This window comes from Bifidobacterium catenulatum subsp. kashiwanohense JCM 15439 = DSM 21854, assembly GCF_001042615.1.
Taxonomy (GTDB): Bacteria; Actinomycetota; Actinomycetes; order Actinomycetales; family Bifidobacteriaceae; genus Bifidobacterium; species Bifidobacterium catenulatum.
Genome location: NZ_AP012327.1, coordinates 1,211,099 through 1,268,769, shown reverse-complemented (window position 1 = coordinate 1,268,769; position 57,671 = coordinate 1,211,099). Strand labels below are relative to the sequence as shown.

General features: G+C 60.5%; 52 protein-coding genes, 4 tRNA genes and 2 pseudogenes (1 of these 58 cut by a window edge). 39 read left to right on the top strand and 19 right to left on the bottom strand.

Features of this window, described 5'->3' with window-relative positions:
* The 11 genes from BBKW_RS05540 to istB all read left to right on the top strand — a co-directional run.
* Positions 1-132 carry the 3' end of a hypothetical protein gene (locus tag BBKW_RS05540; RefSeq protein WP_033501088.1) on the top strand. The gene continues 186 nt to the left of window position 1, outside the view, so only the last 132 of its 318 coding nucleotides appear in the window; the start codon falls outside the window, past its left edge; the stop codon is at positions 130-132.
* Between the two features lie 22 nt (positions 133-154).
* Entirely contained in the window at positions 155-2,752 is a 2,598-nt protein-coding gene (locus tag BBKW_RS05535) for a DEAD/DEAH box helicase (protein WP_033501089.1), read from the top strand.
* 95 nt (positions 2,753-2,847) lie between these two features.
* Positions 2,848-3,195 (top strand): RNA polymerase-binding protein RbpA, encoded by a 348-nt coding sequence (locus tag BBKW_RS05530; protein ID WP_003834769.1) that lies wholly within the window; start codon positions 2,848-2,850, stop codon positions 3,193-3,195.
* 120 nt (positions 3,196-3,315) lie between these two features.
* Positions 3,316-4,038, top strand: a complete 723-nt coding sequence (locus tag BBKW_RS05525) for an HAD hydrolase-like protein (RefSeq protein ID WP_033501090.1) — start codon at positions 3,316-3,318, stop codon at positions 4,036-4,038.
* Between the two features lie 98 nt (positions 4,039-4,136).
* Positions 4,137-4,209: transfer RNA gene (locus tag BBKW_RS05520), tRNA-Gly, on the top strand.
* A gap of 30 nt (positions 4,210-4,239) precedes the next feature.
* A tRNA-Cys gene (locus BBKW_RS05515) sits at positions 4,240-4,310 on the top strand.
* 39 nt (positions 4,311-4,349) lie between these two features.
* Positions 4,350-4,421, top strand: a tRNA-Val gene (locus BBKW_RS05510).
* Positions 4,422-4,595: 174 nt separating this feature from the next.
* Positions 4,596-5,735, top strand: coding sequence for a site-specific integrase (locus BBKW_RS10520; RefSeq protein WP_033502007.1), 1,140 nt, complete (start codon positions 4,596-4,598; stop codon positions 5,733-5,735).
* A complete protein-coding gene (locus BBKW_RS11265; protein WP_372236893.1) occupies positions 5,728-6,093 on the top strand; it encodes a hypothetical protein in 366 nt (121 codons plus the stop codon). The genes BBKW_RS10520 and BBKW_RS11265 overlap by 8 nt, the downstream gene beginning before the upstream one ends.
* On the top strand, positions 6,047-7,123 hold the full coding sequence (locus BBKW_RS05500; protein ID WP_372236892.1) for a Mu transposase domain-containing protein: 1,077 nt from the start codon (positions 6,047-6,049) through the stop codon (positions 7,121-7,123). Before BBKW_RS11265 ends, BBKW_RS05500 begins: the two co-directional genes overlap by 47 nt.
* Complete coding sequence (gene istB, locus BBKW_RS05495) at positions 7,120-7,881, top strand: IS21-like element ISBlo2 family helper ATPase IstB (RefSeq protein ID WP_033502006.1); 762 nt, start codon at positions 7,120-7,122, stop codon at positions 7,879-7,881. Before BBKW_RS05500 ends, istB begins: the two co-directional genes overlap by 4 nt.
* Before the next feature lie 361 nt (positions 7,882-8,242).
* On the opposite strand, the gene BBKW_RS10515 is transcribed toward istB, so the two are convergent.
* The 3 genes from BBKW_RS10515 to BBKW_RS05470 all read right to left on the bottom strand — a co-directional run bounded on the left by BBKW_RS10515 (position 8,243) and on the right by BBKW_RS05470 (position 12,376).
* The gene (locus BBKW_RS10515; RefSeq protein ID WP_144314089.1) at positions 8,243-9,109 is read right to left on the bottom strand and encodes a 3'-5' exonuclease family protein; all 867 of its coding nucleotides are present in this window, start codon (positions 9,107-9,109) and stop codon (positions 8,243-8,245) included.
* 889 nt (positions 9,110-9,998) lie between these two features.
* Positions 9,999-11,099, bottom strand: coding sequence for an ISL3 family transposase (locus BBKW_RS05475; RefSeq protein ID WP_157872364.1), 1,101 nt, complete (start codon positions 11,097-11,099; stop codon positions 9,999-10,001).
* Between the two features lie 233 nt (positions 11,100-11,332).
* Complete coding sequence (locus BBKW_RS05470) at positions 11,333-12,376, bottom strand: LacI family DNA-binding transcriptional regulator (protein WP_048349516.1); 1,044 nt, start codon at positions 12,374-12,376, stop codon at positions 11,333-11,335.
* A gap of 491 nt (positions 12,377-12,867) precedes the next feature.
* Between BBKW_RS05470 and BBKW_RS11130 the strand changes: the two are divergent.
* From BBKW_RS11130 to BBKW_RS05440, 8 genes and pseudogenes are all read left to right on the top strand, one after another.
* A pseudogene (locus BBKW_RS11130) lies at positions 12,868-13,272 on the top strand (carboxylesterase family protein); the annotation flags it as partial.
* Positions 13,273-13,358: 86 nt separating this feature from the next.
* Complete coding sequence (locus BBKW_RS11125; RefSeq protein WP_051920339.1) at positions 13,359-14,111, top strand: carboxylesterase family protein; 753 nt, start codon at positions 13,359-13,361, stop codon at positions 14,109-14,111.
* A gap of 21 nt (positions 14,112-14,132) precedes the next feature.
* Positions 14,133-14,339 carry a carboxylesterase family protein gene (locus BBKW_RS10940; RefSeq protein ID WP_051920340.1) on the top strand — a complete coding sequence of 69 codons (207 nt, stop codon included), beginning with the start codon at positions 14,133-14,135 and terminating at the stop codon, positions 14,337-14,339.
* A 41-nt stretch (positions 14,340-14,380) separates the two neighbouring features.
* On the top strand, positions 14,381-15,508 hold the full coding sequence (locus BBKW_RS05460) for a glycosyl hydrolase family 8 (protein ID WP_033501892.1): 1,128 nt from the start codon (positions 14,381-14,383) through the stop codon (positions 15,506-15,508).
* 184 nt (positions 15,509-15,692) lie between these two features.
* The gene (locus BBKW_RS05455; protein ID WP_033501893.1) at positions 15,693-18,149 is read left to right on the top strand and encodes an endo-1,4-beta-xylanase; all 2,457 of its coding nucleotides are present in this window, start codon (positions 15,693-15,695) and stop codon (positions 18,147-18,149) included.
* A 313-nt stretch (positions 18,150-18,462) separates the two neighbouring features.
* A complete protein-coding gene (locus BBKW_RS05450) occupies positions 18,463-19,737 on the top strand; it encodes an integrase catalytic domain-containing protein (protein ID WP_228428944.1) in 1,275 nt (424 codons plus the stop codon).
* 229 nt (positions 19,738-19,966) lie between these two features.
* Positions 19,967-21,739 (top strand): sialate O-acetylesterase, encoded by a 1,773-nt coding sequence (locus BBKW_RS05445; protein ID WP_228428943.1) that lies wholly within the window; start codon positions 19,967-19,969, stop codon positions 21,737-21,739.
* A 28-nt stretch (positions 21,740-21,767) separates the two neighbouring features.
* Positions 21,768-22,967, top strand: a complete 1,200-nt coding sequence (locus tag BBKW_RS05440; protein WP_033501894.1) for an iron-containing alcohol dehydrogenase — start codon at positions 21,768-21,770, stop codon at positions 22,965-22,967.
* A gap of 577 nt (positions 22,968-23,544) precedes the next feature.
* Here BBKW_RS05440 and BBKW_RS05435 read toward each other — a convergent pair.
* Positions 23,545-24,297: a nucleoside hydrolase gene (locus BBKW_RS05435; RefSeq protein WP_228428942.1), complete on the bottom strand. Its 753-nt coding sequence runs from the start codon at positions 24,295-24,297 to the stop codon at positions 23,545-23,547.
* On the opposite strand from BBKW_RS05435, the gene BBKW_RS05430 reads away from it, so the two are divergent.
* A complete protein-coding gene (locus tag BBKW_RS05430; RefSeq protein ID WP_034256997.1) occupies positions 24,284-25,498 on the top strand; it encodes a DNA-methyltransferase in 1,215 nt (404 codons plus the stop codon). The two genes, BBKW_RS05435 and BBKW_RS05430, sit on opposite strands and share 14 nt — an antisense overlap.
* Here BBKW_RS05430 and BBKW_RS09955 read toward each other — a convergent pair.
* On the bottom strand, positions 25,495-25,845 hold the full coding sequence (locus tag BBKW_RS09955; protein ID WP_070097856.1) for a hypothetical protein: 351 nt from the start codon (positions 25,843-25,845) through the stop codon (positions 25,495-25,497). The genes BBKW_RS05430 and BBKW_RS09955 overlap by 4 nt on opposite strands.
* Positions 25,846-26,017: 172 nt before the next feature.
* Here BBKW_RS09955 and BBKW_RS05420 point away from each other — a divergent pair.
* From BBKW_RS05420 to BBKW_RS05390, 7 genes are all read left to right on the top strand, one after another.
* Positions 26,018-26,093: transfer RNA gene (locus BBKW_RS05420), tRNA-Val, on the top strand.
* 440 nt (positions 26,094-26,533) lie between these two features.
* A complete protein-coding gene (locus tag BBKW_RS11120; RefSeq protein WP_003834774.1) occupies positions 26,534-26,665 on the top strand; it encodes a hypothetical protein in 132 nt (43 codons plus the stop codon).
* 108 nt (positions 26,666-26,773) lie between these two features.
* Positions 26,774-26,965, top strand: a complete 192-nt coding sequence (locus BBKW_RS05410; RefSeq protein ID WP_033501897.1) for a hypothetical protein — start codon at positions 26,774-26,776, stop codon at positions 26,963-26,965.
* A gap of 82 nt (positions 26,966-27,047) precedes the next feature.
* A complete protein-coding gene (locus tag BBKW_RS05405) occupies positions 27,048-27,488 on the top strand; it encodes an FHA domain-containing protein (protein WP_033501898.1) in 441 nt (146 codons plus the stop codon).
* Positions 27,489-27,585: 97 nt separating this feature from the next.
* Positions 27,586-28,209 carry a MerR family transcriptional regulator gene (locus tag BBKW_RS05400; RefSeq protein ID WP_033501899.1) on the top strand — a complete coding sequence of 208 codons (624 nt, stop codon included), beginning with the start codon at positions 27,586-27,588 and terminating at the stop codon, positions 28,207-28,209.
* Positions 28,210-28,318: 109 nt separating this feature from the next.
* Entirely contained in the window at positions 28,319-28,687 is a 369-nt protein-coding gene (locus BBKW_RS05395) for a hypothetical protein (protein WP_033501900.1), read from the top strand.
* Between the two features lie 449 nt (positions 28,688-29,136).
* Positions 29,137-29,535, top strand: a complete 399-nt coding sequence (locus BBKW_RS05390; RefSeq protein ID WP_229027391.1) for an integrase — start codon at positions 29,137-29,139, stop codon at positions 29,533-29,535.
* Here BBKW_RS05390 and BBKW_RS05385 read toward each other — a convergent pair.
* The gene (locus BBKW_RS05385; RefSeq protein WP_033501902.1) at positions 29,504-30,154 is read right to left on the bottom strand and encodes a GyrI-like domain-containing protein; all 651 of its coding nucleotides are present in this window, start codon (positions 30,152-30,154) and stop codon (positions 29,504-29,506) included. The genes BBKW_RS05390 and BBKW_RS05385 overlap by 32 nt on opposite strands.
* A 3-nt stretch (positions 30,155-30,157) precedes the next feature.
* Positions 30,158-30,643 (bottom strand): zinc ribbon domain-containing protein, encoded by a 486-nt coding sequence (locus tag BBKW_RS05380; protein WP_033501903.1) that lies wholly within the window; start codon positions 30,641-30,643, stop codon positions 30,158-30,160.
* A 958-nt stretch (positions 30,644-31,601) separates the two neighbouring features.
* Between BBKW_RS05380 and BBKW_RS05365 the strand changes: the two genes are divergently transcribed.
* Positions 31,602-32,426 carry a PAC2 family protein gene (locus BBKW_RS05365; protein ID WP_033501905.1) on the top strand — a complete coding sequence of 275 codons (825 nt, stop codon included), beginning with the start codon at positions 31,602-31,604 and terminating at the stop codon, positions 32,424-32,426.
* Positions 32,427-32,525: 99 nt separating this feature from the next.
* Here BBKW_RS05365 and BBKW_RS05360 read toward each other — a convergent pair whose 3' ends face one another.
* Complete coding sequence (locus tag BBKW_RS05360) at positions 32,526-33,410, bottom strand: undecaprenyl-diphosphate phosphatase (protein ID WP_033501906.1); 885 nt, start codon at positions 33,408-33,410, stop codon at positions 32,526-32,528.
* A 200-nt stretch (positions 33,411-33,610) separates the two neighbouring features.
* On the opposite strand from BBKW_RS05360, the gene BBKW_RS05355 reads away from it, so the two are divergent.
* Positions 33,611-34,402, top strand: a complete 792-nt coding sequence (locus BBKW_RS05355) for a fructosamine kinase family protein (RefSeq protein WP_033501907.1) — start codon at positions 33,611-33,613, stop codon at positions 34,400-34,402.
* Between the two features lie 168 nt (positions 34,403-34,570).
* On the opposite strand, the gene dnaJ is transcribed toward BBKW_RS05355, so the two are convergent.
* Positions 34,571-35,722 (bottom strand): molecular chaperone DnaJ, encoded by a 1,152-nt coding sequence (dnaJ, locus tag BBKW_RS05350; protein ID WP_033501908.1) that lies wholly within the window; start codon positions 35,720-35,722, stop codon positions 34,571-34,573.
* A gap of 53 nt (positions 35,723-35,775) precedes the next feature.
* The gene (gene hrcA / locus BBKW_RS05345; RefSeq protein WP_033501909.1) at positions 35,776-36,909 is read right to left on the bottom strand and encodes a heat-inducible transcriptional repressor HrcA; all 1,134 of its coding nucleotides are present in this window, start codon (positions 36,907-36,909) and stop codon (positions 35,776-35,778) included.
* Positions 36,910-37,244: 335 nt separating this feature from the next.
* Here hrcA and tkt point away from each other — a divergent pair, with 335 nt between their 5' ends.
* The 5 genes from tkt to BBKW_RS05320 all read left to right on the top strand — a co-directional run bounded on the left by tkt (position 37,245) and on the right by BBKW_RS05320 (position 44,072).
* Positions 37,245-39,353: a transketolase gene (tkt, locus tag BBKW_RS05340; RefSeq protein WP_033501910.1), complete on the top strand. Its 2,109-nt coding sequence runs from the start codon at positions 37,245-37,247 to the stop codon at positions 39,351-39,353.
* A gap of 92 nt (positions 39,354-39,445) precedes the next feature.
* Complete coding sequence (tal, locus tag BBKW_RS05335; RefSeq protein WP_003834796.1) at positions 39,446-40,549, top strand: transaldolase; 1,104 nt, start codon at positions 39,446-39,448, stop codon at positions 40,547-40,549.
* 470 nt (positions 40,550-41,019) lie between these two features.
* Complete coding sequence (locus tag BBKW_RS05330; RefSeq protein ID WP_231858449.1) at positions 41,020-42,381, top strand: tyrosine-type recombinase/integrase; 1,362 nt, start codon at positions 41,020-41,022, stop codon at positions 42,379-42,381.
* Positions 42,382-42,509: 128 nt separating this feature from the next.
* Positions 42,510-43,175: a nucleotidyltransferase family protein gene (locus BBKW_RS05325; RefSeq protein WP_033501911.1), complete on the top strand. Its 666-nt coding sequence runs from the start codon at positions 42,510-42,512 to the stop codon at positions 43,173-43,175.
* 384 nt (positions 43,176-43,559) lie between these two features.
* Positions 43,560-44,072: a hypothetical protein gene (locus BBKW_RS05320; RefSeq protein WP_231858448.1), complete on the top strand. Its 513-nt coding sequence runs from the start codon at positions 43,560-43,562 to the stop codon at positions 44,070-44,072.
* Between the two features lie 135 nt (positions 44,073-44,207).
* On the opposite strand, the gene BBKW_RS05315 is transcribed toward BBKW_RS05320, so the two are convergent.
* Positions 44,208-44,414, bottom strand: coding sequence for a hypothetical protein (locus BBKW_RS05315; protein WP_193786604.1), 207 nt, complete (start codon positions 44,412-44,414; stop codon positions 44,208-44,210).
* Positions 44,415-44,599: 185 nt separating this feature from the next.
* Here BBKW_RS05315 and BBKW_RS05310 point away from each other — a divergent pair, with 185 nt between their 5' ends.
* Positions 44,600-45,016, top strand: a complete 417-nt coding sequence (locus tag BBKW_RS05310; protein WP_014484997.1) for a hypothetical protein — start codon at positions 44,600-44,602, stop codon at positions 45,014-45,016.
* 19 nt (positions 45,017-45,035) lie between these two features.
* On the top strand, positions 45,036-45,509 hold the full coding sequence (locus tag BBKW_RS05305) for a hypothetical protein (RefSeq protein ID WP_033501915.1): 474 nt from the start codon (positions 45,036-45,038) through the stop codon (positions 45,507-45,509).
* Positions 45,510-45,932: 423 nt separating this feature from the next.
* On the opposite strand, the pseudogene BBKW_RS05300 reads toward BBKW_RS05305, so the two are convergent.
* Positions 45,933-50,026, bottom strand: a pseudogene (locus BBKW_RS05300) (LPXTG cell wall anchor domain-containing protein).
* Positions 50,027-50,346: 320 nt separating this feature from the next.
* On the opposite strand from BBKW_RS05300, the gene BBKW_RS05295 reads away from it, so the two are divergent.
* A complete protein-coding gene (locus tag BBKW_RS05295; RefSeq protein ID WP_033501856.1) occupies positions 50,347-50,994 on the top strand; it encodes an HAD family hydrolase in 648 nt (215 codons plus the stop codon).
* 349 nt (positions 50,995-51,343) lie between these two features.
* Here BBKW_RS05295 and BBKW_RS05290 read toward each other — a convergent pair whose 3' ends face one another.
* Together BBKW_RS05290 and BBKW_RS05285 are read right to left on the bottom strand one after the other, a co-directional pair.
* Positions 51,344-51,862, bottom strand: coding sequence for a GNAT family N-acetyltransferase (locus BBKW_RS05290; protein ID WP_012577972.1), 519 nt, complete (start codon positions 51,860-51,862; stop codon positions 51,344-51,346).
* 165 nt (positions 51,863-52,027) lie between these two features.
* Complete coding sequence (locus BBKW_RS05285) at positions 52,028-53,539, bottom strand: ATP-binding cassette domain-containing protein (protein WP_016462532.1); 1,512 nt, start codon at positions 53,537-53,539, stop codon at positions 52,028-52,030.
* 35 nt (positions 53,540-53,574) lie between these two features.
* Here BBKW_RS05285 and BBKW_RS05280 point away from each other — a divergent pair, with 35 nt between their 5' ends.
* The gene (locus tag BBKW_RS05280) at positions 53,575-53,787 is read left to right on the top strand and encodes a hypothetical protein (RefSeq protein ID WP_014484177.1); all 213 of its coding nucleotides are present in this window, start codon (positions 53,575-53,577) and stop codon (positions 53,785-53,787) included.
* A 116-nt stretch (positions 53,788-53,903) separates the two neighbouring features.
* Here the strand turns inward: BBKW_RS05280 and BBKW_RS05275 are convergent, their stop codons facing one another.
* From BBKW_RS05275 to BBKW_RS10790, 5 genes are all read right to left on the bottom strand, one after another.
* Positions 53,904-54,155: a hypothetical protein gene (locus BBKW_RS05275; RefSeq protein ID WP_015439131.1), complete on the bottom strand. Its 252-nt coding sequence runs from the start codon at positions 54,153-54,155 to the stop codon at positions 53,904-53,906.
* Complete coding sequence (locus BBKW_RS05270; RefSeq protein ID WP_033501855.1) at positions 54,152-54,751, bottom strand: ParA family protein; 600 nt, start codon at positions 54,749-54,751, stop codon at positions 54,152-54,154. The genes BBKW_RS05275 and BBKW_RS05270 overlap by 4 nt, the downstream gene beginning before the upstream one ends.
* Positions 54,742-55,329, bottom strand: a complete 588-nt coding sequence (locus BBKW_RS05265) for a WhiB family transcriptional regulator (protein ID WP_033501854.1) — start codon at positions 55,327-55,329, stop codon at positions 54,742-54,744. Before BBKW_RS05265 ends, BBKW_RS05270 begins: the two co-directional genes overlap by 10 nt.
* A complete protein-coding gene (locus BBKW_RS05260) occupies positions 55,326-56,588 on the bottom strand; it encodes a helix-turn-helix domain-containing protein (RefSeq protein WP_033501853.1) in 1,263 nt (420 codons plus the stop codon). Before BBKW_RS05260 ends, BBKW_RS05265 begins: the two co-directional genes overlap by 4 nt.
* Positions 56,589-56,732: 144 nt before the next feature.
* Positions 56,733-56,882: a hypothetical protein gene (locus BBKW_RS10790; RefSeq protein WP_014484172.1), complete on the bottom strand. Its 150-nt coding sequence runs from the start codon at positions 56,880-56,882 to the stop codon at positions 56,733-56,735.
* Between the two features lie 254 nt (positions 56,883-57,136).
* On the opposite strand from BBKW_RS10790, the gene BBKW_RS09850 reads away from it, so the two are divergent.
* The gene (locus tag BBKW_RS09850; protein WP_053070182.1) at positions 57,137-57,580 is read left to right on the top strand and encodes a hypothetical protein; all 444 of its coding nucleotides are present in this window, start codon (positions 57,137-57,139) and stop codon (positions 57,578-57,580) included.
* The last annotated feature ends 91 nt before the right edge of the window (positions 57,581-57,671 follow it).

Sequence of the window (57,671 nt, the reverse complement as noted above, 5' to 3'; positions counted from 1 at the left end):
TTTTTCACTAGGCCTTTACAGGATGCTGCCGAGCGCTACACGAATGCCCATGCTGAAGTCATCGAAAGGCGTGAGGCGAATCGCAATCGCCATGCCCAACAGTGGGCGCAATGGCGTCATTTTAATGATTGACCTAACTAAATTGTAAGGAATTATGACCCATCATCGTCGCCGTAATAACGGTACTGGCACGTCGGATACCAATGGGGCCGAATTGTCTCCCGCACAACGATACGCCGCATTCAAACAGACTCAGGCCAAACAGCGCACTGTTGCCGCCGAATTCGCCAGATCCATGTCATTTGAGCTCGATGAATTTCAGTTGCAGGCCAACGAGGCGTTGGAAACGGGAAACAATGTTCTTGTGGCGGCACCAACCGGAGCTGGCAAAACGGTCGTGGCGGATTTTGCTATCTATTTGGCACAGACACGAAACGTCAAAGCTTTCTATACCACGCCGATCAAGGCGTTGAGCAATCAGAAGTATCATGATCTGGTTGCCCAGTACGGTGCAGATAAGGTTGGATTGCTGACCGGAGACACATCCATCAATTCCGAAGCGAACATTGTGGTCATGACCACCGAAGTGTTGCGCAATATGCTGTATGAGCATTCCGTAACGCTTGAAGCGCTTCGTTATGTGATTCTCGATGAGGTGCATTATCTTGCCGACCGTTTCCGAGGTCCGGTATGGGAAGAAGTTATCATCCACTTGCCGGAGAACGTGAAAATAATCGGTCTTTCCGCAACAGTCTCCAATGTCGAGGATTTTTCCGAGTGGATTGAATCCGTTCGTGACGAAACCACACTGGTGGTATCGGAGAAGCGTCCGGTACCATTGGAACAGCATGTGCTCGTGCAGGCGGATGACCATACCGAACCGGAGCTTATCGACCTGTACCGCCGTGGCGTCAACGGCGAACAGACGGTTAAACTCAATGCGCAACTGGTAAACAGGCTTGATCAGCTAGACCGTCAGGCGGCACGTCGCAGAGGAGAGGAGCGTCCCGACAGGCGTAGGTCCAAGGGCAAAGGCGGACGGTGGAATGAGCGTCCTTACAAAGCCGAACGTCACACACCTCGACGTTGGGCCGTTGTGGATGAACTGAATTTTCTTGACATGTTGCCGGGAATCTATTTCATTTTCTCAAGGAATGGTTGCGATCAGGCGGTCGACCAATGCATCAATGCCGGTTTGGAACTCACTACCAGTGATGAAGTACGTAGGATCAGACGGATCGTCGATGAAATGGTCGAAGGACAGCTAAGCCAAGAGGATTTGAAAGCGCTGCATTTCTCGCAATTTCGTTTTGCTTTGGAGGAGGGATTTGCCCCACACCATGCGGGAATGGTCGCACTGTTCCGCCAAATCGTCGAACGTTTGTTTGAAGAGGGCTTGGTCAAGATGGTTTTCGCAACAGAAACGCTGGCACTGGGCATCAATATGCCGGCGCGTTGCGTGGTGGTCGAAAAACTCGAGAAATTCGATGGCACTGGACATGTTGGTTTGACCCCTGGCGAGTTCACCCAGCTGACCGGTCGCGCAGGACGTCGGGGCATCGACACCATTGGACATGCCGTTGTAGTGGATCACCATGGTTTTGTGCCCGCTACCGCGGCCGCATTGTCCAGTAAGCGCGTGTATCCGTTGCATTCAAGCTTCAAACCGACTTTCAACATGGCTGTGAACCTGTTGAATACCAGCGATTACGAGACCGCCCGCGTTACGCTCGACCATTCCTTTGCGCAGTGGGAGGCCAACGAGTCAGCTTGGCAGCTTGAAGCGCAGATGGAAGCCCTGCGCAAGGCTTTGGAAGGGTACGAACGGGCCTTCCAATGTGAGTTTGGTGATTTCAAAGAATTCATGCGTCTGAGGATGCGTCTGAGCGATTTGGAGAAGAACGAACGCCGCAAGCTTAAGCATGAGGTGTTCCGCACTCAGAAAGACCGTAGCCAGGCGTTCATGGAGCTTGACCAACGCATTAAAAAACTTCGTGAAGAAGACCGTGACCACCCGTGCCGCAAGTGTCCAGACGTGCAGAAGCACTTGAAATGGGGGCATCGTTGGGCTCGTGAGACGCGTGAATTAGAACGTGTGCAGCATCGCTATGATTCACGTACAGGCTCAGTGGCTCGTCAGTTCGACCATATCTGCACGGTACTTGCCGATCTTGGCTATCTTCAGCAGGTGCGGGAATCCGCAGGCCATGACGATTATCAGCTCACGGAGCGGGGCCAGCTGCTGCGGCATCTGTACAGCGAACTTGATTTGGTATTGGCCCAAGCGATCGAGGCTGGTGCATTTGACGGATTGAATGCCTGTGAATTGGCCAGCGTTGTCGCATCGCTGGTATTCGAAGCCCGCAGGGGAAGCGGGGGAGAGCCGCGTCGTTATCCCGGAGGCACCCAAGGGAATGTGGCAGTGTGCGCCGCACAGCTTAAAGGCATACATGCGTCGATCGCCATGTTATGTGAGGATCATGTGCTTGAAGAGCCACGCCAGCTCGATTTCGGCATCACTGACATCGTCTACGAGTGGGCGCAGGGTGAAAGCCTTTCACAGGTGTTATATGGCACTGAGCTGACTGGCGGAGACTTCGTGCGCAACTGTAAGCGACTTGCCGACGTGCTTCAACAGATAGCCGTGAGCGGACCTTATCTTGCTGAACGTGCCGAAACATTGCCAGCAATCGCAAGACAAGCATACGATCGTATTAATCGTGGCATCGTCTCATACTCTGGCGTCGACTAAAATTGGCAATCAGCAGACGAATAAGGAATAAAAGGCACGTCCGAACTGTTCTGTAGCTTAGAAAGAACAGACAATCCCAAGGAGGCAAAGGCAATATGGCAGAACGCAGCCTGCGAGGCATGAGCATCGGCGCAAAGTCGTTGGAATCCGATGACAATGTGGATTTCGCGGCACGAAACGACGTCGCATATGTGTGCCCGAAAGGGCACCGTACGATTCTGCCGTTCGCTGAGGGCGCGGAGATTCCTGAGGAATGGGAATGCCGTTGCGGCATGACTGCGCGTCGTGAGGGCGATGAGGATCGTGAGGACGACGAAATCTCCAAGCCGACTCGTACACACTGGGACATGCTGCTGGAACGTCGTACCGAAGACGAGTTGAAGACGCTGCTTGAGAAGCGACTGCAGATGCATCGTGACGGTTGGTTCCCAGACTACGAGTGACCTGCAGTTGAACGACACTTGAACATTATGCCCAGTCAGTATGGCTGGGCATAATTGTTAGCGTCAACAGGTATCACATCGATGAAAACGAATCGATAGGAATAAAGGGAGAACCAATTCATGTCCGAACAGACCAGGCAATCCAAGAAAGTCGTTCTGCTTGACCTCGACGGTACGCTGACCAAATCCGATCCGGGAATCATCGGCTGTGTGGTCAAGGTGTTCGAGGAATTGGGGTATCCGGTCCCGGATAATGAGGAGTTGCAGCGATTCATCGGTCCTGCAATTATTGAATCCCTGCAGCGCAACGATATTCCTGAGGATCGTCTTGATGAGGGCATTGCTATTTATCGCAGGTATTATGCGGATGAGGCTGTGTTCGACGATCCTAACAATCCTGGGCAGAAAGTGCCGGGGCGTTTGAACAATACCATCTACGAGGGTATTCCGGAGCAGCTGACCAAGTTGCGTGCTGATGGATATTATCTGGCGATTGCCAGTTGCAAACCGCAGTATCAGTGCATTCCGATTTGTGAGCATTTCCACTTGGATACGATGGTCGACGGCATCTATGGTGCAAGCGCCGATAATTCCCGTCTTGACAAGGATCAGGTGATCCGTTGGGCGTTTGAGCATATCGGTTTTGATGAGGCTGCCGGTGATCGTGCGTTGATGGTTGGCGATCGCTGGACCGATGCCGATGGGGCCAAGGCGTGCGGTCTGGATTGCTTGGGATGTGGATGGGGCTATGCTGAGCCAGGCGAGCTCAAGGAGCATGGTGCATACCAAGTCATCGATACCGTAAGCGAACTAGCGCAGTCCGTCGAAGAGTATTTCGGTTGACAGCGCGTCTCGAAAAAGCGCGACACGCTGATTTGCAAATTACGGAAATGTGATTATAGTAGATACTCGTGCTCAGGCAGTGATACTGCGGGGCACATGCGGACATAGCTTAGTTGGTAAAGCGCAACCTTGCCAAGGTTGAGACCGCGGGTTCGAGTCCCGTTGTCCGCTCTAAGGTTCCGATTGATTATCGACCTTTAGGGTGGGTTAGCCAAGCGGTTAGGCAGCGGCCTGCAAAGCCGTATAGACGAGTTCGACTCTCGTACCCACCTCTCATTGTGCTTGACGTAAGTTGGCATGGTGAATAACTTGGGCGGTTGGCGCAGAGGTAGCGCACTTCCCTGACACGGAAGGGGTCACAAGTTCGAATCTTGTATCGCCCACCCTCCAAGGCCCGACATGGGGCCTTTTTGCGTTGGAATGGCTTGTTTCCGCCGTATCCGTCGGCGTGTCGCCCAAGGCTCCCCAAGCACCCGTTTTGGACAGTTCGTGCAAAACCGGGGCGTTTTCATGTACCCAATCATGAACCCACGCCCCATGGACGCATGGAGAGCACCATGAACGGCAACCATCGGCGTGTCGCACGACGCGCATTCGGAAACATCACCATCCGCCGCCGCCCCGACGGCACCATCAGATTCTACCGCGCCGGATACAACGCGCCCACCGACGGGCGGCGCGTCGTCCGCGACTTCCCCACGCGGGCCAAGGCCGACGAATGGCTCGAACGCGAGGCCGCCCTCGACGCCGCCCACCGGGCCGGCATCACCCGATGGACCCACCCCAGCCAACGCGAACGGGCCGACCGCAACGCCGACGTCACCTTCCACCAGTGGGCCGGCGACTGGTACCGAAGCCGCGGACGCTACGACAGGCACGGCAACCCGCTCGCACCCGTCACCCTCCGCGTAAAGGACCTCGCCTTCCAACGCCTCGACCGGCACTTCGGGCGCATGCGCATGAAAGACATCACCGTCCGCGACGTCAACCGGTTCCTCGACCGGGGATTGGGCAGCGCCACCGCCGACCGCAACGCGTACATCCTCCTCCACCGGATCATGCGCGAGGCCGCCAACCCGTCCGACGGCAGCGACCCCGTCATCCAACGCGACCCGTGCGTCCGGGCCACGCCCGACAAGCCCGAACAGCTCGAGGCCATCCGCAACGCCATGCCCGACAAGACCCGCATCGCCATCGACGTGGCCATCGCGTTCGCCCCCAGGGCCGGCGAGATCTGCGCGCTCCAGGTCGCCGACTTCGACCTGGACAACATGATCCTCCACCTGCGCCACTCCGCGCGCCGCGGCGAGGGCGACGTCGGCCCCTACCTGCTCGGCGGCATGAAGACCCGCAGCAGCATGGACGACATGCCCATCCCGCACGCGCTCAAGCCCCGATTGGAACGCCACATCCGCACCTGGTGCGACCCCACGCCCGACGCGATGCTCCTGAAGGCCGAATGTTTGTGTTCAATTAGTTGTTGCGGGTTTAGTCACGATGATTTTTCGGGTTTAGGCAGAGCATGCCGACCACGGAATGGTCTTGACTGGATGGTGCTTGTATCTCCGCCAGAAAGGACCGGAAAGGATTATGATCAGCATGCCCCAAGTACAGTCTATCCGTCGTTTGCGGCGGAACGGGGAATCCGTCGCGTCGATCGCGCGGAAAACACATGTCAGCGAGCCGACGGTGCGTAAGTACCTCGCGAAGGAGGATCTGTCGGCCGTGCCGTCGGTGAGAAAGCCGCGCGCGTCGGTGATCGACCCGTATCTGCCCGTGATCGAGCAGTGGCTCGCGGAAGATCGCGCGAACTGGCGCAAGCAGCGGCATACCGCGACTAGGATCTGGGAGCGGTTGAGGGACGAGCATGGCGCGGAGGTCTCCCTGTCCACGGTGACGCGGGCGGTGGCGCGGCCCAGGCGTGAGTTCGCGGCGGAGCGTGATGAGGCGTTCATGGACCTGGTATGGCATCCGGGCGAGGCGCAGGCCGAATTTCGGCGAGGTCGACGTGCTGTTGCGCGGCGTGGTGCAGCGGATGCATCATTTCGTGCTTGATTTCCCGTATTCGAACGTCGGTCTGGTGCAGTCGATGCCGGGCGAGAACGCTGAGTGCACGTGCCTGGCGTCGCGCAACCTGTTCGAGTGGCTGGGCGGTGTGCCGGAGCGGATCGTGTCCGATAACGCCGCCGGCGCGGGCCATAAGGGGCACGGGGAGCGCGAGCCGCGCCTGACGCACCTGTTCCAGGCCTTCCAGGCGCATTACGGGTTCGATTGTTCGTTCCGCAACCCGTATCCCGGTCATGGGAAGGGCGCGGTGGAGTCCAAGGTCGGCATGGTGCGGCGCAAGCTGTTCGTGCCCCGGCCGAGCGTATGGAGCCTGGAGAACTTTAACGCCGGGCTGCCGGACCGGTGCCTGGAGCTGGCCACGAAACCGCATTACCGCAAGGACACGGAGGAACGTGGCCTGTTCTCCGAGGACCGTGCGGCGCTGCTGCCGTTGCCCGGGAAGCGTTTCGACGTGGTCACGTGGCGGCATATGAAGGCCGACCGGTACGGCGTGGCCACGCTCGAGGGACGGCATCGTTATTCCGCGGACCGGGCGAACGCGGGCAGAGAGGTGATCGTGGGCCTCCGCGCGCTCGAGGTCGAGGTCCTCGACTCGTCGGGCAAGCACCTGGCGACCCATCCTCGGGCGTACGGCCAGGCCAGCACGAACAGCGAGGACCCGTCCATGCAGTTGGCGCTGCTGCGCAACAAGCCCGCGTCCTGGCCCAACAGCCGGGTACGTGACGCGTTGCCGGACCCGTTGCGGGAATGGCTGGATCGGCAGGACAGACAGACACGCAACGAGGCGCTGCAGACCCTCAAACGCGTTGACAGGGAATCCGGGTGGGCGAACGCGGTCGAGGCGATGCTTTCCATCCTCGAATCGACCGGCGGGGCGGACCGCGCCGGTGTCACACTGCTCGCGGCCAGGCTCGCCGAGGGCGTGGCGGGTATCGAATACGACGATGACAGGCCGGATCTGAGTGAATACGACATCGCGTTCACCGCGGACGTCGGCGTGCAGGGAGGCGGGCGATGAACACGAAGACGGACGAAGGGCTCTACGAGAAGGCCCGCAAGCTGTTCATCTCCAAGGCGAGCATCGACGAATTCGCCGGCTGGGCCACGCCCCGCCAGGTCGACGCCGTCCACCGCCTGCTCGACACGGAACTGGCGAACAGGGAACGCGCGAAGCACGACAGGCTCCTGCGCCGCGCCCGGTTCCCCGTCGTCAAGGGTCTCGACGGCCACGACTTCACGAACGTCAGGCTCCCCGACGGCTACATGCTCGATGAGCTCCTAGGGCTCGGTTTCATCCCGCGCGCGCAGGACCTGGTGTTCTACGGCAAGACCGGGCGCGGAAAGACACACCTCGCGATCGGGCTGGGCATGAAGGCGATCGACATGGGGCTGGGCGTGCGGTTCCATCAGACCGCCGAGCTCGTCCTCCAGCTGGGCAAGGCCAAACGCGACGGCACGCTCGAGACGACGCTCCGGGACATCGGCCGTGCCGACCTGATCATACTGGACGAGTTCGGCTACGTACCCTTCGACATCGACGGGGCGCGCCTGCTCTACCAGATCATCGCGGGCAGCTACGAAAGACGGAGCATCGTATTCACCACGAACATCGAGTTCAGTAAATGGGGCACGGTCTTCGCGGACGACAAACTCGCCGCAGCGATCATCGACCGCATCGTGCACCACGGGCGGCTCCTCGAGTTCACCGGCCAGAGCCGCCGCGTCAGTGAGGCCCTCATGTTCGGCAGGGACACCTCCGCGCAACCGGAAAAATAAGGAAAATGCATGCAACTGCCTAAACCCGAAAAAAATACATGACTAAACACGAAACACCGACTTGACGAAATACAGCCGAACACGCTGCGCGCCACCGCGATCAGCGAGGCCGTCCACCAGGGCGCCGAACCCAAGGAGACCCAACGGTTCGGCCGGCACGCGGACAACGCGACCTCGCTGCGCCACTACCAGCGGGCGCGAGGCGAGGACAAACGGCGCGAACTGTCCGACCGCTCCTACATGGCGCTCCTGGGCGGCCCCCGGAACGAGCACGACATCACCCTGGCCATCGAGGACAGAAGGAAACGCATCCGCGAACTCGAGGAGGAGATCAGCCGGCTCGGACGATTGCGCGGCCGGCTCAGCGGCGACGCGCCCGGTTCCGGGCCGGACGGACGGGCTTCCGCGCCCGATCCGGTTCGGACTGCCGGTCCTCGTCGCGGGCGGCGCGCAGCGCATGCAGGCGACGCCAGCCGCCCCTGAACAGGAGCACGCCCGCCACGGCGACGAACAGGAGACACTGCTCCGCCCCCTGCCCGTACGGGGCGACCCGCCACACGGCCACCATGTACGGGGCCAGGGGGATGGACGCGCCGAACAAGAGCAGCCGCACCCACACCGCGCGGCCCGCGGGGGAGAGGAACCAACGGCCCACGCGGGCCAGCACGCCCCGCAGCCTAGCCCACATACGCCACCCCCCCCGGAACGCGTCACGATAATACGCGGCCAGACGCAGCTCGTCGTCCAGGCGCGAGTCCACCCGGTGATCGGTCGTCCGCTCCGGGCGCGCCGCCCACGTCAAAGGCGCCCACATGCGGGCCGCCTCGTCCAGAGCGCTCACGTCCAGGCTGCGATGATGCACGCCGGACAGCACGCCCGGCATCCGCGTGTCCAGCCAATCCCGGTCGAACCGGACCGACGCGCCCGCCGCGAGGACGCGCACCCCATCCGACAGGCGGGACGCCACATACGCGCGCGCGAGCCTCGCCGCCTCGTCAGACGTCGGCGCGCCCGGCCTGGCCCACGCGGCCAGCAGCCCGTTCGGCCCGTGCATGCGTTCGATGAACCCGTCCACCGGACCCGCGTAGGCGACCGGCGTCGAGAACCCGCCGTCCAGACGGTCCAGACGCGTATCCGTCCAACGCATCCCGATCTCCAGGATCGCGCCGTGCGACGGGTCCAGGCCCGTCGTCTCCACATCCACCCAAAGCAGCAACGTATCGTCCATACCCGGTCCGGCCTGTTCATCGCGTTCAGCTGATGATAGTACGTGCTGCGAGCCAGGCCGACCCGGGCGAGCAGACGCCCCACGGGGACGCCGTGCCCGGCGCCGATCGTCCTGACGAGGATCGTCTTCTCCCTATTGGTCAGGTTGTCCGGGTCTGCGCCCCGCTCTTTTCCCACCAATTCCAACGCCCCCTTGAGGATCGCCAGCTCGATCTCCGCCTCCCGTTTCTCCCGGCGGATCCGCTCCAGCTCGGCGCGCACACGGTCGCGCTCGGCAATCAGCCCATCCAGATCCGACGCGTCGGGATCCGCCGCGCCATCATTCCTCTTCCCCGGCTTGTCTGGTGTCACTGGATCGTCCTCCGGTACCGGCTCGTGCAGCAGTTGACGCTTCCAGTTTCTCACGACCGACGCCTCCACGCCCACCTCGGCCGCGACCTGCCGCGACGTGACGCCGCCCGCGGTCAGGCGCGCCACCGCCATACGCCTGACCCCGTCCGCCACCGGCCCGCGTCTGATCACGCGCTCCCCGGGCGCCAGCTCGTCGATCCACGCCGCCAGCACCTCATGGCTGGGATACCCCATCCGGCGCATCGTCCTGCTCAACCGCCTGCCATGCGTCAGGTAATGATCCACCGCAGCGCGCTTCTGCTCGTCCGTGTACCTCGCATAACGCTCGCCACGCCTCGAGGGAACCCCCGTACGCCGCTCCTCCAGCCACTCGCGATACCACATGAGCAACGCCTCCTTGCTGGGATAGCCCAACTCCCGGATCACGTCCGCCGCACTATGCTCGTACCGCTCGTACAACTCCACCGCACACCTGCGCTGCTCCCTCGAATACCTCGCCACGATGATGACTCCTCCCGCTCAAGGAGTCCAACAAAACGTCACCACCCCGAAACCGAAACACCAACTTGACTAAAAACAGTTTGAGGGTACGCGCCAGTGTCCTCAGCTCGCCGGGCGCGTCGGCGGGTCTGGCGTTGATGCCGTCGGACGGGCTCGTGTATCATGCTGCGCGCCTTGCGCCGGTCGGGCTCGGCGTAGCAGGCGATGATCTTCTGGTAGGAGCCCCACACGACCTTCAGCTGCTCGTTGTCTTCGTTCCCGAACAGCCGGTCGAGCAGGGAGCGTTGCCGGTCGGTGAGGGTGGCGTTGGTCTTGAGCAGGATTCGGCGGGCCCGGTACAGCGGGTCCTGCTTCGTGCCGCGCCTGCCGGTGGCCTCCTGCTGGAGGCGTTGGCGGCATTGGGTGAGCTTGTCGCCGGCGAGCCTGACGACGTGGAACGGGTCGAGGACCTCCCTGGCGTGGGGCACGGCCTTCCTGACGGCGTGCTTGTATCCGGCGAACGCGTCCATCGCCACGACCCGCACGTTCCTTCTGAACTCCTCGGAGCGGGAGGCGAGCCATCCGGCGAACGCCGCGCCGCTCCTGCCCTCGACCACGTCCAGGAGACGGGCCGGCCGCCCGTCCCTCCTGGGCGTCAGGTCCACGACCACGGTCACGTATCTGGAGCCACGGGACGTGTGCCGCCACACGTGCTCGTCCACGCCCAGGTGGGTGACCCCGTCCAGGCGGTGTTCGTCGCCGGCCAGATGCTTCATGCCCTTGGCCGGGACCGCGTCGTTCGCGCAATCCCACAAACACCCCAGCGTCGCCGCCACACTGCGCACGCTCATCGCGTCCAGCACCACGGAGGCGACCGCCCACCACGCGGCCCGTTCCGTCAGCCGCCGCCCGTCCGCGGCCACGCGCGACAGGTCGTCCTCCCACGCGCCGCCGCACCCGCGGCATTCGTAACGCCGGCAGCGGACCAGCAGCCGGACCCCGGCCTTGCCCAACGGCACGTGGACGAAGCGGCGCCAACGCGAGCTGCGCACCGGCGCCGGCACCCCGCAATCCCGGCAGACCCTCGCCGGCTCCACGGGCTCATAGCGGACCTCCCACACGCCGCCCCTGCCGCCCTCCGGCAGGTGACGCTGTGCCACGCCCCTCAATCCCAGAGAATCCAACCCCAACAACGCATCCCCGTCGAACCTGCTAAACTCGCGTACAGGCCGTGAGGCATCTTCGGTTATCTTCTTCACAACCAACCATGATGCCCCACGGCTCCCCCATCACACACACACGAAAACCGGAAGAGCCTGTAATCATTGCAATATCAAGGTTTTGGAGAGTTGATACGATCCATCATGCAAGTTCGCCGAACGCGTGGGACCGCTCAGTGCGGTTCGCTGATCTCCAGCGGGCGCGTGCTGTCCCGGACGATCAGCGTGGTCGGGTAGATGGAGCGGTTCTGGATCGGTCGACCGTGCGATTTGTCGATGATCATGCGCACGGCCGCGGCGGCCATGTCCTGCAGCGGCTGGCGGACCGTGGTCAGCGCCGGACCCATGTACGCCGCCGTCTGCACGTCGTCGAATCCGATGACGGACAGCTGCTCGGGGATCTTCAGATCCAGCGTGCGCGCCGCCTCGTAGACGCCCATGGACTGCAGGTCGCTGCCGGCGAAGATGGCCGTGGGGCGTTTGGCGGAGTTCTTGAGCAGCGACAGTCCCTGCAGGTAGCCGCCGGCCGTGGAGAAGTCGCCTTCGCGCACCAGGTCGGGGTCGAAGGGGATGTCGTGCTCGTCCAGGGCCGCCTTGTAGCCGTCGAGTTGCGCCTTGGAGCACAGCATGGAGTTCGGTCCGGTGATGATGCCGATGCGGGTGTGCCCCAGGGAGAGCAGGTGACGGGTGGCGATGAGGCCGCCGGTCCAGTTGTCGGCCTGTACGGGGAGGTTGTCGGGGGAGGGGTCGCCGGCCGGGTCGAGCGTGACATAGTCGATGTTGAACGCTTGCAGGCGTGATTTCTCCGATTCGGTGAGGTTCGAGAAGACCAGCACCACGCCGAGCGGTTGACGGCGCAGCACGCCTTCGACCCACCGGGAATCGGGGTGCGAGCGGTCGCCGCTTTCGGTGGTGACGACGCTCATCTCATGGGCGCTGGCTTCATGCACGATGCCACGCAGCATCTCCAGCGACCAGATGTTGTCGAAGTTCTGGAACACGGCTTCGATGAGCTTGCGGTTCTTGGTGGTGGAGATGCGCTTGGTGTAGCCGCTGTCCCGCAGCGCTTCCTCGATGATTTGTCGGGTGCCGGCGGCCACGTCGCTGCGGCCGTTGAGCACCTTGGAGACCGTGGCCAGGGAATACCCGGTGCGTTCGGCGATGTCGGAGATCTGGACCGTATGGCCGCTGCCGGGTGTCGTCTGCGAATCTGACATGGGTGTTCCTTGGGGGCGGGCGTCTGGCGGTGACGGCAACGACGAAATTATCGGTATTCCACCAGCGCATCCTTCAACTGCTTTCGAGTATAACGATATTTCAACAGTGTGGCTGGTTTAGCGGCGTGTCGAGGTCACCGATAGGTGAAATATCATCGAAAACACTGAACTATTTTCGAATTTCTCTCATATTGTGGACAAAAGGACACGGTGTGATGTGAAAGAATACCGGAAAATCAACAATTTTGAGCACCTTTCATGCCAGTGTCTTAAGTTTGACAAATGAATTAATTAAACTTATGCTGCAAATGGTTCGAGAGAAGAAATCGAAATGTCGGACTATTTATAGCGAATAGCCCAAGCCTTCTCAATTCCACAGCAGAGGAGTTCGAAGATGAATACAAAGAGATGGCGAAAGGCGGCGGCCCTGGCCGTGATCGGCCGGCGCGCACGCTGAGCGCACCACGAACAGACAAGCAAAGGAGCTGATCATGCTACGCATCGTCCACACCGGCTGCGGCGCCATCGAAGGCATTGCGGCACCGGAACCCGAGATCACGGTCTTCCGCGGTATCCCGTTCGCCGCGCCGCCGGTCGGCGACCTGCGCTGGCGCGCACCCCAGCCGGTGGCAGCTTGGGCGGGCACGCTGGCGGCGCACGACTTCGCCCCCGCCTGTCCGCAGCCCACACCGGGAGACTCGAACGAGTTCTATGACCGCGAATGGGGCACGGACCCCGCCATCGCGCTCGACGAGGACTGCCTCTATCTGAACGTGTGGACCCCGCGCTGCGCGGCAGCGACGAGGACACACGGGTGAGCGGATCACCCGCTGCCGGTGATGGTGTGGATTCACGGCGGCGCCTACCAGACCGGATGCACCGCAGAGAAGGAATTCGACGGCTCTGCCCTGGCGCGCCGTGGCGTGGTGGTGGTTTCCGTCGGCTACCGGCTCAATGGTTCGGATTCCTGGCGCACAACCGCTTGCGCGAGGAGGCCGAGGCCCGGCATGATGATGAGCCCTACGCGAACTTCGGTTTCCTGGACCAGCGAGCCGGCATCCGATGGGTGGTCAAGAACATCGCCGCGTTCGGCGGTGACCCGGAGAACATCACCATCTTCGGGCAATCCGCCGGGGCCGGCAGCGTGTTGGCGCAGATCTGCTCGCCGCTGAACCGCGGCCTGTTCCAACGCGCCATCATGCAGTCCGGTGCTGGGCTGGGGATGTTCAACCGCCATCAGCAGAGTCTCGAGGACGGTCACCGCACCGCGGAGCGCCTGTTCGAGGCGTTGGGAGTCTCCTCGCTCGACGAGGCACGGCAGGTGCCGGCCGCCGAACTGCTCGCCGCCGCGGAAGCGTTGCCGGTGCCTCCCGAATCCGGCCGCGAGGGCGACTGGTCGATGATGGTCAACTGGGTGCCCTGCGTGGACGGACGGTTCATCACCGACCAGTATGCGCGGACCATCGCGCGCGGAGAGCAGAACGAGGTCGAGATCCTGCTGGGCAACACCACCGGTGAATTCATGGAAACCGACGCCGACGGCACCCTGCTGCCCGCGGGCGAGGTCGGCAACCTCAAACTGATTGCCGAGTGGATCCGCAGCGGCCGCAAGGCGCCGTACTACTACCGGTTCGACGTGGCCATGCCCGGGGACGACGCCGGCGCGTTCCACTCCTCGGAGTTGTGGTTCTCGTTCGGTACGTTGGCCACCTGCTGGCGGCCGTTCGTCGGATGACACTACGACCTGTCACGCCGGATGGTCGCCTACTGGACGAACTTCGCCGCCACCGGAGACCCGAACGGTCCCGACGCGGACGGCACGCCGCTGCCGGAATGGACACGGTACGCCCCGTTCGGCGGCGACGCCATGCGGCTGGGTCAGCGGACCCGTATGATCCGCGACTGGAGCACGAACGTCGAACGTAACGCGTTGTTGCAATGGGGTGGCGCAGCAGCCGACTGAACCACGAGAACACAGGAATCACGAATACAGGGAGAACGACAATGACCGATCACAACGCTTCCGAGACCAGCCTGTTCGAACAGTGCGGCTACAGCCGCGAGGCCATCCAGGCCCGCCTGGAGCGCAACTGGTATGAGATGTTCGAAGGCCCGGACAAGATCTACTGGGAGAACGACGAAGGCCTGGGGTACGTGATGGACACCGGCAACCACGACGTGCGCACCGAGGGCATGAGCTACGCGATGATGATCGCCGTGCAGTACGACCGCAAGGACGTGTTCGACAAGCTGTGGGGCTGGGTCATGAAATACATGTTCATGACCGAGGGCCTGCACCAGGGCTACTTCGCCTGGTCCGTGGACCCCAGCGGCGTACCGAACGCCGACGGCCCGGCCCCCGACGGCGAGGAATACTTCGCGATGGACCTGTTCCTGGCCTCCGCGCAATGGGGCGACGGCGAAGGCGTGTACGAGTACTCCCGCCACGCCCGCTCGATCCTCCACACCTGCGTGCACCAGGGCGAGGACGGTGAAGGCTATCCGATGTGGAACCCGGAGAACCATCTGATCAAGTTCATCCCGGAAACCGAATGGACCGACCCGTCCTACCATCTGCCGCACTTCTACGAGGTGTTCGCCGAGCGCGCCGACGAGGCCGACCGTCCGTTCTGGGCGCAGGCCGCCAAGGCGAGCCGCGAGTACCTGGTCACCGCCTGCCACCCGCAGACCGGCATGAACCCCGAATACTCGAACTACGACGGCACGCCGCACGTTGACGAACGCGACCACTGGCACTTCTACTCTGACGCCTACCGCACCGCCGGCAACATCGGACTGGACTGCCTGTGGAACGGCGTCGTGCCGGACCTGTGCGACGCGAATGCGCGTCTGCAGCGTTTCTTCCTCGAACACGACCGCACCTGCGTGTATGCGATCGACGGCACGCCGGTGGACGAGACCGTGCTGCACCCGGTCGGCTTCATCGCCACCACCGCCGAAGGCTCGCTCGCCGCGATGCACTCGCAGGAGCCGGACGCGCTCGACAACGCGATCCGCTGGGTGCGCCTGCTGTGGGACACCCCGATCCGCACCGGCACGCGCCGCTACTACGACAACTTCCTCTACGCCTTCGCGTTCCTCGCGCTCGCGGGAGAGTACCGCGTGTGGTGACGGCGCACGACTGAGTTTACGGACCCGCCATGATGGGCGAACCCCTTCCGGCGGGTTCCGATCGGAGAACGAATAGGAAAGGAGGACGCACACGAAGAGGTCCGGGGCGTGGTTGGCTCCCGGACGGTTCCGGTCTCCCGATATCGAGGCCGAAATGAAAACCGACGAATGACAAAGGAAGATTATGAACGGTATCTTCACGACAATGGATGGAGACAAGGGCGCGAGACGTCGCGGAATCGTATCGGCGGTCGCCGCCGCGGCGATGCTGCTGCCGCTGGCGTTCGCCCCGACGGCCATGGCGGCCGACCCCGACTATCCGGGCGGCATCAAGGGCGAATACAATCCGCTGGGAATCAACGCCGGTGTCGCCATCGAGACAGACACTCTCAACCAGGACAAGGAGAAGGCCCTGGTCGAGAACTTCAACCAGATCACCCCGGAGAACTCGTTGAAGCCGGAAGGCTGGTACGACGACCAGCATAATTTCCGCATGTCGGGTGACGCGCGGAACCTGCTGACGTTCGCCAGCGAGAACGGCATCAAGGTCTACGGCCATGTTCTGGTCTGGCACTCGCAGACGCCCGACTGGTTCTTCCAGGCCGACGAATGGTGCCATGACACCAACGACAACCCCGGCGTCACCAGCTGCCCGCTTGCCGACAAGCCCACGATGCAGGAACGCCAGCGCAGGCACATCGAGAACGTGGCGAAGGCCATCTCCGACGAATTCGGAAAATTCGGCAGCCCGACCAATCCCGTTGTCGCGTTCGACGTGGTCAACGAGACCGTGAACGACGGCGACGACCCCGACACCAACGGCATGCGCAATTCGCTGTGGTATCAGACCTATGGGGGCGAGGACTACATCTATGACGCGTTCCGGAACGCGAATACGTATCTGAACGACGTCTACGCCGCCGACGACGCGGAGCATCCGGTGACGTTGTTCATCAACGATTACAGCACCGAGCAGGCGGGCAAGCGTTCCCGCTACAAGGCGCTTCTGGAACGCATGATCCAGCAGGGGGTTCCCTTTGACGGCATCGGTCACCAGTTCCATGTGTCGTTGACCACGGCCTCGTCGAATCTCGACGACGCGCTGACCGATATGTCCTCGCTCGACAAGAAGCAGGCCATCACCGAACTGGACGTCGCCACCGGAACGCCGGTCACGGAGGCGAAGCTCATCGAGCAGGGACGGTACTACTACGACGTCAACCAGATCATCCACAGGCACGCCGACCAGCTGTTCTCGGTTTCGGTGTGGGGGCTGAGCGACGACCAGTCCTGGCGCAACAAGGAGGGCGCGCCGCTGCTGTTCGACGAGAACCTCAACCGTAAGCCCGCCTACGTCGGTTACATCGGCGATGAGGACAACCTGCCCGAATCGATGAAAAGCGCGATCGTGTTCAAGGACCCCTCGGCCACGGTCGATTCGCCGCTGCCCGGGACCGAACCCAGGAACGGCGCCTCGTCGCCTTGGGAGCGCCTGCCGCTGATCGGACTGAACGCCTCGGAGGACGGGACGGTCGCAGGAACGTTCAACGCCTACTGGAACGTCGGAACGCTGACCGTCTATGTGGATGCGGTCGACGCCACGAAATCGGACGGCGACTCCGTAACCGTGCGGGTCGGCGACGCCGAGTACGTGATCGGGCGCAGCTCTGGCCCCGCGGCCGCCGACGTGGCTTCCAAGGTCGTGGAAGGCGATGGCGGATACGAGCTGGTCGTCACGATGCCTTGCCCCGACGCCGTCGAGAATGCCGCGGTGGGTCTGAACGTGATCGTTAAGGATGGCGACAGCGGACAGGCCGCCGCATGGGACACCAACCCGACCGGTACGGTCACGCTGGTCGAACCGTTGAGCTATACGGAGACCGTGCAGGTTCCCTCCGACGTCGAAGCCCCGAAGATTGATGCCGATGCGTCGGACGCCGCGTGGGACGACGCCGTCGAGGTCGCGCTGGACAAAGTGACCAGCGGGACACCCGAGGCGACCGCTACCGCCAAGACCCTGTGGTCGGACGGCAAGCTGTACGTTCTCGTGAAGGTGAACGACGCGGACGTCGACCTGACCAATTCGAATCCGTATGAGAAGGACTCCGTGGAGGTGTTCATCGACCGCGGCAACACCAAGAGCGGCCAGTACACCGATGACATCCAGCAGATTCGCGTGTCGGCCGATGGCCGGGAGCTCAGCTTCGGTGCCGGTGCCGCCGAGGACGTCCAGAAGTCCAGGGTCCGCACGGCCGGCCGCGTCGTCGACGGCGGGTATGTCGTCGAAATGGCCATCGATCTGGGAGAGGCCGCGGCCGGAACGTTCGAAGGCGTGGACTTCCAGATCAATGACGCGAAGAAGGGTGCGCGAATCGGCATCCGCAACTGGGCCGATCCAACCGGCGCTGGCTATCAGACGGCGTCCCATTGGGGTGTGTTGCGTCTGCTGTCCGATTCCTCCGAAATCGAGATTCCGGGCGGGGATGCCGAGAAGCCTGGCGACGAGAAGCCGCAACCTTCCGACGACGCTGACAACGACGACAAGATGCCGCAGACCGGCTCCGCGGTCATCGGAGTCGCCGTGGTGGCGCTGCTGCTGGTTGCCGCCGGATGCGGGCTGGTCATCGCTCGGCGTCGATGAGACTTGTACACCCGCCAGCGCGCCGAATCGTTTCGGTCCCTGCAAGGCCGGACGACAAGGCCGTAAGCGGGTGCACAAGCTGAGAGCGTAAGCGCTCAGTTCCTGTCATTCCATAGGCCATGGCATTGGTGGTGCAAGCCTATGGAATGACTCTTCAATAATAGCGGCGCTTCCTGAAAGCGCCGATGGTACCGACGTTTGTCGTAATGTTTGAGCGCGAAATTCTGGTTTGTTCGTCATAAATGGTGAGCGTGAAATCCCGTCCGGCATGGCCGGGTGCGGGGATGCTTGCCTTATGGAAGGCGGACTGGACATGGCCACGAGGAAGCGGCTGGCGAACAGGTTCAGGGCGGAGTACGCCAAGGGAACGAAGAAGCAGAAGGGCGAGGTCATCGACCGGCTCGTGGCCGTGGGCATGGGCAGGTCCACGGCACGGCGTCTGCTCTCGCAGGCGGTCGGGTCCGAGGAAAGACCGGGGCCGGGCCGCGGCCGCAGACCGAAGTACGGCGAGGAGACGCAGCGACTATTGGAGCGGTTGTGGCTGTTGATGGGCATGCCGTGCGGCCCGTACATGAAGGCGATGCTCGACCAGTGGATCCCCGCGCTCAGGGCCGACGGGGAGCTCGACGACGTGGACGGGGACGCGCTCGAGCAGGTGCGCTCGATGAGCGCGTCGACCATCGACCGGCGGCTCGGGCCGCTCAAACGGGCGGCCATGCCCAGGGGCATGTCGCTGACGCGTCCGGCCGGCGAGCATCTGCGCAACTCGGTCCAGATCCGCAAGTGCACCGACGAGATCGCGCGCCTGCCGGGCCTGGCGGAGGCCGACACGGTCGCGCACTGCGGGCCCAGCGCCAGGGGCGAGTTCGCCAGGACGCTGACCATGGCGGACTACGCGACCAACCGGGCCGCGGACGTCACCGCCCGCAACAACGCCAAATCCAACATCAGGAAGGCCGTCGACCTGGCGATCCCCCTGTTCCCGTTCCCCGTCACCTGCTTCGACTCCGACAACGGCACCGAGTCCATCAACGACGAGCTCATCGACCGGCTCCAGCACAAGGACATCGAACAGACCAGGAGCCGACCGTACAGGAAGAACGACCAGGCCACCGTCGAATCCCGGAACAACCACGTCGTGCGCAAGTTCGCGTTCTACTGGCGCTACGACACCGAGGAGCAGCGCGACCTGCCCGACCGGCTGTGGGCGAAGACCTACCTGCTGCTGAACCTGTTCACCCCGACGCGAAAGCCGGCCCGTATCGAGCAGGGGCGCGACGGGCGCAGGAGGACCGTCTACGACCGGCCCCGCACCCCGTGGGCGCGCGTACTGGAATACGATGCGGCCAGCCGCGCCGACGGCGGCCGGGGCTACGTCGACGACGCCACCCGGACGCGCATCGAAAATCTGATCGCCTCCACCAACCCCGCCCGGTTGGGCCGCGAGATCGCCGCCATCCAGGACGAACTCGAACGGCTCAGCCGCGAACGCACCGAAGGCATGGCGCGCCGACAGGGCCTGGACATGGGATACTTGGGAAAGGCGATCGAACGCATGCACGCCGACGCCGAACAAGACAACAAATAGGAACGCAAGCACCGTTTCGCGCTCACCTTCAATGACGAACGAACAACGGTTTCGCGCTCACCTATTTATGACAAACCTCGGTACAAGGAAGAGTGGGAGGAATGATGACGACGATGAATGAGGGGCAGGATACCGTAACGCTTTCGCCGCTGTTCGGCGAAGGGGGGGGGGAGTGTTACAGTCAGGTGACCCGTTGAGAATTTGGGGAACGGGAAGGCCCTGTTCGCAGGTGCGGATTACCATTACCGATCGATCGGCCGACGCTGTGGTCGGTGACGATGGAGCCTGGGTCGTACAACTGGGTCCGCTGGAACCCGGCGGCCCCTACCGGCTGGAGGTGCGGGTCGACGGCGGCGACGAACCGGTGATCGCGCATGACGTCTACGCGGGCGAGGTGTTCATCTGCGCGGGACAGTCGAATATGGAATACCAAATGGAGTTCCTGCGCTGGCGTTACCCGTCGGAATACACGCGCGAACCCGACCCGTTGCTGCGCCACTGCAAGGTCCCCGTCCGGTTCGACTTCCACGGACCTCGCCGCGACTTCGACGAGCCGGTGCGCTGGGTCGGCGCGGCGCCTGACACGCTTGACGAGTTCACCGGCGTCGGATACTTCTTCGGACGCATGGTCCGCGCATGGCTCGGCGTGCCGGTCGGCCTGCTCAACATCACGCTCGGCGGCTCGCCGATCGAATCGTGGATGGACGAGGAGACGCTCGCCGCATGGCCGAAGGCGCTCGCCGACCTGGAACCCTACCGCGACGACGAGGTGGCCCGCACCCGCAGCGAGCAGAGCATCGCCGCGATGAACCGCTGGTACGAGGACCTGCGGGTCCGCGAAGCCGAATCCCGATCCGAGGATCTGGGCCACGGCACGCTCGAACTGCCGGCGTTCCTGAAGGACGCCGATCCGCGACTGACCGGATTCCGCGGCGTGATCCACCTGCGCCGCACGGTCACGCTGCCCGCCTACGCGGCCGGACAATCGGCGGCGCTGCATCTCGGTGCCATGGTCGACTCCGACGAAACCTTCGTCAACGGGGTCAAAGTCGGCCAGTCCGAACACCAGTACCTCTCCCGCGACTACATGGTGCCCGAAGGCGTGCTGAAGGCCGGATGCAACGAGATCGACGTGCGCCTGGTCGTCGAACACGGCACGGGCCGCGTGACGCCGGGCAAGCACATGCACCTCGACATGGGCGACGACTCGTACAATCTCGACGGCACCTGGACCTACGCCATTGGCGCGTGCGCGGACACGGACTGCCCCGGCGAAGATTTCGTGCGCTGGAAGCCGCTCGGCCTGTACAACGGCATGACCGCGACCTGCGCCGGATACACCGCGCGCGCCGCGCTGTGGTACCAGGGCGAGTCGAACACCGGCGACGTGGCCGACGACTACGGCCGCATGCTGACCGCGATGATCGGCTGCTGGCGCAGGGCATGGGGGCAGGAACGGCTGCCGTTCCTCATCGTGCAGCTGCCGGTGTTCTCCATCGACGGCGTGGAGGACGGCGGCTGGCCGCTCGTCCGCAAGCACCAGTGGGAGGCCTCCGGGCTGATTGAGGACGTCGCCACCGTGGTGGCCCTTGACGCGGGCAACTGGAACGACCTGCACCCGTGGAACAAGAGCGTGGTCGCGGACCGCCTGTTCGCCGCGGCGCAGCGTCTTGTATATGGCAAGGACGACGCACCGCGCTCGCCGGAGTCGATTGACGTTCGGCTGGCTGATGGACGGCTGACCATCACCTTCGACGATGGCACCGGCGATTGCGGCTTGGACACATTAGACGGCGCAGATCCAGGCGAGTTCGAACTGGTTTGGGAGGACGGCTCCCGGCAAGCAGTGCCGGCGAGCATCGACGGCAACACCGTAGTCATCGCCGTGCCGTGGCGCAGACCGACGGCAGTGCGGTATGCGTGGCGCAACGCTCCGAACCGTGGATTGCTGTGCGGGTCGAACGGTCTGCCGGTTCCGCCGTTCGCCGAACCCATCGCATGACGTAACCGTTCGTGAAAGGAATGAACGCATGAGGAGCTTCATCTTCCACAATCCCGTCAAGATTTACTTCGGTGAAGGCCAGGCCGTGCATGTGGCCGAGGAGGCCAAGTCGCGCCTCGGCGCCGTGCTGCTGGTCTACGGCGGCGGCTCGATCAAGCGCAACGGCGCCTATGACGACGTGACGGCCGCGCTGCGCGAAGCCGGCAACGAGGTCATCGAACTGTCCGGCGTGACGCCGAACCCGAGGCTCGACAAGGTCCTCGAAGGCGTGAAGCTGGTCAAGGAGCATGGCGTATCCCTGATCCTGGCCGTCGGCGGTGGTTCGGTCATCGACTGCGCCAAGTTCATCTCGCTCGGCTCCGGCCTGGGCGAGGACGAGGACCTGTGGGACGACTATGTCGAAACCGGCAAGCCCGCCCCTGAGAACCTCGTGCCGCTCGGCGTGGTGCTGACCACGGCGGCCACCGGCTCCGAGATGGGTGACGCGGCCGTGCTCACCAACTGGGCCCGCAACCGCAAGCTCGGCTACACGTCCTTCCCGCTGACGCCGAAGTTCTCGGTGCTCGACCCGACTTACCTGCTCACCCTGCCGGACGAGCAGACCACCTACGGGTTCGTGGACATGTTCTGCCACACCTGCGAGCAGTATTTCTCGCTGCCTAGCGACGACAACCTCTCCGACGAGATGGTCGAGGCCATCCAGCGGCACATCCTGCGCTCCTGGCGCGCCTGCCGCCGCCATCCGCGCAGCTATGAGGCCCGCAGCAACGCGATGTGGGATTCCACGCTCGCGCTCAACCGCGTCATCTCGCGCGGCAAGGAGGAGGATTGGGTCACGCACGGCATCGAGCACGCGCTGTCCGCCTACTTCGACATCCCGCACGGTGCCGGTCTGGCCGTGGTCCATCCGCACTGGATGAAGTACGTCTACACATCGCGCCCCGAAGCCACCGCACGGTTCGCCCGTTGGGCGGTCAACGTGTGGGGTGTGGACCCGACCGGCAAATCCGAACGCGAAGTGGCCGAGGAGGGCATCGAACGCTACGTCGATTTCCTGCGCCTAGTCGGCGCCCCGCTCACGCTCCCCGAGGTCGGTATTCCCTCCGATTCGGCCACGCTGGACAAGCTCGCCGACCATGCCGGCGAGGTCGGCGGCTCCTACCGCCACATCACCCGCGATGACGCGCGCGCCATCCTCGCATCCTGCGTGACGTCGGTCGTGTTCTGAGGATGTATCAAGGTGTATCGAGGGATGGAGGCGCCGAAGACTTGATATCCACCCCTGCCGTATACGTCTATGACCACACATTTTGCCCTCCACCTGTACATCGATACGCAGCCGCCACGGTGTACAGGGATGGCAAGCCGTACATGGATGTGCGATGAAAGGCGGCATCTCCGCTTCGGTGGCGGGGCAGGCTTTCATCGCCACCGAAGCCGTTGTCGGTCACATGATTCGGCATATGCCAATGTCGAGCGGCCTTATTACCCTGCTCTCGGCGGGGTGCGGAAGTCCTTGAAGCGTTGGATTGCGCTTCCATACCATTCCGCGGCGGAATCGGACTCGGCATAACGGTTTGGTTTCGCCGTTTTGCTATGGTATCTCGGCTGTGGCATGGTACGGGGCACCGTTATCAGGTGCTATGGTGTTCCGTACCGGGATCGGGCGGTACGGAACACCAATCGCCGAGCGTTGCAGAACCCGTACCGCAAAGGGGCGGCCTTCCGGTTGTGATTTCGATCGTGAACAGCCTTGTCGCCCCGATGGGAGGCGTCACCGTTGGTGGCCGCATATTATCGGGTCGTCAACCGCGTGCGAACAGCGTCAACTTGGCGAAGAGGTCCTCGAGAATGAATCGACTGTCAATGCTGTCGTAGATGCGTATCGTTGGGCGAGACGGTATGAAAGCAGTGGAGCTGTCCGGCTTGACTAATGGTGCCGGCGCGTAATGGAATTCGCCGCAATCATGCTTCATCGCCAAGCCGACGGCGGGCGAATCTCCCAATGACCAGCTTTCTCCCGAAGTCCAGAACGCGAAATCACTGTCATTGTATTTCACGAGATTGTCGAACAGGAACTCGCCGATAGCGCCCGCATCGGCAAGCTTACATTGTAGTTCGGCAATGCTCACATTCATCGTACGGTAGACCTGATAAGGCACCAGCCAGAGATTCGCACCACTGGTCAGCACCAGATTGGCGCCTTCCACGTCGTTGCCGGAATTGAATTCGCGAATGGCTTCCTCATCGTTGCCGGGAAGCTGCGTGCCGATCCAGATGATGGTCATCCGGCTGACGATTTCCGGGTGCAGCTTGATGGCGGCGGCCACGTTGGTGATGGCGCCGAGGCACAGTACGAACAGCGGATGGGTATCGGTGCTCAGAGCTTCGTCGAGAATCGCGCGCGGTGCGGGATGTGCCGGTCCGTTCGGGCGCGCCCCTGCCGGATGGGATGGAGTGCGCGCGGGCGTTCCTGTATGTGGGCGACGACGACCTGCCGCGCCTGTCCCTGTATCCGCCGGTGTGGACGCATACGCACGGCCTGTGACGGACATCATCGAATTCGACCATGGGATCCGGCTGTCGCACGGCGACTGCCGGGATATGCTGGCCGGGCTTCCGGAGGGGTGCGCGGACGCGTGCGTGACGGACCCGCCGTATGAGATCAATTTCATGAACCGGGCGTTCGACCGGACGGGGATAGCGTTCGACCCGGAGTTCTGGCGGCTCGTGTATCGCGCGCTGAAGCCGGGCGGGCATGTGCTCGCGTTCTCGGCGTCGCGCACGTATCATCGCATGGCGTGCGCCGTGGAGGATGCGGGCTTCGAGATCAGGGACCAGATCGACTGGATCTACGGCAGCGGCATGCCGCACGGTTCGGATGCGGCGCGCCTGGTCGACGACCGGTTGGGCGTGGAGCGGCGTGTGACGGGCACGTACACGACCCGGGGCACCGGCTACCGGTCGGGCGGCGGGTTCGGCGTGAGCGCGACGAACGGCGGGGATGCGCCCCGCGAGTGGGATGTCACGGAGGCGACCAGTGATGAGGCGAAGCGGTGGGATGGGTGGAACACGGCGTTGAAGCCCGCGCATGAGCCGATCGTCCTGGCCCGAAAGCCCCTGGACGGGTGCCTGGCGGACAATCTCAAGGACCACGGGTGCGGCGCATTGCATGTGGACGCGTGCCGCGTCCCGTTCCGCGGCGAGGATGACCGGGCGAAGGCCGTGCCCGGCACGGTCCGCGTCCGCGACAACAAGGTGTACAACAGGGCGCGTCCCAGTCCGCCGTACGATGCGGACGCGCGCTTCCCGCCGGACGTGCTCCTCGACCCGGCGGCCGCGGACGTGCTGGACGCGCAGAGCGGCGTCACGGCCAGCCGCAAGGGACGGCCCCGCGCCAGCATCAAACCCGGGGCCGGGTGGGGGATGACCCATACGGGCTCCGAGTACGATGACGCGGGCGGGGCGAGCCGGTTCTTCCCCGTCTTCCGGTATGAGGCGAAGGCCCCGTCGTCGGAGCGTCCCCAAGTGGACGGCGTATTGCATCCGACGGTGAAGCCGGTCGCGCTGATGCGCTGGCTGGTCCGTCTGGCCGTCCCGCGGGACGGGCTGGTGGTGGAGCCGTTCGCCGGTTCGGGCGCGACCCTGCAGGCGTGCGTCATGGAGGGCGTGCGCTGCGAGGCCGCGGAGATGGACGCGGATTACATACGGCTGATCCGCGAGCGTATGGGGCGGGACATGCAGACGGGCCTGTTCTAGGCGGGTCCGCCGACGAGGCGGAGCAGCCCCTGCGGGTCGATGAGCGCGCGGCGCGGCGTGGGCTTGCGGTAGGGGAGCGTCCCGTCGCCCATGAGCCGGTGGACGTGGCGGGTGCTGACGCGGAGGATGCGCGCCGCGGCCGCCACGTCGGGCCAGCCGTCGATCGTCTCGTACGTGTCCAATGGGACGCCGGTGGCGTGCATGGCGTCGTCGGCGCGGATGAGCGTGACCCGTCGGGTCGGATGGTAAGAGGGGAGGCGGAGGTCGTAGACGTGGCGGAGGCTGCAATCCAGGAGTTCCGCGAGTTCTGCGGGACGGTGGAGTATGGGCATGCTGACGACGGTCATGACCGTGCGTATGCGTCGGCGCGACACGCCGATTTGCGTGTTGGACGCGGGTGCGTGTAATGTACCAACCCGTGACCTGCTGAGGTCACGAAAGCCGGGGAAGCCAATGCTTCCAAGGGTTTCCGCAGGTTTCGCGGAGAGCCGCCGGATGAATATAACGGAATAGGTGCTTGGGTGATTGGCGCAGCGGCTAGCGCACTTCCTTCACACGGAAGGGGTCATAGGTTCGATTCCTATATCACCCACCATCGGGCGGCACGATGTGTCGCCTTTTTTGTTGGTTCCACTGGGATTCCGCGCTTTCGTCCGGCGTGTCGGAAATGGATGGCGGCTGTCCGGTTTGGACGGTGGTTCTCACGAGGTGTCCAACCCGTTGAAGCCGACCTGGCTGAATATCGGGCTCAGGCCGCAGTCAATTCCTATGTGGTGAAATGTATAGGTGCGGATAAATCCCAGATTGACTCCATGCAAGGAGATGGCTATAGGATGACGCAACAGAGTGACGTGGTGGCCGAAGCTCATACACTCCGGCCAGTGCTCCCAATTCAAGAACAGCCGATGATTTTGCTATAAAACGAATGGTTGAGCAATGATTTCAGTCTGACAAATCTCTATATTGATACTTGTCAATAACAGAAGATGGTAAGACGCAAGGTGCGTCAAGGAAAACGAGTACTAAGGAAATAACATGAACAAGAATCAGATTTTCTCCGCAATCAAGCGTGGTTTTGAAATCAGTGGCATCAACGCCCTGTCCATGGCGGCCGGTTCTCCGTCCGTCAACAAGGCACTGCAGGAAATGATCGACGAGCAGCGCTGAAATCATTCTTTGTAATATAAATCTTTGAATGTAGATTTAAGCCCGGTGCACACGCTGTATCCGGGCTTTTTCCTACTCTTCCAGGGTGTGCGGCTACAATGGCGATTTGTGGGTGACAAAGCATTGAATCTCAATCAGCCGGTCAAAGACATGGGACCGAACGAGCTGAAGGCTTATGCCAAGCTTGGTGAACAGCAGCATGACGAGGCAAATCGTGAGCTGGAACGCCGTTGGCGCAGCTATGATGACATGCTGCCGCACGACCAGTTCGTGTCGATTATTGACAAAACTGAGGGGTGAAGCCCGCTTTACGGTGTATGATTCGTGACTATGCCGGTCTCAATACCGGCTATTTGCAAGGGTAATGACTAGAATGGCGACTATGACTGATCCGATTCCAAGCGCAGGTGAAACGACCATCATTGGCCTTCCTGCAATAACTGTACCGGTTACTTCCACCGGAGACCGTCCTCTGACGAAGGAGGACCTTGAAACCATTATGCGTCTTGCCGACGGCACGGCGCTGCTGATCTCGACTAGGGGAGCGGTATCGGGGTCGCGGTATCTTCTCGATGAGGATGAGATTACCGTCGGCCGTGATCCGAGCGCCGATATTCTTTTGGATGATTCCACGGTTTCCCGTGCCCACGCGGTGTTCCGCAGGTTGAATGGTAGGTATTGCGTCATTGATGCGGGAAGCTTGAATGGCACGTATGTGAACCGTCAGCGTGTTGATCAGCAGGAACTTAAGAATGGCGATGAAATCATTCTTGGCAAGTTCCGTCTGGTTTATTTCGATAATAAGGCCGTCATTGCTAGTTGATCCGTGTGATGCGGGATAAACTGTGTACATCAGCTTCGCGCCCATGGGCTTCATACGGAGGCTCATGGGCGTTGTTTATATGTCGTAGGAGAATGCGATGAATGAGGCAGAGCCAACAATGCGGTTGCATCTGCATATGCCGACTGCGGTACAGGGGGAGTTGTTTCCCGCAGGCGATGCGCAGCCGGTGACACGTGGCTATAAGGGTTCAGTGGCATCGAGAGTGGCCGGCATCACTTATCGTCAGCTTGATTATTGGGCGCGCCGACAGATTGTGGAGCCTTCCATCACTCCATCGCATGGGTCTGGGTCGCGTAGACTGTATTCGTTCAAGGATGTGGTGATTCTTGCCGTGTCAAAAAAACTGCTTGATGCGGGCATCAATCTGCAGAATGTGACGGCTGCCATCGGTTTTCTAGTGCAATGCACTGCTGAGCAGCTGGAAAACATTACCATTATGTGCGATGGACAGCATGTGCACGAATGCACGGACAGCGAGCAAATGGTGGCGCTGTTGCAAAGCGGTAGGGCGGTGTTCGGAGTATCCATGGGATCCCTGTGGAAGCAAATTAGGGATGCTCTTGAACGCGAGGAGTATGTCGATTTATCCACGATGTCTTCCACTGCGGACTCGACCCGTCCTGTTGACGACATCGCTGCGATGCGCATGAAAAAGAAGCTTGATGCGAAGCGGCAGGCGCGCACCGCGGTTTCACTGTAATATACAGGTTTGGCGCATACCGCATAGGTCGAACAGGCTAAATTGGGTTATACATGGTCATCGATACACGGTAGATATGTAGAGACAGATTACAACAGGGGAGTGTCGCATGCTTGATATCCTGCCGGCATTGCTGTGGATTGTTGCAGCAGTCATTGCGGTGAACATTTGTTCGATTACCGCGATTCGTGGAAATATCTTCTCAAAAACCAGGCGAGACGTATATCCAGTACGTTGGTCGATTGTCGGTTTGCACTTCACCTCATTGGTTATTGGCGCCTTGCCATACCCGGTATATGCGATGTTCAAATCTGGCTTTTCCGCAAAATTCCAGCATTTCTATGAGCAAGTAGGATGGCCGTCAGCCGCGCTGATGATTTTGCTGATCGCAGCGGAGCTGGTGTTTATGTATCTGCAGGCCAGAAATGGCATGAAAAACGAAATGGAAAGAAAACTCAGACGAGCCATCAAAGGCTGACCGTAAAAGACGTCCAGCGTGGCGAAAATGCCACCCGCCATACCGTTGGATTATATCGAGCAAAGTCCTGAAAGGGGACATGCTGACAGAATCCAACGATGTTATGTACAGAAAAGAGTGTCAGCCGAGGGTTGTCACACTTTTCTGACATAACGTACATTATCGGCTAACTATTCGGGAATCTTAAAAACGGCTTAATTTCAACGGTCTTCATTTCGCACAGGTAACTGTGGATGCCTCTGGGTGGCCCGTTGTGGCTACGCATTTGGCTACGCATTTCACACGACGGGAGACCAACGATGGCAATGGGTGGCGGCGGCTCGACATACAGAAGCGCCGATGGAATCTGGCACGCCGCAATAGACATAGAGCCCGACAGGGCCACCGGGCGCAGGCGGCGGCTCACGGCCCAAGGCAAGACCAAGGCGGTGGCGAACGCGAGGCTCAGGATGAAGCTGGACGCATACGTGCGCAAGGGCTTCACGCCGAACTCGCCGTCGCCGCGCCTCATGGACTGGCTGGAGACTTGGTACCACGAGCGGGCCGAGGCCAACCTGCGTCCGAACAGCAGGCGAAGCTACGAGAACGCCATCGTGCGGCTGAACAAGATGGCCGGCGCGAGGCGCATCAACTCGCTGGGCCATAAGGATATGGCCGACATTCAGGACGGCCTGAAGTGCTACAGCCCGAAGACGGCCACAATCACTTGGTCCGTCCTGAAGAACGCGCTTGAGGCCGCGCGTGACGAAAACCTCATACGGAGGAACCCGGCCAAGATGGTCCGCCCGGTGAGCGCTTCGAGCAGTTCGCTGAAAGTCAACCCACCTTCACTACCGGATGACGGATGACGGTTTTGAGGTTTTCCGGTTTTGCTCGGCGCGGATCGGATATGTAGATTTCGTGATGTCGGCGGGCGTCGGAGAGGTCGAGCTCGTAGCCTTGCGAGCGCGCGTAGTCATCCAGAATCGCCACGGTTGCGGGCTCGTCGTCGTACGGGCCCTTGTGCATGACCTGCGCGACCACGCCTTCATCGAAATCGAAGAGATATGCGCGATCGACGTCGGATTCCGGGTGTTTGGCGGCAAACGATGCCTTGGCCAACGCAAAGACCTTATCGGTCACGAATTCCGGCAGACGAATCATCGAAGTCCAATGGAAGTCGGCTTTGTGCGCGTAATCGACGCCGGGCACACCCTCTCCCATGCTCCATAAGCCCTCCAGCGGAGGCACGGTGTAGTCGAAGTACCCGTCGATATGCTCGGCCGGGTTCTTTGACTTCTTGCTCATTTTGACGGTGAACGAAATGCCGTAAAGCAGTTGCATCGCCTTGGCGTAATCGCCGCCTTCTTCGTTCGGGTCGCCCACACCGTCCACCGCGACGAACCGCATCGCCGGTACCATGACGATGGCCGGCATGGTCTTCGGCTGATACAGGTCCTTATACTCCTTCTTATAATCGAACGCCATCGCTCATTCCCCTTCCGCCACCGCATCGATCTCGTCCCGACGCCGCCACCGCTTGAGGTTTGGCAGCAGCGCCGACATGCAATCCTCGGCCTGTTCGACGCTGATATGGCAGGATTCCGCCATCATCGGCGCACACGCGGCGACCAATTCATCGCTATTGGCATAGTCCTGAAGAAAAACGCCGTCGCCATAGCAGTAGTTGCAATAATCTCCGCTTCGCGTTCCATCCGGTTCGGTGCCATGGTCTTCCGGGCGATAGAACGGCATGGCGCAACTTTGGCAAAAACCGTTGTCCGGCATCTCCATAAGCCTCGCCATCGGCACCTCAAAACGGGTGCTGATAAGCCGAATCATGTCGATGCTCGGATCTGCCGTTCCCTTCTCCCAGCGGGAAAGCGCCTGTTGAGTGACGAACAGCTCGTGCGCGAACTGCGACTGCGTAAGACCTCGCTCCTCGCGCACGACTTTGATAACCTGACCGATCGACATGACTACCTCCCGACATCGGAAAACGATTCGAGCGCCTCGCTGTGCGCTTGCTGATTCCATTCTAAGGGCATGGCCCGTTCGCCAAGCGCGGGTACAACAAACCGTTGTTCGCGCTTGCATCCCGGAGGAAGAAACGGCTCGGTCGAACCTATTTCTTCTCCGCACCCTTCAATTCTCCCGGTTCCTCTGACTTCAGCGTCTCCGCGCGGGACATCGTCGGGTAGATCGAGGGCCCCGGCCACTGCACCATCGCCAAGGCGACGAAGCGCTCCGTTCTGTATGCGCCCGCTTCGATTGCGGCTCGCGCAACGGCCTGACGGACACTTGGCGCGTGGTGCCGGGCGACCGTCTCGTGACGTTCGAGCCCGGCTGTCTGCCGAAGTCATGGCGAATCTCCGCCGTGAGGCGCAACGCCGCCGACCTGAGTCTGGTCGTCAACGACCCTGTGACCGGCGAACCCGTCGAACCCGATCTCATGGCCCTTCTGAGGGATAGCTGCTTCGACTTCGACAGGAGCCGCGAGACGCCGGAATGGCAGGGCTTCTGGAGGTCGGAGCGCGGCGCGGTGGCCTACCGCGCCGCGTCGGGGCTCGTCCGCAGATGGACGCCGGGTATGATGAAACCGACCCACGGCAAGGGCAATGCAAACCGAGGCCATGGGTCACTTCATCTCCATAGCCAATTGTCATATACGGGTTTGGCTACCTTTAGCAGGCTTCGGTCCAGACCGCTGATTAGCATGACTTCAAACCGTTGAAATAAAGCCATTCTTGAAGCCAGGTCGAATCACTGTCGCACAGCGTACATTATCGGACAAAATGAGAAACGGTTGAAGACGCTGTGGAAAATAGATCGCTAACTGTTTCGTTGACTGTCTGCAGTGATATCGCAAATGCTCGTCATTCACCGACGGCAAAAGCGTGTCGCAGCCTCTTCGGTTTCGTTATACATTTGAAACATGTGTGAGGAGATGACAAGACGAACGACGATATTGATCGCCGCATTCGAGGGTTGGAATGATGCCTGCCAGGCCGCGACGAATGTCATACGGCATCTTGTATCGCGATATGATTCACAGGAGGTGCGTCATATCGACAACGAGGGTTTTTATGATTATCAGGTGGCCCGTCCGATGATCTGCTCGGTACAGGGACGTAAGCGAATCATTTGGCCGCAGACCACGTTTTATGACATTGATGTCTCCCCTACGATGCATTTTCTCGCGCAGATTGCCCCCGAACCGAATTATCGTTGGGAGGAATACTGCAGGCAAACATTGCGTATCGCAGAGGACTACGATGTGAGCGATATCGTCACGTTAGGATCCATGTTCGACGACTGCCCTCATACGAGGCCTTTGCCGCTTGATATTTCCAAGAATGGCTGCGAAAGCGAGCCTGACAAGGAATATAACGGTCCTGTGGGTATCCCTAACATTCTTGACGCTTTTGCGTCGGATGCGGGATTTCGGACCACTTCCATATGGGTTTCCGTGCCTCATTATTGCGCCAATACGGAATGTTTGCAGGGTACGCTTGAGTTGGTTCGCGCATTGTCGCTTCTGTTGGAGCATCCGATTATCGAGGGTGATTTGAATAGGAAGGCCGCAGAATGGCGCAAGAATGCTGATGAGATTGTCGAGCAGACGCACGCTGGCGATTATCTTGCCTGTTTGGAGCGGGATTACGATTTGAACGCTCAGGCGCAACGTATCGCGTCGAATGGCATGCCGGCATGTGAGGAATTGATTCACGAGGCCGAATCGTTCTTGCGTGGCAATTGACGTTGCAGCTGACGATAGGCTGTCAATATACAAGTTGGGCCGACCATCCTGTGATGATCGGCCCAACTTGTTGTTTGTTGTTCGCTTATCGGACTAGGTTCACGCTGCAGCCACGGCCTCCAGCGGAGAGAGCACGCCTGTGATCAGTAGCAGTGCCACGACGACAGCCAAGCCGATGCGGTAGATGGCGAACGCCTTGTATGAGAATGTGGATACGAACTTCAGGAAGCCGATGATCACCACGTAGCCGACTACGAACGCCACGATGGCTGCGGCGATGGTCGGACCCCAGCCCGGGAACATGCCGGCATCCCCTGCCGCAACATCCTTAACGGCCGATACGGCTTCCAGAATGCCTGCGCCGAACACGGCGGGAATGGCCATAAGGAAGCTCACGCGGACGGCTGCCTCACGGGTGTACCCCATAGCGCGGCCGAAGGTGATGGTGCCGCCGGAACGAGAAACGCCTGGAATCAGGGCGAGCATCTGGCCGATGCCGAAGATCAACGCGTCTTTCCAGGTCATTTCCTTCATGGTCTTGACCTGCTTGGAACGAGCATCGACCACCCACAGCAACACGCCGAATAGCACAAGCACGGTGACGGTGATCCACAGATTGCGCAGCGATCCTTCGATGGCATGCTTGAATAGCAGGCCCGCAATCAGAATCGGCATGGTGCCGAGGATAATGAACCAGCCCATCTGGGTATCCGGATTGTGCGCGCCCATGCGGCTTTTGAAGTCCTTACCCTCCTTGCCGAACAGGGAGCCAAACCAAGCACCGAGAATACGGATGATGTCGTGACGGAAATACAAAATCACGGCAAGCTCGGTGCCAATCTGAATAATGGCGGTAAACGCGGCGCCCGGGTCAGATCCCAGCATCAAATCGCCGATGATGCGGATATGGGCACTGGAAGAAACCGGCAGGTACTCGGTCAGTGCCTGCACCAGCCCAAGGAAAATCGCTTGGAAGAAATTCATGAACCCTCTTTTACATGTATTAATGGTTTCGTCTGCTTTTCCGCATTCAAGACTAGCGAGAGGGGTCTAATTTTTCACTATGGATCCTTGAGTTGTCTCAAACCATGCACACAATGGTGCCAAAATCTATCGGAATCTCGCCAGCGACTCTACATAGTTTCGCAAACGTGGCGCATGATGCAAAAGAAAGGCCTGGCATTATGAGCAAATACCGTAAAAGCAGAGCATTCAGCCCGGAAGGTTTCTTCGAATGTGAAGGCCGTGGCCTGCAATGGCTTGGTGAAGCGAGCTCCAAGGGAGGTCCGCGTGTTGTGGACGTATACGATTGGGGCAAGGATTATCTCGATATCGAGCGTGTGAACGCCTGCGGGCCGACACTGCAGGCCGCGCATGATTTTGGTGCGTCCCTCGCCCACATGCACGATGCTGGCGCTGATTATTTCGGATCCGCTCCGGCCGGCTATACGGGAACCTGCTATTTCGGCCCCCTGCAGGATCCGGTTCCTATGGATACCGGCGAATGGGATGACGTGGCCACATATTTGGCCGAAGGCAGGCTCCGACCGATGGTACGGCTTGGTATGAAACGTTGCGAACTGACCGACTACGACATGGAATTGACTGAAGACGTCATTGAAGCGCTGCCTGAAATACTGGGTAAAGCGGCTAACGATAAGCCTGCGCGTGTGCATGGCGATTTGTGGAGCGGCAATGTCATGTGGTCAGCCGATTCCGGATCTGTGGAAGCGGTGCTTATCGATCCGGCAGCGCATGGAGGGCATCGTGAAGAGGATCTCGCCATGCTTGACCTGTTCGGCATGTCGTATCTGCGGGACATTCTCGACGGATATCAGTCCGTGCACCCGTTGAAGGCGGGATGGCAGGAGCGCACCACATTGTGGCAGCTCTACCCCATCGCTGGACATTGCGTGTTCTTCGGTGGCGGATATGTAAACCAGTATCGCGCCATGTGCCGGTCATTGCTCAAATAAACACGTAAATATGTCTAATGATTGACTGTTGTAGGCGCGAGACAATCCGCTTGCTACAGCAGAAACATTGAAAAATAGCCGGTTGCCTCAATTTTTGAAGCAACCGGCTATTTGAATGCGATCTAGCGCTGTCCTCTCATCGGAAGTACGGCATTAGAACAGGGAAACTCAGCGCAACGCATCCTTTAACTTGGAGAAGAAGCCCTTCTTCGTTCCGGAGGTCGGACGTGCGCTTACCGCAACATGTTGGGCATCTGTGTCATGTTTTTCTGCGAACCGTTCCATCAAGGCGCGCTCGTCGTCAGTGAGCTTTGTTGGAATCTTCACTGCGATATGCGCCACCAGATCGCCACGCTCGTTCTTGTTGTTAAGATGTGTGACACCCAGATTCTTCAAGGTCACAGTGTCGTCAGGCTGGCTTCCTGCAGGCACGCTCACCGACTGCTTGCCGTCGAATGTGTCGATCTCCAGGTCATGCCCCAGCACGGCCCAGCTCATCGGCACCCGGATCCAGCAGTGCAAATCATCACCGTCACGAGTGAAGGTATCGTCCTGAGCGATACGGATATCGACATACAGGTCGCCGGCAACACCGCCGTTTTCACCCACTTCACCCTGATTGGCGAGACGTAGACGGGTATTGTTCGTCACACCGGCAGGCACGGACACGCCGACATTACGGGTGACGCGCACGCGACCATGACCAAGGCAGGACGGACACGGATTTTCGATAACGGTACCGTGTCCTTCGCAGCGTTCGCATGGCGCAGTGGTCATCATCTGGCCGAGCATGGTGCGTACCACGCGCTGGGCATAGCCTTGTCCATGGCAGTTGGGGCATTGCACGGGCTGAGTGCCTTTCTGGCATCCTGTTCCGGCGCATTCCTGACATAGACCGAACGTCTTGATCTCAACATGCGCGGTGTCGCCGAACACCGCCGTCTTCAAGTCGATGGTTATCGTGGCAAGTGAGTCACGTCCTGGCTGTGTACGCGGGGTCGGTCCACCGTTGCCACCGCCGAAGGCACCTCCGGTGAACATGCTGAAGATGTCTCCCATGTCGCCGAATCCGCCACCGAATCCGCTGCCGCCCATACCTCCAGCATTTGGATCGTTCGGATCCACACCGGCATCGAACATCTGACGCTTCTGCGGGTCGGACAACACTTCATAGGCGTTATTGACTTCCTTGAATTTGTCTTCGAATTCCGGACCTGCGATATCGGGATGATATTTGCGGCTCATCTTTCGATAAGCTTTTTTGATCTCGTCGTCGCTTGCGGAGCGGTCTACGCCCAGCACTTCGTAATAGTCCGTCACGGTTGTTCTTTCTCCCTATTGCTTTTCGCGTGTCATTGTGCCATAAGGCGGGGTCAGCTGTTGGTTTGGTTTTCGTCGTGCGCCACGAATGCGGTCAGATATCTGGCGACGGCACGCACTGCAGCCATGGTTGCCTCGTAGTCCATATGCGTCGGTCCAATGGATCCGACGAAGGCAATGGGCTCGCTGGAATCCTGCGCTGTAATGGTGCGATCGCTGGCTTCTCTCCCCTGTTCTTCCGCAGTCTCGCCTTTTGTGGTGTCGTCAACGGTTGCCGAGGTTCGACCGTATCCGCTGGTCACTACGGATGCATGCAGTAGACCAGGCGTGTGCGTTTCGGATCCGATGGCCACTCCGACTCCATTGGATTGCGTGGTTTCACTCAACGAGCTCATGAGTTTCATGAGCACGACTTGCTCTTCCAACGCATCGAACAATGGTGCGAGATCGGCCACGGTGCGCTGGTGCGCGAGCCGTGAGGTTCCTGCCATGTAGAGTTCGCTCGCGCACTCGTCGTCGGCCATGCCATCGAAAGCTTGAGCAAGCGTTTCCGCCAATTTGCTGATAGAGCGGTATTCCTTGCGGGACGACATTTGCCTGACATAGTCCGCGGTTCGAGTCAAAGAAACGCTGGCGCACTGCGCGTTGATTTCGTTGACCAGATGCGACAGCACCGTGGTGTCCGGCAACTCGGAAACGTTGAGCATATGCTGCGCCACTCGGCCGGTGTCGGTGATGACGACGGCCAACAAGGTGTTGATTGATACGGGAACGATTTCGATATGCCGTAACGTCGATTTCGCCAACGACGGTGCCGCCACGACCGCGACCTGACCGGTGATCTGCGCCAGAAGACGGGCTGCGCGCTGCAAGGTGTCCTGCAGATTGACGGATCCCGACAAAAAACTGTTGATGCCACGGCGCTGCGCTTCGGACATCGGCACCACTGTGGCCAAACGGTCCACGAAGTATCGGTACCCTTTTTCCGTTGGTATGCGCCCTGCTGACGTATGGGGTTGAATAAGGTATCCCTCATCTTCCAAGGCGGCCATATCATTACGGACGGTGGCCGAGCTGACGCCCAGATCATGATCTTTGGTCAAGGTGGTCGAACCAACTGGCTCCTGCGAGCGAATATAGTCCTCGACGACGGCACGCAGTACCAACATACGTCTTGACTGCGTCATGCGTGCCTCCTCTACATATGCGATACGACTCAAATGCTTCTCCCATTGTATTAGCACTCGCGCCGCGCGAGTGCTAATCGGTTCGCTTCCAGAGTACTTGTTTCTTGTTTTTCCCGATAGCAATCTCCCGAAATGCTCGTCATGCCACTAATCGAACAGGACGATCGCACGAGAATGTTAATTGTGAGCGTTAACAGAACACAAACTACCAAAACACGCCAAAAATCCATCACAACGTCACCTCACGTCGCTACTATGGAAAACGCAATGTGAGGGCGTCGAGCGCTCGGCACAAGCCGGATACGCGGCCCGACCAATTGGAAGGAAAGTAATCCATGACCGAATTCAAGGAGACCGAGCTGGACGAGCGCGCCATCAAGATGGCCAAGGTCCTGTCGGCCGACGCGGTTGAGCGTGCGGGACACGGCCACCCGGGTTCCCCCGTCTCCCTGGCGCCTATCGCCTACACCCTGTATCAGCATTTCATCAAGCATGATCCGAACGATCCCAACTGGGAAGGTCGCGACCGCTTCATCCTTTCCGGTGGCCACGCCTCCCTCACCCAGTACGTCCAGCTGTATTTCTCCGGCTACGGCCTGACCCTGGACGATCTGAAGAACTTCCGTGGCGGCGCTGACACCCGTACCCCGGGCCATCCGGAATATGGCCTGACCCCGGGCATCGAAATGACCACTGGTCCGCTGGGCCAGGGCTTCGCTTCCGCCATCGGTTTCGCCTATGGCCAGCGCTTCCAGCGTGGCCTGCTTGATCCGGAAGCTCCGGCAGGCGAGTCCCCGTTTGACCACAACATTTGGGTCATCTGCGGCGAAGGCGATATCGAAGAAGGTATCTCCGGCGAGGCTGCATCCCTTGCTGCCAACCAGCAGCTGGGCAACCTGACCGTAATCTTCGATGCCAACCGCATCCAGATCGAAGGCGACACCAACCTGGTTCTGGCTGAAGACGTGCTCAAGCGCTTCCAGGCCTACGGCTGGTACACCGACGAGTTCAGCTTCATTCAGCCTGACGGCTCCTACAAGGAGGATGTCGAGGGTCTGGCCGACACCATTGCCAAGGCTCGTGAAGCTGCCCCGAACCAGCCGAAGCTCATCAAGGTCGACACCCTGATCGCTTGGCCGACCCCGGGCAAGACCAACGATCCGTCTTCTCATGGCTCCAAGCTGGGCACCGAAGCCGTCGCAGGCCTCAAAGAACTGCTCGGCTACGATCCGGAAGAGTCCTTCCATGTCGACGAAGAGGCTCTGGCTCACGCACGCAAGGTTGCTGAGCGCGGTCTCGAAGCCCACAAGGAATGGGACGAGAAGTACAACGCATGGCGCAAGGCCAACCCGGACAACGCCGCTCTGTACGACCGCCTCAAGGCTGGCGAGCTGCCGGAAGGCTTCGACAAGGCCATTGATGACCTTGAAGCCACTTTCGAAGTCGGCAAGGGCGTTGCAACCCGTGGCGCTTCCGGCTCCGTGCTGAATGCTATCGCCGCTGTCATGCCGGAACTCTGGGGCGGCTCCGCCGACCTCGGTGGCTCTAACAAGACCGATCTGAAGGGTGCTGCCACCTTCGCTCCCGCCGAGTGCGCCACCAAGCAGTGGCCGGTCTGCAGCCCGTACGGCCGTCAGCTGCACTTCGGCGTGCGCGAATTCACCATGGGTACCATCACCAACGGCATCCTTCTGGGCTCCCACACCCGTCCGTTCGGCGGCACCTTCTTCATGTTCTCCGACTACGAGCGTTCCGCTGTGCGTCTGGCCGCCCTCATGCAGATTCCGAACCTGTATGTGTGGTCCCACGACTCCGTCGCCGTCGGCGAAGATGGTCCGACCCACCAGCCGGTGGAGCACCTGGCTTCCTTCCGCGCCATCCCGCAGCTTGAGGTCGTTCGTCCGGCCGATGCTTACGAGACTGCCGAAGCCTACCGCTACTTCTTCGAGAAGAAGAACACTCTGCCGGCAGCCATGGTGCTGACCCGTCAGGGCGTTCCGGTTCTCGCTGAGACCGCTGAGAAGGCAAAGGACGGCGTCAAGAAGGGCGCTTACGTGCTCGTCGACACTGAAGGCACCCCAGACGTCATCATCATGGCCACCGGTTCCGAAGTGCAGTGGGCCGTGTCCGCAGCCAAGACCTTGGCTGGTGAAGGCATCAAGGCTCGCGTTGTGTCCGCTCCGTCCCTCGAATGGTTCGAGGAGCAGGACGCCGAGTACAAGGAATCCGTGCTTCCGGCCTCCGTCAAGGCTCGCGTCTCCGTCGAGGCTGGCGTTGCCATGCCGTGGTACAAGTACCTCGGCTCCTACGGCAAGCCGGTTTCCATCGAGCAGTTCGGCCTGCAGGGCGACGGCGCTCAGAACATGATCGACTTGGGCATCACCGCCGAGCATGTTGTCGAAGCCGCCAAGGCCTCCATCGCGGAAGTCGAAGCCGCCAAGTGATTCGACGGGGAGGGGCACAATGCATGTGCCTCTCCCCTTTTACCGCACAATAGATAAAGATTTGATCCAAAAAGGTATCAAGGAGAAAAACAATGACTGAAGCAACTCAGCGCACCTCTGACTCCGGTGTCTCGATCTGGCTGGACGACCTGTCCCGCACCCGTATTGAGTCCGGCAACCTGCAGGAGCTCATCAAGGACAAGAACGTCGTTGGCGTCACCACCAACCCGTCCATCTTCCAGAAGGCTCTGAGCCAGGTCGGCCCATACGATGCACAGCTCAAGGAGCTCGGCAAGGTTGACGTTGAGACCGCTATCCGCGAGCTCACCACCACCGACGTGCGTAACGCCACCGACATCTTCCGTGAGATCGCCGAAGCCACCGATTTCGTCGATGGCCGCGTCTCCATCGAAGTTGATCCGCGTCTGGCCCACGAGACTGAAGCCACTGAGAAGCAGGCTGTCGAGCTCTGGGAGAAGGTCAACCGTCCGAACGCCATGATCAAGATCCCGGCAACCCTCGAAGGCCTGCCGGCAATCACCGCAACCCTGGCCAAGGGCATCTCCGTCAACGTCACCCTGATCTTCTCGCTCGAGCGTTATGAGCAGGTCATCGATGCTTTCATCGAAGGCATCGCCCAGGCTGACGCCAACGGCCATGACCTGAAGCACATCGGTTCCGTCGCTTCCTTCTTCGTGTCTCGCGTGGACACCGCCGTCGACAACAAGCTTGAGGAGATCGGCTCCGATGAGGCCAAGGCTCTCGAGGGCAAGGCCGCTATCGCCAACGCTCGCCTCGCTTACGAGCTGTTCGAGAACAAGTTCGCCAACGATCCGCGTTGGGCTGCTCTCGAAGCCAAGGGTGCCAAGAAGCAGCGTCCGCTGTGGGCCTCCACTGGCACCAAGAACCCGGCCTACTCCGATTGCGTCTACGTTGACGAGCTCGTCGCTCCGCTCATCGTGAACACCATGCCGGAGAAGACCCTGAACGCTCTCGCCGATCACGGCAACGGCGCTCCGACCATCAAGGGCACCTACGAAGAGTCCCACGCCATCATGGCCAAGCTCGCTGAGCTGGGCATCGACTTCAAGGCTGTCACCGACAAGCTGGAAGCCGACGGCGTCGCTTCCTTCATCAAGTCTTGGGATTCAGTCCTTACCGACGTCCAGGCCGGCATCGACCGTGTCAACGGCTGAGCTTCTTGCTTAGGCGTTAGAGCGATTTAAGCTAAAGAAGTTCCCCCTGCCAGAGTTCTGGCAGGGGGAACTTCTTTTATTGTTCTACATGTCTTTCATGTTTATTCCACACGAGGCGTAAAACCGGTAGCCTGCCGAATCGCTTGAATCGCCTGCGCGTCGCACCCTCCAAGGGGGCAACAACATCACCGCTCATGCGCCCTACCTCCTCTCCGGAAGTGGTGCATGATTCAACTTCAATTCTGGATGCCACTATAGCATAGGGTTGCACCGTCGCAAACACCCTAGCTTGGGCGGTATTTCAAGGTTCCTAGGCTTGGCTTTATCGTAGCCGAAGTAACCAAGGACGCTCTAGCCGCGTACCGAAATCGCGTAGACTTGCCGCCTTGTGTTGAGCTGCATATGCAGGTTTTCTTCAATCTCCCTTAAGTGCATATTTGGGTGCACTTTTTGTTCAAGGGAGAGCAATCATGCCAAAAACCAATATTCCAGTGGGGAAAGTCATGTCCAAGCCGCGTAGCCAATGGGGTACCGTCATTCCCCGATACGACGATTCCGGTAGCCTCAGCGCATGGCAGGTTCGTTATCCGAACCCCGTGGATCATGGCAAGAAGGTGCAGAAGCAATTCAAGCCACATCAGGAGCACGAGGCTCATGTGTGGTTGGAGAACGAGCATCATCTGGTCGATCTACATACCAAAGGCATCCAAACGTGGGTTCATCCCCGTGACCGCATGAGGCGGGAACGAGCCAACCAGATGATGTTCAAGGAGTATGTCGAGCAATGGGCCGTCGAATACACGCTGCCCAACGGCGAACGGATAGCCGGCGGAACCAGACGCAACCTGTACCTGGACATCGCCCATTTCATGCCCGCGTTCGAAGGGCTGCGCCTGACGGAAATCAAGCCCAGACATATCAAAAGCTGGTATGACGGCCCGCATCCCGAGGGGCAGTGGTCGTTTCGACGGGCCTGCATGCGGCTCAAGGCCGTGTTCCGCTCGGCCACGACCATGAGCATGAATGGGTCCCCGCCATTGCTTAAGGACAATCCGTTCATCTTTCCGATACCGCCGGAACCGGATTCCGTAAGGGAGGACATACCGCCGGTCACTCCCAAGCAACTGCGCGTGCTGGCCGAGAACATGCCGGATTACACGCGGCTGACGGTGTTTCTCTCCACGCTTGCCGGCGGGCTGCGATGCGGGGAACTCTGCGGCCTGCAAGTCGGTGACATTGACTTGGATAACAAGATTCTGCGTGTGCGCAGGTCGGTCAACCGGGGACATCTGGATCGAGGAGAGGCAAGGTTCGCCAAGACCAAGACCAAGCGCAGCGTCCGGGACCTTCCCATCCCGGACGCCTTGGTCGATATGATTCGCGAGCACCTGCATACGTTCTGCGATTTGGATGACCCCACTTCACCGGTGTTCGTGCCCAGAAGGGTCAAGGTCATGAGCCAGACCACGCTGGAGGCGCAGTTTGCCAGGGCGCGTAAGAAGGCGGGACGCTCCGATCTGATGTTGCATGACCTGCGCGCCAGCCACGCCACCCTCCTGATGCTCAAGGGCGGCACGTTGCGCGAGGTGATGAACCAGCTTGGCCATGCCAGCGAAAAGGTCGCCATCAAGCATTATCAGCGCGTCGTCGCGGAGCACCAACGCCAAATCGTCAACCTACTGGCCGACGAGTTCCTTCAGGAAGCCTATGCGGAGGGGAACGCAGACGGACAGTTTGGAAGACATCGTCAACGTCACCGAGCAAAGGGTGCGCGAACTGACCCGGATGATCGCGGACTTCAAGCAAGTCATCGACGAGCTCAACCTGGCTAGCTGAAAGACGGACAGTACCCCGACAAGGCATCCCGCGATGACGGCACGCCTAATCGGGGAACTGTTCTTTGCTAGACTGAACTTTCTTTGCCCTTTTAACATTGGCTGATGATTGCGAGAGTTTGACGATGATTGATCTAGGTGAATGGAAGCCGCTGGCGATGGCGGCATTGCGAGAGGCGTTTGGCGAACGCTTGCTGTGCATGGGATTGCAGGGTAGTTATCTGCGTGGCGAGGTCCGGCCGGACAGCGACATCGACTTGCTGGTGGTGCTCGACCATGTGGATCTGACCGATCTTGACCACTTCCACGAGGCGATGCGCACGGTGCCGGAGGGAGACAAGGCCGTCGGCTTCACCTGCGGGCGCGACGAACTGGCCGCATGGCCCGCCTATGAGCTCGCGCAGTTCGAGCATGGCACCCAGGTCTGGCATGGCAACCTGTGCGCTTTGCTTCCCGCCTATGGTCCGGCCGATGTCCGGCTGGGCGCGAGGGTGAGCGTGGCGAACCTTTATCACATGACCAATCACACGTATCTGACGACGCGGGAGCTGTCTGCGGATGCCCGTCTGGACGCTTTACGCGCCATGCTCAAGGGGTTCTTCTTCTCCTTGCAGATCGTCCACGCAGTCCGTGCCGGCGTGTTCGTCCCGACCAAGTGTGAACTGCTTGCCGCTCTGGACGACCCATCGGAGCGCATGCTGCTCGCGCACAGCATCGACCCTAGCGAAGCCCGAGAAGAGGATTACTCGGCATTGCAGCAATGGTGCTCAGCCGTTATGCGATCCCTATGATCGGATGAACCAATTCATCTGTCATTCGGTTTTCGGCTGATTGATGCGGGACTGATACAGCAACGCGGCTGCGGTCTGTCGAAAAGTTCCTAAACACTTGGCCCCGGCGACAATCGCCGGGACTTTTCCATATCTGCGTGCCATGCAACAACCATAGCGACATTGACGTTTGGCTGTGGTCGTCGGGTGACGCCCGCCGATTGCGGAGAGGATGCTTCAGACGGGGCTGCGCGACATACTCTCCTCCATCGTCGGGCGGATCGCGGCCCTGGGCCATGCGCTTGCAGCGCATGACATTGCTCTTGGCCGCTCGCATGGCTCGCGGGCATGGGCCGCGTGGAAGCGGACTTGGGGGTTCGGACACCACGGAAAGGACCGATGGATATGACTGGCACCATTGCCCAAGTGCGTCCGGCCGACGAGCGGCTGGCGGAGCGACTGGCCGAGGAATACCGGCAGGCGCGCATCGATATGGGGCCGCGTGAGGCGGCGGCCGAATGGTTCACGCCCCTGCTGAGGAAGTGGCGCAGGCTGCTGGCTGGCAAAGGCGAGGGCTTCACGGCCCGCGAGCAATTGGCGTTGGCCGTGACGCTGGACGCCGACCTTCGTTCTCGCGACACGCTTATCGTGACCGCAATCAGCCCGGAGGTTTCCATGAAGCAACTGCGCGTCATGGTCGAGGAACGATATTCGCTGAAATCGACGGCGCTGCTGGAGCGCGTGTTGGAGGGTTGGTTCCACGCCGGCCAGAAGCCCGACACGATCTTCACGTCCAACTCGCGGTCGGACTCGATGCGCGTGGAATTACGCGCCAACTCCAAGGTAAACACCACCGCCAGAACCACCGAGGTCAACGGCTTGACCGCCACGTCATGCACGTTCACGGCCAACTGGTAAAGCGCCGGATTCCACGTCTCCGGCCCCTGCGACAGCATGCCAGTGGCTATCGAACCGGTGCCACCGCCCCCGATCATGTTGAGCATCGCAACGATGAAATCCTCCATGCCGGGATCCCCGATGCCTCAAACCGGCTCAGCCCAACGCCGCGGCGCTGAAGATCTGCGCCGCCGCGATAATCATGCCGCCGCCCACGATCTGCCACAGGCCCGACTGCGTCTGCGGCCCGTTATGATCCTTCAAACCACCACCGAATGTCACCGCGCCCCACACCAGCCACAAGCCACCGCCAATCGTCGCGAACTTCACGAACAACTCCAGCACCTGGTTCATCAAATCCACAGCCGCACTCCTCCGCACAGGAACGGCACGGCCCACCGCCATGCCTACGCATACGGCCATCCTCGTGCAGTCCCGTGGAATCAGCGACGGACAAATTCACACAGCATTCGTTCAGCATACTTACAGAAATAGGTAAATCAAGACGCTATAGTATTCGCCAAAAGATGCCCGGGAAAGGGAAAAGAATGCAAAATAACGACCAGCAGCAGAATGATCTTTGGATTAAGCAATCTCTCGGCGCTGCTTCAAACTGGGAAGAACTAGACGAAGCCGATCGAGTCTCCCTTCGGAAAGCAGCAGCATGGTACGCAATCATCGCCATCGGATTAGCTATTGGTGTGGGGATTCTCTCATTCACCATTCTGCAAGACGGCGCAAAGGCTACACTCGTGACTTCGTCGCTCGCCATCATTGGCGCGGTCTTTCCTGCGATAGAAAAAGTCGTGTCGGGATCGATGGAATACTTTGAATCAACAAACGAGAAACTTCATGTTGCAAAACTTAAATTGATGCGCAGTTATTTCAACCTATATGCATTGATTCTGGTCGGTGCTGCGCTTCTCGATTTCATTGCCGCAGCATTCCTCGGCCTGTGGCAATAACGTTTGGAGATGACGTGAAATGGCAGATGACATTTGCCGAATCTGCGGTAAAGAAGGGCCGCTGAGCTTTGAACACATCCCTCCTCAATCTGTGGGTAATGATCACACGGTGAAGCTCTATTCAGGCGTTGACGCCGTGAAGAGCAGCTTGACCGGGCAGGATGACATGGAAGGCCTGAAGTATCGGCAATTGCAAAGAGGTCAAGGATTCAAGACGATTTGCAGCTCATGCAATAGTTATCTTGGTCAAAACTACGTCAAGCCATTCAGTGAGTTCTATCGTGCAACTGGACAGCAAATCCTTGTCTCTGACTTTCAGGAAGGGGATAGATCCATTCATTTCAAGACAGATAGGCTCATGCCTCTTGCATTTGTGAAGCAGGTGATGTCGAACTTCTGTGTATCAGCTGGTGATATGCATGACTGTAAGGACTATCTCTTGGATAGGGAGAGCACTGTTTTCCCCAGCGATACAGACTCCATATGTTTATAGTCGATAACCTGCGTGAACAAAAGCTGTTCACCGGATGGATGGTTCCCATATTTGCGGATTACACGTGCTGCAAAATGGCATGTATCAGGATACCGCCATTCGCTTTCACTTTGTTTGATCTCAGTTCTAGTAATAAGGTGCCTGAATGGCCAGGCAACATAACCGATTTAGCTAGAGTGCCGTGGGGAGAGAAACCTGGCATCGAGTTTCACTTGCCAGTGCTTAAAGCAGCGAATCATAGTCCGCTGTCATGGGGGAACGTTGGCTAAAGCCGATGGGGAACAGACGAAATAGGCCCGCAGGACTACGCCTGCGGGCCTAGTATGCACTGCCCCGTTTTGCCGGGACAGTTGCATGGTATCACCGTCTAACTGCCAACTGGAATACGAAAGTTGGCTCTAAGCAGCAGATGGGTGGTTGTTATTAGTTCATGGGCGGCTCCTTGGGATTGATAGTGGTGACGAGTTGGGCGAAGTCCGGCTCGGGGCCATCTCCATTGGGACCGCCATCACGGCCAGCGCCATCATCATTCGCGTCGTTCTCGTGCCCGGTGTGGCGGCCGTTGGCGCGGGTGAGGCGGATCGCGGCGGTTGCACCGGTGCCGAGGAGCGCGAGGACGAGGATGACGGCGATGAGGCCGGCGATGTTGGTGCCGGTGGTCGCCAGATTGTCCTTGGGCTGGTAGCCGTTCCAGTCGTCGGTGTTGCTGGTCACGGTGGTGTCCGCGCACAGGGTTCGCCCGTCGATCTCCACCGCGTCCTCGGGCAGTTTCTCCTCGTCTTTGCCGTCGAAGGGGTCGGGGTCGGAGACGACGCATTGGACGAGCGGCACACCGGTGACGATGGCGCGGTCGGTGTGATGCTCGCTCACGCCGGTCAGGGTGGCCTTGACCTCCGCGCTGTCTCCGGGCTTGAGGATCAGCGTCTGCCAGTCATCGGGATACTCGAACTCGCCGATCTGGCCGTCGCCGGCGACGAGCTGGTCGGTGAGGCTCAGCTCGCTCGCCTTGAACCAAGGGCCGTCTCCGGTGTCAGGGTCGGTGGGCGATGCGTTGGTGATGGTGAACACGATGCGAGTGTCGCTCCCGTTCATGTTCAGCGCCTCGTCAACGGTGTCACGGTCGCCGTCGGGCCAGCCGGATTGCTCGTCCCATTTCTCGATGGTGAGCCGGGGCGTCATGTCGGGCGTGTGCGTGGTGACGGTGTTCGAGGGCCGTTCGACCCCGTTGATGGTCTCGGTGAACTGGTTGGCCACGGGACCGCCCACGGCGATGCGCTGGCATTGGATGAACGCGGTCCACGCCTGCTCATGCTCGGTGTCGGCCGACACGAGTCCAAGCATCAGCTCCGTGGCACGCACGGTGACCACGCCGCGCTCGTCGGTGGCGAGCTCGAAGAGTTCTCCGCCGAAACGGCTGGCGTCGAAGTCGGAGCCGGCGATGCGTTCGCCCCGCTCGGCCAGGGTCTCGCCGTCCTTGATGAGGTTGCAGGCGGCGTAGACGGCCCATTGGCCGGTGAACTTGTCGTACCGGGTGTCGAGCGGGTCGCTGATGGACCAGTCGGAGACCTGCGGGTAGGCGCGGTCGGGCGGCAGCGTGGAGCTGTCGAGCCGGTAGAGGAACAGGCTGTTGAGATAGATGCTCTTGCCATCCACGCTCTGCCCGTCCACCTTGACCACGACATCCTTGGCCGGGTTGATCGGCTGCAAGGGGTTGGAGACCTGGTTGGTGTCCTTGCGCACGTCGTTGACCAGCTGGGTGGCCGTGTTCGTGACCACGTAATCGTCGGTGACCTTGATGACGGTCATCGGCAGCGTGACCTCATACGAGGTGCCCAGAAGCGACTGGTCGATGGCCGGGTCCTTCAACGGGTCGTGGTCCTTGTCGCCAAGCGCGGCGTAGATCTTGAGATCGGCTGGCTGGAGGTCGCCCTTGATGGTCTCTCCCGTCGCCGGAACCTCGGTGTCAACGGTTTTGGCGAACACGTATGCCACGCCGTCGATGGCCTGGATGTTGAACCGGTCGGTCACATCCCTGCCGTTGGCCTTGTCGGTCACGGTGATATGGCTCTCGTCGAGTTCGAGGTATTCGTCGTCCCAGTCATCGACCATGCCCAACCGCCACACCTTGTAGGCATGGTTCGTCTGCTTGGCATCGAGATCGATCCGATAGTAGATGCGGTCTCCGAGCAACGCGGTCTTGCCGTCGATCGAAATGGACGGGTCGGCCTGGGTGTCCTCCTTGCCCGGCTGGAAGTCGGGCGGATCGTTCCATACCTTGTTGCTTGGCGTGACCGAGTTGTTCAAGGTCAACGCCCACTGGTTGTCAACCACGGTGTCGGCCGGGGCATCCTCGGCCACGACGCCCTCGAACCTGATGATGATCCTGGGATTCGCGCCCGCCAGTCAGTTCGCCCGCACATAGTCGTCGGCGAACACGAGACGCACGGCATGGTTCGCGTCGTTCCACTCGCTGCGGTACTGGCTCTTGGGGATGAACTTGCCGGTGGTCAGGTCGGTGACCTCCAGGGTCTGCTTGTCCGGCTGGAAGTGCTCGTCATACGTGTCGGTGACCGCCACCTCGACAATGGTGTAGGTAAGACTGTCGGGCAAATGCGGCTGGGTTTCCAGACGGTATTCGAGACGCTGGCCGGGGAAGACGATCTTGCCGTCCACGCTGTCCTGGGCGCCGCCTTGGGAGGATTCCCCGACCACATCCTTGGCCACGGACGGCACGTAACCGCAGACCTTCGGCTCGTTGGTCTCGACCGTGTGGGTGTTGATGGTCTGCGAGCCGGCGTTGGTCAACTCCGCGCCGTTCTTGCCGGCGGTGCAGAACGTGATCTCGTCGTCCGCTTCGATGCCGAAGTCATCGCGCACCTGGCCCGCCCCGGCCCCGTTGGCGTAGTTCGCGCGGCCGGGCACGAGCATCGTGATCTGCCTGGCCTTCTCCAAGTCCTTCAACCCGGTCAGGTAGGAGGACTTGGTCGTGGCGGTGACCACGGAGGCCACGCGGTCTCCGTCGAGGAACACCTTGCCGTCGCCGCCGGTCTGGTTGGTGCGGTCGGGGTCGATCACGGCCTGCCACTTGCCATTAGTGTCGAGCATGATCCAGCTTTTGTCGGGATTGGGACGCCAGGTGTCGAACTCGCGTTCTCCCGCGTCGGCCTCGGGCAGCTGGTTCCACTTGCCCCACGCATGGTCGCTGATGTTCTGGTAATCGGATGGCAGGCTGACGGTCACATCGAAGCCGAACACATACTCGTGGTCGAACGGCATCATGCCCTTGTCGGACGAACGGACCGCGCTGACCGTGTTCGATGCGCGGTCCCAACCGATCTCGAACTCGTTGGAGACATCGCGATTGTTGTCGGTGGCGTCCACGAGCGTGAAGCCGTCCACCGTGTAATCGACGCCGTTGGGTTCGATCACGTCCCTGAAACTCAGCTCGTAACCGCCCCGGCCGGTCCCATACGTGATGGTGGTGCGGTTGGTCATTCGGTCGGCGCTGACGCCTTCCTCGATGCTTTTGACCGGATCGGCCGGCGGCACGGCGCTGACCTTCCAGGTCTCCGCCGGATCCCGGTCCGTGGTGTCCACGGCCGCCTGCATGCTTCCCTGCCTGGGCACTTGGATGTCGATCCAATATGTGCCCTCGGCCCAGGAATCCATGCCGAAATCACCCGGCGAGGCCAGGTTGTCGATCACGGTGTCGCCGCTGTTGGCGAAGCTGATCGGCTTGCTCACGCTGCCCGTCGGCGTGTAGGGGCCGCCATCGTAGTGCACGATCGCGGTGCCGTGCAGGGTCTCCTTGATCGACGAGCCGCCGTTGTTCGCGTGGATGGTGTCGCCGACCGGCGTGGTCGAGCCGACCTGCATGTCGGTCTGCTGGCGGTGCGAGGTGGTGACGGTCAACGGATAATCGACGGGCGGCTGGTTCTTGGCCAGCACGACCACACGGAACGAGGCATCGGGATTGGCGTTGATGGAATCCTGCACCAGGCTATCCACCGAACGCACGCCAAGCCGATCGGTCCACGTGGTGCCGGTCGTGTACGACTGGCCTTGGTACTGGTAGGTGCGGCCCATTGGGACTCCCAACGCTGACGCGCGTTCGAACTGACATAGGAACCGCTGAACACGCCGTTGCCGAGGCGCGCGTAGCCGACAGCGACCATCCGGCATTCCGCGTCACCCTCCCCGGTGTATGAGGCCTTGCACTCCGAGATCGCGTCGGCAAGGATGGCATTCATATCCACGAACTGATTCGACCCATCCTCCAAATCGGAAGACAGGGTGGTGCCCGAATCACGTATCGCCTACTTCATGCCCTCCAGAGTGGCGGGCCAGGAATCCTTGTAGATCCAATGCACGTCGGCGGTCTGCGATGGAACCTGCCCGCCGGAACCGCCACCACCGCCCTCGGCGAACGCGGCTGGCGCCAGATATCCCAAGGCCAACGCCCCTGCGGTCAGGGCAGCCATCAGCATCGTGCGCCTGCTCTTCTTCCCACCTGACATACGTATCCGTCCTTTCAGTCGGAAGCGCCCCATGATGCGCTCCCTCCCGTTTCACACGGATACGGAAAATGCGGGCGACCATTCACGGCCACCCGCATCCTTCCTTGTCCCTGGAAGAAGAACGCACCGGCGGGCCTTCCGCCGGGACGCCTTTCCCAGCTTCCCCTGCCAGCCGTAGCCAGCGGCGGACAACTGCAATCGCATGAAACGGTTTAATGGGACTATCTGCCTTTCTTTTCTGATATGTGTGCCTTTTGATACGCTATTGGCTTAGTTACCGGCTGGAGGTTCGGGCTGAACCAGTAAATGAAGAGGAATGAATGGCGGGAATTGCATTTTTTGATATCGACGGAACGCTCACATACGGCATTAGCTCTGGCGCATTTATTGCGGACCGGTTGGGTACCGGCGACAGGATGCGAGATGCAGAGGATCGATACGCACGCGGTGAGATCGGAAATGACACGGTATGCGATATTGATGCTCGTGGATACACTGGCCATCGGGTAAGTGAAATTTACGGATGGTTGAACGATCTCCCGCTTGTGCAAGGAATCGCACAGTCCGTTGCGGAATGCAAGTCGAGGGGAATCAAGCCAGTCCTCGCATCCTGCGCTTGGACAGTCGTTTCCGAGAGCCTTGCGCAGAGATTTGGATTTGAAGCATGGTGCGGTCCAGAACTTGCTGTCAAGGATGGCGTGTTTATTGGTAAAACAGCGGCATATGCCGATGAACAAACCAAAGTAACATTCATGAGGCAGCAATGTGAATGCTTGGGAGTTGAAGCTTCGAATTGCATCGCTATTGGTGACAGTCGTTCTGACCTACCGCTGTTCAAAGCCGTCGGTGTCTCGCTTGCCTTCAACGCGGACAAGCAGACACGTGCTGCTGCGACTTTTGCTTTCGAAGGAGCGGATCTATCCACTGCGCTAGCCCGTCTCTTTGAACATTTGCCAGTTGAAAGCTGACTTCAGACTGACAGGCTGCACACTGAGGACAAGATTGGGAACGAGCCTCCCAAAAAGCTTTTCGAGGTCGTATCATTCGTGAGCTTCATGCGTGAACACCTGCGCGGTGGTGCGGTTCACGCCGACTACACGTTGCGTCATGTGGCACATTGCGAAAGCCTGCCCACATTCATCGAGGATGGATGGTGGTGCTGGCTCTTATCAAGAGCAAAGCCGAAAACATAATAAGGAATAGACTGCATCTGTATGTCAGATTGTTTGCTTGTATGAATGCGGGACTTGCAGCCGCACATATCACAGTGGGTGGCTTACGCACTGGCTCCATGCGGATGATGTGTGGAACACTGCCTCAATCCGCGAGAGCCACGCGCATGACCAGTTCACCGTCGTGTTCGCTAATGATGGTGAAGCCAAGCGACTCGTAGAGATGGAGGGCGTTGGCGTTGGTGCGTTGGACCGAGAGGCTGGCTGCGGCGTGACCATCGGTTCGCAGTCGGTCCAGTAACGCCGTCATCAGGCGGTGCCCTATGCCTCGGTTCCGCCAGTCGGGAAGCAAGGATATGGAGACTTCCGGCGTTGCCGTGTCGATGGTACCGTAGCCTGCGGAGTTGTTCGGGAAGATTCTGGCCCATGCGGCACCCACGATTTGCGGACCGTTCGGTAGTCCGGCGCGAGCAACCATGCAGGCATCGTCGGGCCGTCCGAATCCCTCGATATATCGCCGCAATTCCGGCAGCTCGACAACGCTCCTGTCCGGTGCCGGGGTTCCCGGCGATACATGAATCGCCTGATACAGGAACTCGACGAGCAACGGATATTCCTCCGGTCGCATCGCCGTGATTGCGATGGCCGAAGGAACATGAGCCATGTTCGCCTCCATGTGAAGTTTTTTGCCATGTGCTCGCGGCATAATCGGTCGTGTCATACTGGTGTCCTCTTGCTCGGTCATTGCCATCGATACAGCTTCATACGAAAAGGAATGCGTCTTGCCGATATCCAAGTCTTACGAAGGAACGTAAACTCATAGATAGCGTCATGACGCGCATCGCCATCGAATCGATGTGACGGCATTCAGAAACCATTCGTCATGGCTGACTGCGACCAATGCGCCCGCATAGGAGGATAGCGTATTAGCAAGTGCCTGTTTGGAGTGCAGGTCGAGGTGGTTGGTCGGCTCATCCATGATGATGAGCTGTGGCTGTTCAATCATGCCGAGGCACAACAGAAGTTTGCGTAGTTCGCCTGGCGAGGGATTGCCGCCGGCGAGCAGTCTGTCGGGGTCGGCGTTAAGTTGGGCGTAGGCGCTGAGCACAATGGCGCGTTGCTCGTCCGTCAAAGCATGCAAGCGGTTCATTGCGTTGGCGGTATCCATGTCGCTGGAATTTTGGGGAATATAGAGATATGGCATTCTCTCCGAATGCCGCTGCGCTTCATCACGCTCCAGCGCTTCGATCAATCGTCGTATCAATGCGGTTTTACCGCTGCCATTTGGACCGCTGATGCCGATGCGGTCGCGCGGGCCGATGCTCAGCATATCGGGTTGGTCCGCGATGGCGTGGTCGTTGGGGATGCGCGTCAATTCCCTGCGTGAGCTCGGCATGACGTTCATCCAGATGGTGCCGTCGTAGCGTTTGGCCGCTTCGCTGAGGTGAGCAAGTCTGTCGGTGGCGGCGGCGATACGCCCGTCGAATTGCGCGCTTGTCTGTGCGACAGTGGTGCCGATAGCCGGTTTCAGATTTTTCAGGGCTTTGCGAGCGTCGATGTCCTTGATATCGATGCGCATTCCCTGATTCTTCCGCATATCCAGTTCGCGCGCACGCTGCGCCCGCTCCCGCTTGATGCGCTGCATGCGTTGCAGCTCCTTTCGAGTGGACTGTATGGCGGCCGTATCGGCACGTTGATTGTCGCGCATCTGCTGCGCGGCCTGGGTATATCCACCCTGATAGGTGTTCGCCGCCGTGATGTTACGCCCACGCGCATGTCGGCGCTCCAGCATCACGCAGCGCGAACACGTCGCGTCGATCAGTTCGACATCATGGGAGATCACGATGCCTATGCCATCGAACCGACGCATCGCCTGCGTGATGGCTTGGCGCGTCCTGCCGTCCACATGATTGGTTGGCTCGTCCAACACCAGCACGTCGGGATCGCCGGCCAGCGCACAAGCGATTTGCAGCCGCTTGGCTTCGCCTCCAGAGAGAGTCTCGTATCGGTATGCCCAATCGTCGCCGATGTTCAGCGCGTCGCGGATGGCGATGGTCTCGCCCGTCCAATCCGCCGCGAAATCATCCAGATTCGTAGGCGTTTCATCAGTACGTTGCGGACAGTAGGCGACTGCCATCTTGCACGGGTTCGGCGAGACTGTCCCCGAATCGGGGGAAAGCATGCCGCAGGCGAGTTTGGCCAGTGTGGTCTTGCCAATGCCGTTGTCTCCCAGCACTGCGGCCCAGCCGGCCGCGAATGTCGCGGACAGATGTTCGAACAATGGTTCCGGCGCGCCCGGATAGCAGTAGGAAATATCGGTTAGTGTCAATATCTGACTCATGGAAGCCTCTTTCGATAAGGCGCATTAATCAAACTGTGACTATCGAAAAGTGGCGGACTGTGCCATTTATTGCCAAGCTGCATTCAGAAAGCAGTCCTCGTGACGGCACCGAAAGTCGCTATGCTAACGAGAACTTCATCGAATCAGGCATTGCGATTGGTACAATGGCAGATACGCGCGATAATGCGCAGAACACGCGGAATCTCTCCTCATGCAATCCGCCACTGCTCAAATCACCAATGCTCTAAGGCCTTCCTGCTTCGGAACCACCTTGGCATGTCAGGTGTTCCATCAAATTTAGTTGGATTTTACCATAGCAACTATCAATTCCTCAATCCTCGCATCTCGGCATGTACGGTGTCCCTTATTCAGTCGTTGCTGGCGAGTCGGTCGAGTTCGTGTTCGATGGCGTGGCGCAGGATCTGTTGCATGGCGTGCCGTGTTCGGCGGCGGCGATTTTGAGGCGGTTCTTCAGCCGGACGGGCAGGCGCAGGGAGAGCATGACCAGCGGTTCGCCGGCGTTGTTCTTCCCGGTGGGTTGTTTGTCTTCGGCCTGTTGGTCGAGGACTTTGTCGAAGGGCACGGGTCGGGGCAGTGGCTGGTAGTTGCCTTTCATGCCAGTTCCTCCTTGGCGATGCGCGTCAGTTCGTCGGCCAGTTCCCGGTATTCGTACAGTTGTTTGGGGTTCATGCCGAGCGAGGTCTTGATCGGTTGTCGTTTGGCGATGAAAGTGTCGAAGCGTGCGGTGTCGGTTTGTTCCAACGCGGCCAGGGTCTGGGCCCAGGCGTTGGTGTTCGCTTCGACGCGCACCGGCAGTAGGGCCGCCCTGGTGGCGCGTCGGGCGCGGTCGAGCGTGTCCCATGCCTGCTGGAGGTCCATCGGCGAGTCCGAGGTGGGCACGATGACGAAATCGGCCACGGCCAACGTCTTGTCGAGCAGCGGGCCTTGCGGAGGGGCGTCGATGATCGACCATTCCCTTGCGGCCGGGTCGCCGCCCAGATGGGTGAGGGTGGCCATGTTGGCCGGCAGCACGTCGAAGGGCAGCGGGTCTCCCGCTTGTTCGGCGGCGGCCGCCCATAGGCTGGCGCTGGACTGCGGGTCCGCGTCGTAGACCGCCACCTCGATTCCGCGCCGGGCCAGCACGGCGGCCAGATAGATGCAGCTGGTGGTCTTGGCCACCCCGCCCTTCGCGTTCGCCAACGCTACTCGCATGATGCTTCCTCCTTGGATTCGGGACCATTCGCCGGATCGCCGGCATGGTCGGTTGTTTGATTGCTTGATTGTCGGATTGCTTGATTGTCTGTTTGCATGATGGTTTGACGGTCATGCGGCTCATTCTTGGGTTGGGCGCGGCCTGCGGCGCGCCATCGGCGTTGCCCGCGTTCCATGCTGGCCTTGCCCCGGGCCGTGTCGAAGACTTCGGGATGGGCTTGGAGCCAGTCGACGAACAGGCCCCAGCGCCGGGCCCAGGGCACCGTGCGGTCGCGGCAGGGCACGCCGTCGGCTTCCGCTAGACGGGCGATCTGGCGCCGGTCGGTGCACGAGCGGCCGCCGTACAAGCCCCATTCCAGGCCGGCGGCACCGGCGTAGGCCATGCATTCGGCCCTCACCGGGCAGTCGTGCTCGCATACCGACGCGCCCGCCTGTCGGAACACGCGGGCCAGGGGATGCTTGTCCTCGAACTCCAGGCCCCACATCAGGTCGGCCCACGGCTGCGGGAAATCCGCGCAGCATCCCATGTTCTTCCACGCCTCCGGCGAACGGGGCGCGGCATCCGCTATGCCGGTCATGCCTTGGCCTCCTCGTGGGATTCCTTGTCTTCGGCGCGGTCGGTTTTCTCTAGGCCGATGGCGTGGCTGGCTTGGTTGCGCCGGTCGTAGGCGCACACCGGACACTCTGCCTGCTTGGTTTCGCCGTCGAGGTGCGCCTGGCACAATGCGATCGACAGGATGCCGCCGCCGTAGACCGGCACCCGCCAGGCCAAGCCCGAACTAACCGCCACCGGCCGGTCTGGATCATGGACCGGCGTGAGCTCGGCAGCAGCGGCATGGCTGCCGGAATGCTGCGGACCTCGTGCCCGCTTGGTGCGCATGTCGAGGCTGACCTGCGCGAAGTAGCGTTCGACCATCGTGCCGTCCACCAGCCATGAGATCCAGCGCGGATTGCCATACGCCCAATCAAGGATCGTCTCGACCTCCGTCAGAGAGCGTTCCATCAGCAGCTCGTGGACCTTGCGTCGGTCTCGCATCGACGCCGGCCTGGCTGCCTTCGGGTCGATGGCCGCCACACGGTCATGGATCAGCGTCAGCACGCGAACCTCCTGCAGGGCCCGGGAACGCACCCGCTCGTCCGCATCCTCCGCCCCTGGCGTCCACAGCGGATCGCGTACGCCCTTGGGAGGCAGCGCCAGACGCCAATCCGGTGCATCACGCTCGCTTCGCTCCTCCTCGGGTTGTTCCCCGGCGAGGGGAATGTCCCCGTAGGGGACAAGGGGAGCATTGGTTATCACTTGTCTATTGGGTGACATGACGTCACCTCTCTTCGGACAAGATGTCACCTCACCGGCGGGATCGCCCTGGGGTGACATTGTGTCAGGTGACACTGCGTCAGGTGACGCCATGTCACCCCGCGCGCACTCCTTGCTCCGCGATGGTTCGGCTGTACTGGGTTTCGCTGGAACGTCCTTGCCTGCGTCGGTCTCGCCGGGATCGGTGATATCCTCCGGCTCGGTCTGCGCGCCCTTCATCACCACGTCCCACACCTTGGAACGATGCCCCCTGGGGATGGGCTCGTGGCTGCGGGGATTGCGCGCGGCCAGCTCCTGGTCACCCTCGCGCAAGTAGCCCAGCTCCTGCAAACGTTTCAACGCGCGCAGCACGGAACGGCGCGTGCAATGGCAATGTGCCGCGATGGTGTTGACCGACGGCCACGCGCCGCACCCGTCGTCGTAATACGCCCTTCGCGCCAGATACACCAACACGAACTTCTCCGACAGGCTCAGCCGCTCATCCTGCAACTGCCACGCCCACTGCTCCGCCGGCCCGCTCATCGCGCATCCTCCTCGCGACCCCTGGCATCATGGAGCCGTTCGCCGATGCGGTCGCCCAACGCGGCCGCGCGGCACAACGCCCACACCGCCAGCAGACACACGACGATTGCGACGACGGCCACCGCCGCCACAGCCCGGCCCATCTCAGGCGCTCCGGCGACGACGGCGCGACGAGCGCGCGGGATGCAGCAGCACCGCCAGCAGGTGCGCGCGGGCGATCCGCACACGCAGCGACGGGATGGTTTTCATGGCTCCCGCCGCACGCGGGGCGGAAGCGATGGTAGGATTGGTCATTGCGATAACTCTCTTTCAATGGAGGGCGAATCCCGGGACTCTTGTCACTTGAATCGCTCGGAATCCCGCCCAAGGTTGTCGATCAGCCCCGCACCAAGCGCCAACACGGTGCGGAACGCTTTCGTTTTCCATGTTTTTCCTGCCCCAGTTCGACCAGACCGAACCGGGGAGGCGGTCGTATTGCGCAACCAAGCGCGCCGCCCATAGCATGGTGCGCACAAGCCCCCAAGGGCACGCGAGCGAAAGGAACGGACATGACCGGCAACACTACGGCAAGGACACAGGCCGTCGAACTGGGAGAACGCCTGCGGGAAGTCGCCGCGTGGAACGTGCGCCTGCACCTGGCCAAGGAAGAACTCGAACAGCAGGCCCTGTGCGAGGCGACCGGCGTGACCAAGGCCACCATATCGGCCAGAATGAACCTCGACGCCGCATGGGATCTCAACGCCATCGCGGCCGCGGCCGTCACCCTGGGCATGCCGCCGGCCGAACTGCTCGACGACACGCTGTACGACATCGTCAACAACGACGACACGAACACGAACGAGGGCAAAGGTGCATCGTTGGTGGCAGCGCTGACCTCGATGCTCCTGGCACGCCACATCGCCGGCAGGTGCAACCCGTTGAAAACAAAAGGCTCCTGCCGAATCACAATGATGGCGACAGGAGCAAATCGGTACCCCCACGAGAGGGTATGATCGTTGCGAATTCACGACGGAACGATTGCTCGACCCTAAGGCCAGAGCCATCGTAACCCCACTTTATGGTCAATGTGACTATAAATATTTT

What these genes read in the sequence shown, in the direction of transcription:
- BBKW_RS05535 (WP_033501089.1), top strand. Translation starts at nt 155, where the DNA reads ATGACCCATCATCGTCGCCGTAATAACGGTACTGGCACGTCGGATACC.
- BBKW_RS05530 (WP_003834769.1), top strand. Translation starts at nt 2,848, where the DNA reads ATGGCAGAACGCAGCCTGCGAGGCATGAGCATCGGCGCAAAGTCGTTG.
- BBKW_RS05525 (WP_033501090.1), top strand. Translation starts at nt 3,316, where the DNA reads ATGTCCGAACAGACCAGGCAATCCAAGAAAGTCGTTCTGCTTGACCTC.
- BBKW_RS10520 (WP_033502007.1), top strand. Translation starts at nt 4,596, where the DNA reads ATGAACGGCAACCATCGGCGTGTCGCACGACGCGCATTCGGAAACATC.
- istB (WP_033502006.1), top strand. Translation starts at nt 7,120, where the DNA reads ATGAACACGAAGACGGACGAAGGGCTCTACGAGAAGGCCCGCAAGCTG.
- BBKW_RS10515 (WP_144314089.1), bottom strand. Translation starts at nt 9,109, where the DNA reads ATGGACGATACGTTGCTGCTTTGGGTGGATGTGGAGACGACGGGCCTG.
- BBKW_RS05470 (WP_048349516.1), bottom strand. Translation starts at nt 12,376, where the DNA reads ATGTCAGATTCGCAGACGACACCCGGCAGCGGCCATACGGTCCAGATC.
- BBKW_RS10940 (WP_051920340.1), top strand. Translation starts at nt 14,133, where the DNA reads ATGGTCGCCTACTGGACGAACTTCGCCGCCACCGGAGACCCGAACGGT.
- BBKW_RS05460 (WP_033501892.1), top strand. Translation starts at nt 14,381, where the DNA reads ATGACCGATCACAACGCTTCCGAGACCAGCCTGTTCGAACAGTGCGGC.
- BBKW_RS05455 (WP_033501893.1), top strand. Translation starts at nt 15,693, where the DNA reads ATGAACGGTATCTTCACGACAATGGATGGAGACAAGGGCGCGAGACGT.
- BBKW_RS05450 (WP_228428944.1), top strand. Translation starts at nt 18,463, where the DNA reads ATGGCCACGAGGAAGCGGCTGGCGAACAGGTTCAGGGCGGAGTACGCC.
- BBKW_RS05440 (WP_033501894.1), top strand. Translation starts at nt 21,768, where the DNA reads ATGAGGAGCTTCATCTTCCACAATCCCGTCAAGATTTACTTCGGTGAA.
- BBKW_RS05435 (WP_228428942.1), bottom strand. Translation starts at nt 24,297, where the DNA reads ATGATGTCCGTCACAGGCCGTGCGTATGCGTCCACACCGGCGGATACA.
- BBKW_RS09955 (WP_070097856.1), bottom strand. Translation starts at nt 25,845, where the DNA reads ATGACCGTCGTCAGCATGCCCATACTCCACCGTCCCGCAGAACTCGCG.
- BBKW_RS11120 (WP_003834774.1), top strand. Translation starts at nt 26,534, where the DNA reads ATGAACAAGAATCAGATTTTCTCCGCAATCAAGCGTGGTTTTGAAATC.
- BBKW_RS05405 (WP_033501898.1), top strand. Translation starts at nt 27,048, where the DNA reads ATGACTGATCCGATTCCAAGCGCAGGTGAAACGACCATCATTGGCCTT.
- BBKW_RS05400 (WP_033501899.1), top strand. Translation starts at nt 27,586, where the DNA reads ATGAATGAGGCAGAGCCAACAATGCGGTTGCATCTGCATATGCCGACT.
- BBKW_RS05395 (WP_033501900.1), top strand. Translation starts at nt 28,319, where the DNA reads ATGCTTGATATCCTGCCGGCATTGCTGTGGATTGTTGCAGCAGTCATT.
- BBKW_RS05390 (WP_229027391.1), top strand. Translation starts at nt 29,137, where the DNA reads ATGAAGCTGGACGCATACGTGCGCAAGGGCTTCACGCCGAACTCGCCG.
- BBKW_RS05385 (WP_033501902.1), bottom strand. Translation starts at nt 30,154, where the DNA reads ATGGCGTTCGATTATAAGAAGGAGTATAAGGACCTGTATCAGCCGAAG.
- BBKW_RS05380 (WP_033501903.1), bottom strand. Translation starts at nt 30,643, where the DNA reads ATGTCGATCGGTCAGGTTATCAAAGTCGTGCGCGAGGAGCGAGGTCTT.
- BBKW_RS05365 (WP_033501905.1), top strand. Translation starts at nt 31,602, where the DNA reads ATGTGTGAGGAGATGACAAGACGAACGACGATATTGATCGCCGCATTC.
- BBKW_RS05360 (WP_033501906.1), bottom strand. Translation starts at nt 33,410, where the DNA reads ATGAATTTCTTCCAAGCGATTTTCCTTGGGCTGGTGCAGGCACTGACC.
- BBKW_RS05355 (WP_033501907.1), top strand. Translation starts at nt 33,611, where the DNA reads ATGAGCAAATACCGTAAAAGCAGAGCATTCAGCCCGGAAGGTTTCTTC.
- hrcA (WP_033501909.1), bottom strand. Translation starts at nt 36,909, where the DNA reads ATGACGCAGTCAAGACGTATGTTGGTACTGCGTGCCGTCGTCGAGGAC.
- tkt (WP_033501910.1), top strand. Translation starts at nt 37,245, where the DNA reads ATGACCGAATTCAAGGAGACCGAGCTGGACGAGCGCGCCATCAAGATG.
- tal (WP_003834796.1), top strand. Translation starts at nt 39,446, where the DNA reads ATGACTGAAGCAACTCAGCGCACCTCTGACTCCGGTGTCTCGATCTGG.
- BBKW_RS05330 (WP_231858449.1), top strand. Translation starts at nt 41,020, where the DNA reads ATGCCAAAAACCAATATTCCAGTGGGGAAAGTCATGTCCAAGCCGCGT.
- BBKW_RS05325 (WP_033501911.1), top strand. Translation starts at nt 42,510, where the DNA reads ATGATTGATCTAGGTGAATGGAAGCCGCTGGCGATGGCGGCATTGCGA.
- BBKW_RS05320 (WP_231858448.1), top strand. Translation starts at nt 43,560, where the DNA reads ATGACTGGCACCATTGCCCAAGTGCGTCCGGCCGACGAGCGGCTGGCG.
- BBKW_RS05310 (WP_014484997.1), top strand. Translation starts at nt 44,600, where the DNA reads ATGCAAAATAACGACCAGCAGCAGAATGATCTTTGGATTAAGCAATCT.
- BBKW_RS05305 (WP_033501915.1), top strand. Translation starts at nt 45,036, where the DNA reads ATGGCAGATGACATTTGCCGAATCTGCGGTAAAGAAGGGCCGCTGAGC.
- BBKW_RS05295 (WP_033501856.1), top strand. Translation starts at nt 50,347, where the DNA reads ATGGCGGGAATTGCATTTTTTGATATCGACGGAACGCTCACATACGGC.
- BBKW_RS05290 (WP_012577972.1), bottom strand. Translation starts at nt 51,862, where the DNA reads ATGGCTCATGTTCCTTCGGCCATCGCAATCACGGCGATGCGACCGGAG.
- BBKW_RS05285 (WP_016462532.1), bottom strand. Translation starts at nt 53,539, where the DNA reads ATGAGTCAGATATTGACACTAACCGATATTTCCTACTGCTATCCGGGC.
- BBKW_RS05275 (WP_015439131.1), bottom strand. Translation starts at nt 54,155, where the DNA reads ATGAAAGGCAACTACCAGCCACTGCCCCGACCCGTGCCCTTCGACAAA.
- BBKW_RS05270 (WP_033501855.1), bottom strand. Translation starts at nt 54,751, where the DNA reads ATGCGAGTAGCGTTGGCGAACGCGAAGGGCGGGGTGGCCAAGACCACC.
- BBKW_RS05265 (WP_033501854.1), bottom strand. Translation starts at nt 55,329, where the DNA reads ATGACCGGCATAGCGGATGCCGCGCCCCGTTCGCCGGAGGCGTGGAAG.
- BBKW_RS05260 (WP_033501853.1), bottom strand. Translation starts at nt 56,588, where the DNA reads ATGAGCGGGCCGGCGGAGCAGTGGGCGTGGCAGTTGCAGGATGAGCGG.
- BBKW_RS10790 (WP_014484172.1), bottom strand. Translation starts at nt 56,882, where the DNA reads ATGACCAATCCTACCATCGCTTCCGCCCCGCGTGCGGCGGGAGCCATG.
- BBKW_RS09850 (WP_053070182.1), top strand. Translation starts at nt 57,137, where the DNA reads ATGACCGGCAACACTACGGCAAGGACACAGGCCGTCGAACTGGGAGAA.